The sequence below is a fragment of the Nostoc sp. T09 genome (assembly GCF_002154695.1).
GTDB lineage: Bacteria > Cyanobacteriota > Cyanobacteriia > Cyanobacteriales > Nostocaceae > Aulosira.
In genome coordinates, this window is the sequence record NZ_MTAV01000103.1 from 1889 (window position 1) to 59559 (window position 57671).

Below are 57671 nucleotides of genomic sequence, written 5' to 3' on the forward strand. Positions count from 1 at the left end.
TCCCCATGAGCAACTGCCGAAAGGGTTTCCCAACCTAGGGAACTGGCGTTAGCGTTAGCGAAGCGGGGCGCTCTTAGCGCACAGCGGTAGCAACGAAGGAGCGTCGGAACGAGCGTCACCCGTTCGGCAGAGCCGTTCCCGTTCGCGTAGCGTCTCCGCAGGAGAAGGGTAGGGCGTTAGCGGTGTCGGTTTGGGTAAGACAAGTTTGCTCAACGCTCTTAACCCGCGCACGCAACTTCTCTTCGCCAAACTTTGTAAGACAACAGACCATTAACAATGCTGCAAAAGCCCGGAATACAACACTTTTGACTTCCAAGGCAGCGGTACTAGCCTTGCGGGAGATGTCTGCAACAAGCCCTAGGGGTGACGCTCAATGACTCGCTAACGCCAGTTCTTTTATGCTGGGCAAGCCTTTCAACAGTTGCTAATCGGAACAACCACATCACTTGCTAGCGGGAAGCCCTCCTGCGGCGATAAACTTACCACTACGCGTGTACGCTATTTTTCGAGAAGACATCAGCACGGAATGCGATCGCGCCTGTCAATTACAGTAAGCTGTGTGAGGGCGTTTTTCACAATCTACTATGGCAACGATTAACGACAACTACCTCAAGCTGAAAGCAGGTTATCTGTTTCCGGAAATTGCGCGACGGGTAAATGCTTTTGCTGAAAGCAATCCTGATGCTAAAATCATCCGCCTGGGTATTGGCGATGTCACAGAACCTCTGCCAGAAGCTTGTCGCACAGCGATGATTAAAGCTGTAGAAGAAATGGGCGATCGCGCTACCTTCAAAGGCTATGGCCCAGAACAAGGTTATGCTTGGTTAAGAGAAAAAATTGCTGCCCAAGATTTTCAAGCACGGGGGGCTGAGATAGACGCCTCGGAAATTTTTATCTCTGACGGTTCTAAGTGTGATACTGGCAATATTCTGGAAATTTTTGGGCATGACAACGCGATCGCCGTTACAGATCCGGTTTATCCTGTCTACGTAGATACTAACGTCATGGCAGGGAACACAGGCAACGCTAACGATAAAGGCGAGTTTGCAGGTTTAGTCTATTTACCTGTTACCGCAGAGAACAACTTTACCGCAGAGATTCCTTCTCAGAAAGTTGATTTAATTTATCTTTGCTTTCCCAATAACCCCACCGGTGCAACTGCGAGCAAAGAACATCTCAAGGCATGGGTAGACTATGCTAGAGCTAATGGCTCGATCATCTTCTTTGATGCTGCCTACGAAGCCTACATCACCGATCCTGAAATTCCTCACTCTATATATGAGATAGAAGGTGCAAGAGAAGTTGCAATCGAGTTTCGTTCTTTCTCGAAGAATGCAGGTTTTACAGGAACCCGCTGCGCTTTAACCGTCGTCCCCAAAACGCTGACAGCCAAAGCTGCTGATGGTTCCGATGTAGAACTGTGGAAACTTTGGAATCGCCGTCAGTCAACCAAGTTTAATGGCGTTTCTTACATCGTGCAACGCGGTGCAGAGGCAGTTTACTCTGAACAAGGGCAAGCACAAATCAAAGCCCTAGTTAGTTTCTATTTAGAAAACGCCAAAATTATTCGTGAGAAATTAACAGCCGCAGGATTAGCAGTTTATGGCGGCGTGAATGCACCTTACGTTTGGGTGAAAACTCCCAATGGTTTATCGAGCTGGGAATTCTTCGATAAGCTGCTGCAAACTGTCAACGTGGTGGGAACTCCTGGTTCTGGTTTTGGTGCTGCTGGTGAAGGTTACTTCCGCATTTCGGCATTTAATAGTCGAGAGAATGTAGAAGAAGCGATGCACCGGATTACAACCCGCTTGTCTTTGTAGGCTATGTCAAGATCGCATATTAGTAGCTCATCGCCAGCATATGCGATCGCCTCCCGAGCTTTGCCACTTTTAAGCGCTTATTTAGGGATAGGTCTATTGATAGAGTTAAGTTAGCGATCGCAACTTAGGTCTTTCAAAGTTGTAATATTTACGTTCTCTGACATGAGAATACCCTTAAATGGAATATAAGTACTGGAAAAATCTCATGGCAGACCTGAATGGTGCTTGGTTAGGAACTTACTGGCAACAAGGAGTCCCTAGCCGCTTTGAAGCAGTCTTTGTTCAAAGTGGCAATGCTCTCAGTGGCTCTATTTTGGATGATAACTACTTAGGAGAAGCCCAAATCAGTGGGGAGGTAAAGGGGCGTAGTATTAGTTTTACCAAGCGTTATTTAATCACCTCACCCGCTGCAATTAAATACATTGGCACCCTCTCAGAAAATGATGACTATATACAGGGACAGTGGAAGATTGGTCGTCGCAACTTTGGGCGTTGGGAAGCTCGTCGCAGTGGGGAAGATCTGATGGCTGAACTAAAAGCTCGTATCCAACAGCAGATTCCCCAAAAGGCTGGATAAACAATTTATGAAAAACTTTGTTACCATGCCCAAAACCCTATTTTTTAATAGAGGGAAACTATCTTGAGCCTAACTCTTTATTTCCTCCGCCACGGACAAACAGGATGCAGCCTGAATAATGCCTTTTGCGGTTCGATAGACTCAGAACTTACTCCAGATGGTTTAGAAATGGCCAAAGCCTTTGCGGCTGCATACACTTCTACCCCTTGGAGAGCAGTTTTTTGCAGTCCTATGCAGCGAACTGTGGCGACAGCAGCACCCCTTTGTGCAGCGTTAGAGATAAAACCAGAACTGCGGGATGGTTTGAAGGAAATTAATTATGGCAAATGGGAAGGTAAATCACCAGAAATCATCAGCCAAGAATATCATGATGATTATCTGCGTTGGTCAGCCGATCCAGCCTGGTATGCTCCCACAGGTGGAGAAATGGCAGTGACAATAGCTTATCGTGCCATGCAGGTAATTGAAGAAATCAAGCAGCTTTACAGTAGTGGCAATATTTTAGTAGTTTCTCATAAAGCCACCATCAGAATTATTCTGTGCAGTCTGTTAGGTATTGATGTAGGACGCTTCCGCTATCGTATCGGCTGCCCAGTTGCTTCTGTCAGTGTTGTAGAATTTAGCTCTCACGGTCCACTGTTGCGGTCTATGGCAGACCGTACACATTTGGGTGAACGGTTACGAAATCTACCTGGAACATAAGGTGACTCACAGTATTTACTTTAAATTTATATCACTCCTCATCCTCATGTCTTTCTCAAGATGCGATCGCTATTCCTTGGGATTGGTGCAATTAGATCGTCGCCACTTCAATCAGGGAGATTGTTAAAATCCTGTTATCCTCATAACTACTCACGCAGAAGGCTCCAAAAAAAGCGATCGCTATGCTTCAGTATCCTAATCTCGAACAAGCGCTGAAATATCACTTCGGTTACGACCGATTCCGCCCTGGACAACGGCAAATTATTGAAGATGCGCTGCAAAATCGAGATTTGTTGGTGGTGATGCCTACAGGTGGCGGTAAATCTCTGTGCTTTCAGTTACCAGCGCTGTTAAAGAAAGGTTTAACGGTGGTAGTGTCACCACTGATTGCTTTGATGCAAGATCAGGTGGAAGGTCTGCGAAACAATAATATTAGTGCCACATTCCTCAATAGTAGTTTGAATGCGTATAAGGTGCGATCGCGGGAAGAAGCCATCCTCAACGGTAGAGTTAAACTACTTTACGTCGCCCCAGAACGTCTTCTTAGTGAAAGATTTCTCCCGTTTCTAGATTTAGTAAATCACCAAATCGGTATTTCAACCTTTGCCATTGATGAAGCGCACTGTGTCTCTGAGTGGGGACATGACTTTCGTCCAGAATACCGCCAGTTAAGATCTGTGCGTAAACGTTATCCTAATGTTCCTACTGTTGCTCTTACCGCCACAGCAACCGATCGCGTTCGTAGTGATATCATCCAACAACTAGGGTTAAAGCAACCTAGTATCCATGTTGCTAGCTTCAATCGCCAAAACCTTTATTATGAAGTTCGTTCTAAAACGAAATATGCTTACGCTGAGTTATTAGAATTAATTCGAGAAACAGAAGGTTCAGTAATTATTTATTGTTTAACTCGTAAAAAAGTTGAGGAACTTACCTTTAAACTGCAAAATGATAAAATTGCTGCCTTATCTTATCATGCTGGATTACCTGACGAAGAACGCAGCCAGAATCAAACGCGGTTTATTCGGGATGATGTGCGAGTCATGGTAGCAACCATTGCCTTTGGTATGGGGATTAATAAACCAGATGTGAGACTGGTAGTTCACTTTGATATTCCGCGGAATTTAGAGAGTTACTATCAGGAATCAGGTAGAGCAGGCAGAGATGGTGAACCATCGCGCTGTACAATATTTTTCAGCTTTGGTGATATTAAAACAATTGAATGGAGTATTGACCAAAAAACCGATCCGCAAGAACAGTTGATTGCCAAGCAACAATTACGGCAGATGATAGACTATGCCGAAGGTACAGATTGTCGGCGCACGATTCAACTAGGTTATTTTGGCGAACGGTTTACTGGGAATTGTGGTAATTGTGATAATTGCCGTTATCCCAAACCAATGCAAGATTGGACAATTGAAGCCATGAAGTTTTTATCTTGTGTGGCGCGTTGTAAAGAAAGATTTGGGATGCTACATATTATTGATGTGTTGCGAGGAGCAAAAAACCAGAAAATTACCCAAAACGAACACGACAAGCTTTCTACCTACGGTATTGGTAAAGATAGAAGTGTCGACGAGTGGCGAATGCTGGGGCGATCGCTTTTACATCAAGGCTTATTAGAACAAACCAGCGATGGTTATTCAGTGTTGAAACTTAACGCCTTGAGTTGGGAAGTGATGCGGCGACAGCGCACAGTTAGCCTAGCTGTTCCTGTAGTACAAAAGATTACTTGGGAAGAGGGTAGTGAAAAAGCTGCTGAGGTGGAAATGCTTATGCAAAGGTTGCGATCGCTGCGCAAACAACTCGCAGATGAACAGTCTGTACCACCTTACGTTGTTTTTCAAGATTCTACCTTGAAATTAATGGCTCAGGTACAACCAAAAAACCTCACTGAATTTGCGAAGCTTTCTGGCGTAGGTAGCCACAAACTTGCTCAGTATGGTGAGAAGTTCCTCGCAGAAATTCGCGCCTATCGTCAGGGACAAGGTGTGATAGATCCAGAAGATAATTCCACTCCTTTTGTTAGTCTTGGCTTACCTTCCGACACCGAATTATTAACATTTCAGTTGCATAAACAAGGTTTTAACGTTGACGAAATTGCCCGAAAAAGAAATATTCGCTCTACTACAATCATCCGCCATCTTACAGATTTAATAGAGAAAAATCAGCCCGTAGATTTAAATCAGTTGGTTCCTTTAGAACGCCAAAAAAAGATTTGGCAAGTTTTAGAAGTACTGGGTGATATTTCTCTGACTCCAATTCGTGAGCAGCTTGGTGACGGTTATAGTTATGATGAAATTCGCTTAGTTAGGGGAAAGTGGCGGCGCGAAAATCGCAAGTAATTTGATGTTAAAGGATTAAACCCAACCCAAGTCTTTCAAAGCTTGTGCCACTTCAGGGCGTAAAACCCATTTCCATTCATCTTCCTGATAACCATCTGCTAGAACTGATGACCAAAAAGGCTGATTATTATCGAATCTTCTTTCTGGTTCAAAATTTAAATCAGCCGCAATCATTTGTCCAATATTGGCAAATTGGCGATTGGCTCCTCTATAGTTTTGATAACCTGCTGCTTCTGCTAGTTCAGTAGCAGTCATAGTCATTTCATCTGCTTGATAGTGAGCTTTTAGCATATGTAAGTAAATTCTTTGCCAATTCAAGATTTTGCTAAACAAGAATTTTGAGTTCGCTGCGAGGGAGAAAGAATAATTCCATTGGTGTATCTGTATCCATCCTCCCCCAAAGCAATCGCTTTCCCAAAGCTGGCTGTGGCACTCTTATCAAGAAAGTTTTCTAGTATTTAGTGCCCTAAAGCTTTTATTCTCTACCTGATTGCACTAGCCAAAACTCACCTCTACACTACCAGTCTGTATTAAGAAAAACTGGGTACTTCCGAACCAGATTCTGGTGCTGTTATAGGAGTTGGGGATGGCGCAGTTTTTTTGGTTTTGAGTGTCAAAATCATAGATAGCAGCTTGGGAAATGCAAGGCAGGCAACAGTATTGATGAGCGTTAATAATATACAATCTATGAAACTCATAGATTATCGCCTCCTTATTTTGACAATTTATGGTTCTATTTCTTATTTTGAATCAAAATCTGTACTTTCAACTACATTTACAATTTTGGATTTCTTTTAATTGATATAAGCTAAGTAAATATATTGATTTTAACTGGCTACCATAGAAAATATACTAGGTAAGCAAGCTACAGATATAAAGTAGCGTTTAAGGAAAATAGACGATTTAAAAGCAACTTTTGCTGTAGCATTCAAAACGTTAGAGACCATTTATAAAGTAAATATTAAGTAGGGGAGGCAAAAAGCGGTGTGGATTTTCCTCCCCACTGAACTTCAGATCGGCGGAAGGCGTCGCTCAGAGTTCTCGCTTTATTGCCGTTGTGTTACGGCTATGCAAAGATTTTGAAGTTTGAGAGAGTAATTATTAGCCGTAACGCACCCTACAATTTAAGGTTTACTTTATAAATAACCTCTTACCGTACTTTCAAGTAGAAGTTGCAGATAGGGTAAACCTGAACCCAAACTTCAATTCTTGATTTGTCAACAAATATTGTTTGACTAACTATCCAATTTAGTTAGTTTATTATTAATAAATAAACTATTAATCTTCCAGATTAAGGTAAATTCATTTAATAGGAAATTGGAATTACATTTTAATATTTTAATATCGACTGTTTTAAATCAAATTTTCAAATGGGATGAATGCACCTGCGTATTCTTCTGCTAATCCAAAACTCGCCCTTGAAAATTTCAACTCAATCCTGCTACCCTCAAATAATTATTAATTTGGCGTACACCTAGCACAAAAGTGAGGACGGAATCGACAGAATGGGCTGCCTGTAAGTGGGTGAGCAGTACAATAAGGAAAGGTAGTGATTGGGACTCTAGCTTTTTGCGAACTTGAATCTTTAGGTAATGGTTCAGTAGGTTTAGCTTGAGGTGAGAGAATGATAGATAGAAGCTTGGGAAATGCCAGACAAGCAACAGTATTGATCAGCGTTAGTAATGCGGCATCCTTTAAAACCACAGGTAATCACCCCCATGTATAAATAGGTGGTCACTATTTTTAGGTGTCAGCAAAGTCTATGCAATTACATTGATTGCAAGCACATCCATTGCTTTTCAACTATATAAATTAAGATTATCATAAATTTTTGTAAATGGAAGCGTGAGTTTTCCGAAAATGCTATACCAGAAGGCATTGTGTATATTGAAGGCATTTATCAAAAATTAGCCATTTACTATTTAGGTCATGTGTTATGTCAAAAATCAAATCCGCATCTATTTATTTAGCTAATATCAGTGAACAAGAACGCTTAGCATTAAAGCGTTTAGCTGATTATACAAATGTGAACTCATTGCCAGAAATTTGGCCCTTAGCTGCAAAGTTATTTAATAATACCGTTGCCCTACATAATCCCCATGCCCAACCAGCGGTAGTAATTAATTACACCCAGTTAGCAGAGCAAATTCAAAAATTTGCTGCTGGGTTACAGGTATTAGGAGTCAAAGCAGGCGATCGCATTTCGCTAATTGCCGATAATAGCCCCAGGTGGTTTATTGCGGATCAAGGGATAATGACGGCTGGAGCCGTTGATGCGGTGCGTAGCTCTCAAGCAGAAAAGGAAGAGTTGCTATTTATTGTGGCTAATAGTGGTAGCACGGCAATAGTAGTCGAAGATTTAAAGACGCTGAAGAAACTGCAAGACAGGCTCAACGATTTACCTGTGCAACTGGTAATCTTGCTTTCGGATGAAGCAGCACCGACAGAGGAAAGCCTGAAGATACTGAATTTTTCACAATTGATCGAAATTGGCTCTAAACATTCTCTAGAACCAGTTGCGCAAAACTATGATACTTTAGCAACGCTTATTTATACTTCGGGTACTACAGGCAAACCCAAGGGTGTAATGCTGTCTCATGGCAATTTAATTCACCAAATAACAACTATGGGGACAGTAGTACAACCTAAAGTAGGTGATATTGCGCTGAGTATTCTTCCTAGTTGGCACAGCTATGAAAGGACAGTAGAGTACTTTTTACTATCTCAAGGTTGCACACAGGTTTACACTAATTTGCGGTCTGTTAAACGTGATTTGAAAGAAATTAAACCTCATTATATGGTGGCTGTACCCCGCTTATGGGAATCAATTTATGAAGGAGCACAAAAGCAGTTTCGCGAACAACCAGCTAATAAACAACGTTTAATTAACTTTTTACTCAGCAATAGCGATAAATATATTAAAGCAAAGCGAATTGCCGAGGGGCTGAGTTTAGAACATCTTGATTCTTCAGCGATGGAGCGATTATCCGCAAAGATACTCGCTTCTAGTTTGTTTCCGATCCACGCCTTAGGAGAAAAACTGGTGTATGCTAAAGTCCGAGAAGCCACGGGAGGACGAATCAAGCATGTAATTAGCGGTGGTGGCGCACTTCCTAAGCACATCGATAGCTTTTTTGAAATTATTGGTGTAGAAATTTTGCAAGGCTATGGCTTAACTGAAACTTCTCCTGTAACTAATGTGCGCCGTCCTTGGCACAATGTGCGCGGTTCATCTGGCCCGACACTACCTGCTACAGAAATTAAAATTGTAGATCCAGAGACTCGCAAACCTCTGCCAGTTGGGGAGCGAGGCTTGGTGTTGTTGAAGGGACCGCAAATTATGCAAGGCTATTACCAAAATCCAGAAGCGACAGCGAAAGCCATTGATGCTGAAGGTTGGTTTGATAGCGGCGATTTGGGTTGGCTGACACCTCAAAATGACTTGGTGCTGACTGGCAGAGCCAAGGATACAATTGTATTAACCAACGGCGAAAATATCGAGCCACAGCCGATAGAAGATGCCTGTTTGCGATCGCCCTACATCGATCAGATTATGCTTGTTGGTCAAGACCAGCGTAGCCTTGGTGCTTTGATTGTCCCCAATATCGAAGCTTTAGAAAAATGGGCAGAAACTCAAAACCTCAACTTGAGTACACCAGGTGACAATCTTACCGCCTCACCCAGTCAAAAAATTGACATGGAGAGTAAAATAATCCAGGAATTATATCGGAAAGAATTGAATCGGGAAGTGCAAAATCGTCCAGGCTATCGAGTCGATGACCGCATTGGTCCATTCAAACTCATTCCCGAGTCGTTTTCCATTGAAAATGGCTTGATGACCCAAACACTAAAAATCCGGCGTCATGTCGTCGCAGAACGCTATCGCGATCTGATTAACGCCATGTTTGCCTGATAATTCCACTGACCAAAATATAGAGTGAACGTGAAACTGTATGGATGTCTCCAAATCTCAACAATTGCTTTTGAAACGGATCGTTAATGTCAAAGTCATTGTTACTCCTCTGTGGAAAGAGGAAATACAACAGCAACTGCAAGCCCAGATCAATCAAACCGATCAGCAATTGCAACAACTAGACATCGAAGGACAAAGAGCGATCACTGCAATTCAAAAGCAGAGTCTGCAACCACCAGGGCCTCAAACCCTACAACAGATTGATAATATCCAGCTGCAAGTCAATCAAAAGAAAAGCGAACTGCTAGAGCAAAAAAATCAATTCCTGCAAAATCTCCAGCAAGTACAGTTTCTTGAGTTAGATCAGGAAGTCAACCAATTCCAAATGGAAGGTTTTTTCCGCATCGAAACAGGTGATAACCTAATTAGCAAAACTCAGGTTGAAATTGTTTTGCGCGATGGCATTGTCGAAGAAATTCGTGGCGATATCTAAAATTTTGTCAATTGTGTATTGTCATCTGTTGTTTGTCCATTGTTTTTGTTCACTGACTAATAATCAATGACTTATACAAAGGCATCTACTGAAGTTACTTAGCACTCTGTTTCTAATCCATGCCACTTGCGACAATTCGGAACAATCCCTGTGGCGTGGATTTCTCCACCTAGCAAACTTTTCAATACGAATTTCTAGCTTTGATTTCCTCGATCTGAGGTTGACAGCTTAGAGTTAAATTTGTTTTAGGACGATTTTCAGTACCACATTTCGCTTGGAAGCCAGCCCAGATAATTTGCCATACAGGCGGTGAGCTAACTAACAGCGATCGCCCAAAAGTTGTCATTTGAACTCGATATTTAACTGCACCACCTAAACGATCGTTCTGCTGAATTTGCGTAATCGTTACCAAAGCCTGATTGCGTTGCGGATAAACTACCTCTACTTTACGTGTTCCTATCTCTGAGGCGGTATCATCAAAAGCATTTAAAGCGAGAGTAGCAGGATCGCTACCTTGGAGAGTAGAGTTAATAGTCTCAAGCGGTATAGTTTTATAGTGGCTACGCTCTGGATAAGTTGCAATATCTTGAGATATCTGAGTTGCTGCTATCTGCTGTGCTTGCCCATTTCTATTTTCTAGGCTTTGTGCAGATGGCTGGTGTTGAGTCAGATAAACTCCCGCGCCAGCAGTGGCAAACATACTCATCATCACAATCAAGAACAATTTCCACTTTACTGTCATAAAATTAAACAAAAATTTCAAACAAGTAAATTATCAATTTTGAATTTTAAATTGCAGCTTAATCGCTGAGCCTCTACCTTCTGGTTCTCAGCAGCCTTTGTTTTCTGGTGTGTGATTATACGGAAAATAAAGATAGATAACAAACTCATTTGATTGGTAAGTAGCTCGCTGTGGTGTTGACTGTTAACTCATACTCAGCGATCGCAATTGCATCGTGAGGAAGCTTTGAGAATTGCTGTACATATAGACATTCATCTTGACTTTAGGTTCCTGAGGTGATTCGTAATGGGGTATGCGGCATTCGGAAAACTCTTCCCCAATCGCTAATTCCCAATTTCGAGTTCCCTATAGTTAAAAATCTCGAACCTAAAATTCTCGTGCCAAGATACAATTCGATCTGGTGAAAGCTGTTAAAGTCCATAAATTCATTGATTCTGAAACCACCCTATGAGCATTTACGAAGTATTTATGCCGGCGCTGAGTTCCACCATGACCGAAGGCAAGATTGTTTCTTGGGTGAAGTCGCCAGGCGATAAAGTGGAAAAAGGCGAAACAGTGGTGGTTGTCGAGTCAGATAAGGCCGATATGGATGTGGAATCCTTTTATGAAGGATATCTGGCTCACATCTTAGTGCAAGCAGGTGAAAGTGCGCCTGTAGGAAATGCGATCGCTTTCATCGCTGAAACAGAAGCTGAAATCGAAACCGCTAAGTCTGCTGCCAATTCAGGTAGCGCTGCTGCGCCTGCTACCGCCTCTCCCGAACCAATTGCCGCAACTGTCTCAGCCGGAACACCAGCTTTAGCATCTCAAAATGGCTCAAACCACCGAGAAGGCAGGCTCGTAGTTTCACCTCGTGCCCGCAAGTTGGCGAAAGAGCTAAAAGTAGATTTGAAGGCGCTTCAAGGCAGTGGCCCCTATGGCCGTATTGTTGCTGAAGATGTAGAAGCAGCAGCAAATAAAAATAAGCCAGCCGCTACTGCACCAGTTGCACCGCCACCATCTGTACCAACAACCACTCCAGTTGCACCAGCACCTCGGACTCCTGCACCCGCGCCAGTACCCGTTCCCGCCGCCACTGCTGTTCCCGGACAGATAGTACCTTTAACTACCTTCCAAAATGCAGTGGTACGGAACATGGTAGCTACCTTATCTGTACCAGTCTTTCGTGTGGGTTACACAATTACCACTGATGGACTAGACAAGCTTTATAAACAGATTAAATCCAAAGGGGTGACAATGACAGCGCTACTGGCAAAAGCCGTAGCAGTAACGCTGCAAAAACACCCATTACTCAATGCCAGCTACTCAGACCAAGGAATTGTTTATCATTCTGATATCAATATTTCCGTAGCTGTAGCGATGGATGACGGGGGATTGATTACACCTGTATTAAAAAATGCAGATATAGTAGATATTTATTCTGTATCCCGCAGTTGGAAGTCTTTAGTAGAACGTGCTAGAGCAAAACAACTGCAACCAGATGAATACAATAGTGGCACTTTTACCGTGTCTAACTTGGGGATGTTTGGCGTAGACAGATTTGACGCGATTTTACCCACAGGACAGGGTTCGATTTTAGCGATCGGAGCCTCACGCCCGCAAGTTGTAGCATCGTCTGATGGTTTGTTTGCTGTACGGCAACAAATGCAGGTAAATATTACTTGCGATCATCGCATTATTTACGGTGCTCATGCAGCAGCATTCTTGCAAGATTTAGCTAAGTTAATTGAAACAAATCCTCAATCTTTGACACTGTAACAAAGATTGCTTAAAAAAAGAAAGTTACATTTAAGGCTTGGAGTTAGATCAACTCCAAGCCTTTCTATTTGATTAGAAAATATTTATAGAGTTTTGCTTTTCTTGAATACAAATCAAATGCGTGACAGCCTAGAGTATTCTTGGCTTTGAGCGTTACTTCATCACTTTACTTTATCGAGAAATCTTGTAAGGGCTAGATTAATTTTGAAAGGACTTCAAGCAATCACCACTACGGATTTATCAGCTTGGGTACAACAAGCCCAACCCCATGCTGATCGCGGACGAGTTGCCGATCGCACCCCAAGATTAAATATGGCTAATCCTTATTGGTTTGGGGTTCACATCTGTTGTGCAACCGGACAAACTTACAGTGCAGGTAATACAGCTTGTGTGTTCCCACTGATGAGTGTGATCAAAGCATTTTCACTACTGTATCTGTTAGAAAATTTTAAAGCAGAGACAGTTTTGCAATGGGTAGGGGTTGAACCATCGGAAGCACCATTTAATTCCCTAGATCAACTAATTGCCGATCGCGGATACCCTCGCAATCCGATGCTTAATAGTGGAGCAATTACCCTAGCCGATAAATTACCAGGAAGAAATGCCTGCGATCGCACTCAGCAGTTTTGTAATTGGTTGAACCAATCAGCAGGTTGTCAGCTAAAGTTGGATGAATTCATGCTAGCTTCAGTACGATTAACTCGTTCTCCTGCTAATAAAGCGATCGCTAATTATCTTGCCAAAACTCAGCATTTAGAAAATCCTGAAATATCTCTTGACACTTACGAGCAAATATGCTGTCTATCGGGGAAGGTAGAAGATTTAGCTCTGATTGGAAAACTCTTAGCTTGCGAAAATCGCTTAGTATCAGCAAAACATCGTCGGATTGTTAATGCCGTAATGTTAACTTGTGGATTGTATGAGGCGTCTGCCGAGTTTGCGGTCAGGATTGGTCTACCGATGAAATCAGGGATTGGTGGTGGACTTTTAGCAATAGTACCAGATGAAGGAGCGATCGCTTGCTACAGCCCCGCCTTGGATACAGTGGGAAACCCAGTAGCGGGGCTGGCTTTTGTGGAAACTTTAGCACAAGAGCTAGAGTTGAGTATTTTTGGATGATAAGCGATCGCGCAGCTTTAGACGAACTGATAGATTTCATACCTCTGAGCTTTTCAACTTGCCCAAAAAAGCATAATTCCAAATTTATGGCGCTACTGGCGTAGGCAACAAATTCGGTGATCCTGTCTCTGAAGAATTTGGTTGTTCTTCGGTATTTTTAACCTGTGGTTGAGGTACTTCAATGGCTGGAGGTTTTGGCGTAGCCTCTGGTGACGGCGCAGTTGGTTGGGGTGCTGGAGAGCCAATAACTTCTGGCAGCGTGGGCGGTAAGCTGGGCGATGATTGGGGTGTAGGACGTGGACGACGCTGGAAATATCTGCTAAATCCGGTTTTTTCTGGCTGTTTTATCTGTAGCTGAGGTGATGCAGTGGCAGAAGGTACTGGCGTTACCTCTGGTTGTGGTTGAGGTAATACAGTAGCTTCAGGTGTTGGCGTTATTTCCAGTTGTGGCTTTGATGTTGACTCTGGAGATACAGTTGATTCGGGTTGAGGCGTCTTGATAATTTCTGGTAACCTTGGTGACACGCTTGGAGATGGTGTAGCAGTGGAAGAGCGACGGCGTTGGAAATATCCGCCAGACTTTGGTTTTTCTGGTTCAGGAGAGACTGTTTCAGGTAACTCAGTAGCAGAAGGTGTTGGCGTTACTTCTGGCTGTGGTTCTGGCAATGGTACAGGCTTTGGTAATGTTGATTTCGGTTCCTCTGGCTGCTTTAACTCAGCTGGCGGTGTTACGGGTACTTGTGGAATCTCAATTTCCGGTGTTGGTTGTGTTTGAGGTGTGGCTGTAGGGGTAGGTGTGGGAGTTGGTTCAGCAGGTGGTAACTTGGCAGTATAATTTGGGTCTACAATGCTACGCACCTCATCGGCTGTCAGTTCTCCTCTTACAATTCTCGAAAGTGTGTCTTTACCTTTAGGCTGGTAGTTAATCAGTCCAACCGTGGTATTGAAGACATTTTTCACAGGATTACCCTGGTTATCCAGAAATTCCAGTTTTACCCAATTTTTACCTGGTTTGAAGCCTTTGAGGTAAATTGCTTGCCAGCGATCGAGAACGAAACTTTCACCGTTAATCGTGCAACGAATGCGCCAATCACTAATGTTGTCGTTGACGTTGTCTTGAGCGACGAGGTGGAGGGGCGCATTTGTTAAATAGAAGTCCAGTAATATTGGTTCTGCACCGTAGTCACCCTTAGGACGGCTGTAGGTTAGCAGAGGTAGAGATGGATCTGGGTTATTATCTTCAGTTTTGGTGACAATGTGAAATGTTGTCTGAGCGTAAGCGCCTTCATTTTTGAAACTTTCATGCCAAGGACGAGAGGCAAAAACACGCAAGGTGTGAGTCCCTGGAGCTAAGTCTGAGAAAACCAAAGGCTGATTTAAGTCGTAAACAGCTATATATGGTTGGTTATCAAGAATTACGTGGAGATGAGGTCCTAATTCCAGTTGCGGGTTTTTAAATATTGGAAGATCTTTAACCTGAAAGCGAACTGTAACTTTATTGTCTTGAAGAAGTTCATCAGATTGAGGTGTAACTATCGCCACCTGTGGCTGGTAAACCTCCAATGCTGGGCGTATTTCTTGGATTGTTGCTGGTGGGGAAACTTCTGAAAATTCTTTGGAGATCTGTTGTGGCTTGCCTGTATAACCAATAGCTACATCTTGGCTAACAGCTTTCTCGCCACAGCTTGCCAAACTCACGACTATTAACAATGTCATCAGCCATCTAAAAACAGCAAACCCCCTGGGGAGGAGATTCTCTAACACCGTCTTCTGCCAAGAGTTCATACCTTCCACTGAGCGATCGTCTTCAACAACTGCCAGATTATTGTGGCTCAAACTGTCCATAGGGAACTATAGCCCAAAAGGTGAAATCTGCTTTACTCTACAGAATTTTTACATTGTCTTTTTGCAGGGTTAGCAGAATATGTCATTTTTTTGACAGTTTTTACGAACTGTAATTTAAACACGAAATAAACAAACACAACAGATGTAACGCCTGCGCCACAAGCACAAGCTATAAGTTTTACGAATTGTGTGCCTTTGTAAATAAAATGAAGAATCTATTGACTTTTTGCCCATTGCTTTGAAGTTAAAAGGCATATTGGACAATTATTTCAGTGATTTTGAATTATTGTTAAATTCTCTCCAACAATGTACAAGTTAAGACTTTATAATTCAACAGAAACAAACTTCCACATCGGGTCTGAATCGCCCCCCAGAAAAATTCTGGAGAAGCGAGAATAGTTAACTTTGTGGTTTCCTGATTCCTCATTCCTTATCTAGAGAGGAGGTCGAATGACGATTAGTCCTCCGGAGCGAGAGGAAAAAAAGGCAAGAGTGATAGTTGATAAAGATCCTGTACCTACCTCTTTCGAGAGATGGGCAACCCCAGGACACTTCGACAGAACTTTAGTCAGAGGTCCCAAAACCACCACATGGATTTGGAACCTGCATGCCCTCGCCCACGATTTTGATACACATACAAGCGATCTAGAAGACATCTCCCGCAAGATATTTGCAGCACACTTCGGCCACTTAGCTGTAGTGACGATTTGGCTGAGCGGGATGATATTCCACGGCGCTAAGTTTTCTAACTACGAAGCTTGGCTGAGCGACCCTTTAAACGTTAAGCCTAGTGCTCAAGTCGTTTGGCCCATTGTGGGACAAGACATTTTAAATGGTGATGTTGGCGGTGGCTTCCACGGTATTCAAATCACCTCTGGCTTATTCCACGTATGGCGTGGCTGGGGTATTACAAACACCTTCCAGCTCTACGTAACTGCCATCGGCGGCTTGGTATTAGCAGGCTTGTTCCTGTTTGCTGGTTGGTTCCATTACCACAAGCGCGCTCCCAAACTGGAATGGTTCCAGAATGTGGAGTCGATGCTGAATCACCACTTGTCAGTATTGCTAGGTTGTGGCTCTTTGGGATGGGCTGGACACGTAATTCACGTGTCGGCACCGACCAACAAGCTGTTGGATGCAGGGGTAGCTGTAAAAGATATCCCCTTGCCTCACGAGTTCATCCTGAACAAAGACTTGTTGATCGAGCTATTTCCTGGCTTTGCCAATGGTTTAGCACCTTTCTTCACTTTGAACTGGGGTCAGTATGCTGACTTCCTGACTTTCAAGGGCGGTCTGAACCCAGTTACAGGCAGCTTGTGGATGACAGATATTTCCCATCACCACTTGGCGATCGCTGTTATCTTCATCATTGCAGGTCACCAATACCGCACCAACTGGGGTATCGGTCACAGCATTAGAGAAATCCTGGAAAACCATAAAGGTCCTTTTACTGGCGAAGGTCACAAAGGTCTTTACGAAAACCTGACCACATCTTGGCATGCTCAACTGGGCACTAACCTTGCCATGCTAGGTTCGCTGACGATTATCGTCGCGCACCACATGTACGCAATGCCTCCCTATCCGTATCTGTCAACCGACTACGCTACTCAGTTGTGTATCTTCACCCACCACATGTGGATTGGAGCATTCCTGATTGTAGGCGGTGCGGCTCACGCTACCATCTTTATGGTGCGGGACTATGATCCGGTAGTGAACCAAAACAACGTGCTGGATCGGGTGCTTCGTCACAGAGATGCAATCATCTCTCACCTCAACTGGGTATGTATATTCCTCGGCTTCCATAGCTTTGGACTTTACATCCACAACGACACAATGCGTGCATTGGGTCGTCCCCAAGACATGTTCTCCGATACAGCAATTCAGTTGCAGCCGGTATTTGCTCAGTGGGTACAAAATCTCCACGCTTTAGCTCCTGGTGCAACTGCGCCTAATGCTTTAGAACCCGTTAGCTATGTCTTTGGCGGTGGAATTCTGGCTGTAGGCGGTAAGGTAGCAGCTGCGCCCATTGCTTTGGGAACAGCGGACTTCCTAATCCACCACATTCATGCATTCCAAATTCACGTCACCGTTTTGATTCTGTTAAAAGGATTCTTGTTTGCCCGTAGCTCTCGTCTGATTCCAGACAAAGCTAACCTAGGCTTCCGCTTCCCCTGCGATGGTCCTGGCCGTGGCGGCACGTGTCAAGTATCTGGTTGGGACCATGTATTCCTTGGTCTATTCTGGATGTACAACACCATCTCCATTGCAATTTTCCACTTCAGCTGGAAGATGCAATCGGATGTCTGGGGAACTGTAGACTCAGCAGGTAATGTAACTCACATTACTGGTGGTAACTTTGCCCAAAGTGCCATCACAATCAACGGTTGGTTGCGTGACTTCTTGTGGGCACAAGCTTCGCAAGTAATCAACTCCTACGGAAGTGCACTGTCTGCTTACGGACTCATGTTCTTGGGCGCTCACTTTGTATGGGCATTCAGCTTGATGTTCCTGTTCAGTGGTCGTGGCTACTGGCAAGAACTGATTGAGTCCATTGTTTGGGCGCATAATAAACTGAAGGTAGCACCATCAATTCAGCCTCGCGCTTTGAGCATTATTCAAGGTCGGGCAGTAGGTGTAGCTCACTACCTCTTAGGAGGAATTGCTACCACCTGGGCATTCTTCCACGCACACATTCTTTCAGTAGGGTAGCAATCAGCTATATGGAGTACTGGGTGCTGGGTACTGAGTGCTTAATCAAAACTCGGAACTCAGGACTCAGAACTCTAAAAGCTGAAACCTGATGGCTAAAGGTCAGAGGAATTATCAAAACCTATGGCAACGAAATTTCCAAAATTTAGCCAGGATCTCGCACAGGACCCGACTACGCGTCGGATATGGTATGCGATCGCTACAGGTAACGATTTTGAAAGCCATGATGGCATGACAGAGGAAAATCTTTACCAAAAGATTTTCGCTACTCACTTCGGTCACTTGGCAATCATCTTCCTGTGGGCATCCAGCCTCCTGTTCCACGTAGCCTGGCAAGGTAACTTTGAACAGTGGATTAAAGATCCCATTCACATCCGTCCAATCGCTCATGCAATTTGGGACCCCCACTTTGGTAAACCAGCGATTGAGGCTTTTACCCAAGCTGGCGCTAGCAATCCTGTAAACATTGCTTACTCTGGTGTTTACCACTGGTGGTACACCATCGGTATGCGGACAAACAGCGAACTATACACTGGTTCCGTTTTCCTCCTATTGTTAGCAGCATTGTTCCTGTTTGCTGGTTGGTTGCACTTGCAACCCAAGTTCCGTCCTAGCCTCTCTTGGTTTAAGAGTGCTGAACCCCGCCTGAACCACCACTTGGCAGGTTTGTTTGGCGTCAGCTCTCTGGCTTGGGCCGGTCACTTGATCCACGTTGCAATCCCTGAAGCGCGCGGACAGCACGTAGGTTGGGACAACTTCCTATCTACTGCACCCCACCCAGCAGGCTTGACACCATTCTTTACAGGTAACTGGGGTGTTTACGCCCAAAACCCTGATACAGCAGGTCATGTATTTAGCACATCTCAAGGTGCAGGTACTGCAATCCTGACTTTCTTGGGTGGCTTCCATCCCCAAACAGAATCCCTGTGGCTGACTGATATTGCTCACCACCACTTGGCGATCGCTGTTATCTTCATCATTGCCGGACATATGTACCGGACTAACTTTGGAATTGGTCACAGCATCAAAGAAATGCTGAACTCCAAGTCTGGTTTAGTACCCGGTAGCAAGAGCGAAGGTCAGTTCAACCTGCCTCACCAAGGGTTGTACGATACCTATAACAACTCTCTGCACTTCCAGTTAGGATTTCACCTAGCTGCATTGGGAACAATTACCTCCCTAGTGGCGCAGCACATGTACGCCATGCCTCCTTACGCATTTATTGCTAAGGACTACACAACCCAGGCAGCGCTATATACTCACCACCAGTACATTGCTGTATTCCTGTTGGTAGGCGCTTTCGCCCACGGTGCAATATTCTGGGTGCGTGACTACGACCCCGAACAAAACAAAGGTAACGTACTCGAACGTGTACTTAAGCACAAAGAAGCGATTATTTCCCACCTCAGCTGGGTATCTCTCTTCTTAGGCTTCCATACCCTAGGCTTGTACGTACACAACGACGTAGTAGTTGCTTTCGGAACTCCTGAAAAGCAAATCCTAATTGAGCCAGTATTTGCTCAGTTTGTCCAAGCTTCCCACGGTAAGGTACTGTACGGCTTAAATGCCTTACTGTCTAACCCTGATAGCGTTGCTTACACAGCCTACCCCAACTACGCCAACGTTTGGTTACCTGGTTGGTTGGATGCCATTAACTCTGGCACTAACTCCCTCTTCTTAACAATCGGTCCTGGCGACTTCTTGGTACACCATGCGATCGCTTTGGGTCTGCACACCACCACCTTAATTCTCGTTAAGGGTGCTTTGGATGCCCGTGGTTCTAAGCTGATGCCCGATAAAAAGGACTTCGGCTATGCCTTCCCTTGCGACGGTCCTGGTCGTGGCGGTACTTGCGACATCTCAGCTTGGGACTCCTTCTACCTCTCTCTGTTCTGGGCACTGAACACAATTGGTTGGGTTACGTTCTACTGGCACTGGAAACACCTGGGTATTTGGCAAGGTAACGTTGCTCAGTTCAACGAAAACTCCACATACCTGATGGGCTGGTTCCGTGACTACCTCTGGGCTAACTCTGCTCAGTTGATTAACGGATACAACCCCTACGGCGTGAATAACTTGTCTGTTTGGGCTTGGATGTTCCTATTCGGACACTTAGTTTGGGCAACAGGCTTCATGTTCCTGATCTCTTGGAGAGGTTACTGGCAAGAGTTGATTGAAACCCTTGTCTGGGCACATGAGCGCACTCCTCTAGCTAACCTAGTTCGCTGGAAAGATAAGCCCGTTGCTCTCTCCATCGTTCAAGGTCGTTTGGTTGGTCTAGCTCACTTTACTGTTGGCTACGTCTTCACCTACGCAGCCTTCCTAATTGCCTCCACCGCTGGTAAGTTCGGTTGATCCGGCTAATAGTGTTTTAGGTAATTAATCAAAATCCCCCGCCGCAAGGTGGGGGATTTTTTGTAAAACAATTGTCATAGCACTCGTTGTTTTAAGCATAGAGAAATAGCTATCGCTTAAAATTAACCTTAGTTATAAAGCAGAATCATTCAATTACAGGAGTTATCACGTGTCTATTCCCGAAATTACTCAAAAGTTACTAGCAGCGAAGAAAGATAAAGGGCTGAGATTTGCAGATTTAGAAGAAATTCTCGGGCGTGATGAGATATGGATTGCTGCTGTATTCTACCGTCAAGCTAGCGCTTCTGAAGAAGAAGCGAAGTTACTGGTGGAAGCTTTGGGGTTAGATGCTAGTTATATTCAAGAACTGACTGCATACCCTCTAAAAGGATTAGGCCAAGTTGTACCAACCGATCCACTTATTTATCGTTTCTACGAGATTATGCAAGTGTATGGTTTTCCCATTAAGGATGTAATTCAGGAAAAGTTTGGCGACGGGATTATGAGTGCGATTGACTTCACCCTGGATGTGGAAAAAGAAGAAGACCCCAAGGGTGATCGCGTGAAAATTATTATGTCTGGGAAATTTTTACCCTACAAAAAATGGTAGGATATCATTTTTGGATATGATGGCTTTATTTCTATCCTTATGCCAGCAAATATTATTTTCTTTAACTGAATAGTTTCTAAGTAGAAAATTAATTACTCTTGACAGCACAAACTAAAAACACACAGGAATCGAGTAATTTTATCCCTTATTACACCCAAAATAATGGAGCAATATATTTAGGTAATAGTCTAGAACTGCTCAAATTCATTGATGACAACACTATTAATTTAATTCTCACTTCACCTCCTTTTGCGCTTACACGCAAAAAAGAATACGGTAATGAAACATCTGAAAAATATATAGAATGGTTTCTACCTTTTGCCTATGAATTTAAAAGGGTTCTGGCTGAGAATGGCTCATTTATTTTAGATTTAGGTGGTGCTTATCTCCCCGGTAATCCTGTGCGGAGTATCTATCAATACGAACTTTTAGTGAGATTGTGCAAAGAAGTCGGCTTTTTTCTAGCGCAAGAATTTTACCACTATAATCCGGCACGATTACCTACTCCTGCTGAGTGGGTAACAATTAGGCGTATTCGCGTAAAAGATTCAGTAAATATCGTTTGGTGGTTATCAAAAACGCCAAATCCTAAAGCAGACAATAGAAATGTTTTAAAGCCATATAGCTCAAGTATGAAGCAATTACTCAAGAATGGCTATCAACCAAAAATACGTCCTAGCGGACATGATATTTCTGATAAATTCCAAAAGGATAACCAAGGTGCAATTCCACCAAATCTATTAGAAATTGCCAACACTGAATCAAATAGTTCTTATTTCCGCCGCTGTAAAGCAGCAGGAATTAAACCCCATCCAGCGCGTTTTCCTAAAAGTTTCGCCGAGTTCTTTATTAAATTTTTGACTGATGAAGGTGATGTAGTGTTAGATCCATTTGCAGGATCTAACACTACTGGGTTTGTTGCTGAGACTTTGCAACGTCAATGGCTTGCTTTTGAAATCAATGAAGATTATGTTACGGGAAGCCGTTACCGTTTTAATGAATAATCAGCAAACTGTGAGAACTTTTATATTTGAACTTAGAGTTTATCACCTCGATAAATGTTACTTTATCTGAGCTAGAAATCTCCAATTCAAATTTTGATAACTAACAACTCATAACTTTTTAAATAGTTAAAATGTTCGCTTTGGACTTTTAATTCTTAGTGCCAAAAAGCAGATTTATATTTCACCGTTAACCTGCATTTTATGAACTTCGTCTGCTAGCTCTTGACGACTTTGATCGTCGAGTTTATCAATTGCTAACATCCCCATAAGTATCACCTCTTTCAGAGTTAAACGTGTCGAATGTGCCTGTTTTTGCACAATCTCTTTAATAATGGGACTGACACCGATCGCAGTACTAGCTCTAGCCACAAAATAACAAGTAAATATTAATGACTTCGCCTAAATCTTAGCATTTCCAACGGAGTTCTTCTATATAACTATAGTAATCAATTTAAATTACTCTCATGCAGATTTTACATATAAGTATTAAGAGCAATGTTTATAAAAACTTAGTAGCAGAAAAAAAATAAATTTCCTATTCCTATGGTTAGAACATTCAAAAAAGTTAACTATTCCTCTAGAATTTCTACTAAGTCTTCAATCATCACATCAAATGTTCGAGCCAATTTGTGGATAGACGTAAAATCCACTGTTGTCATCCCGGTACGGCGAGCATAGCTTCTCACTGTACTGTAAATCACGCCAGAGCGATCAGAAACTTCTTTCAAAGTCCATCCTTTCTCTTGTGCGAGTTCTCGAATCTTTAATCTGATTAATCCCATATTTGACACATGATGCGTTAGCATCGTCGAATTTTATATGAGAAAATTAAAATAGATAGCCTCTTGCTCTAGCAAAATCAAGGCAATCAGTAAAATTCCCTAAATTACAGAGCTTAAAGTTAATTAGATATTTACCATGCTAACAACATTAAAGCTAACAGCCTCCTTGATGATAAAATCAAAAATCATTTATAAATTACTAACAGTAGAATTACATAAATATTTAGTGTAATAGCATACAAATACAGTTGTTGTTTTTGAGTTTATTGTAGAGCTAAGCGAGCGCTACAACACCTAACTGTCAGAAGGGAAAGCGGTAGGGTCAGTAGAATCTATGTATGTATTGAAAGTATTTCCACAGAGAGAATTGACTAGATATCCGTAAAAATTCGGTTTAAAGAGATTGTAAATTGTCAAACTGAACCCCGTGAACCTGCTTTACAGACATAGACAGAGTAAATCAAAATAAGAACTTATACCGAAGTAAAATTTTCCTGAATTTAGCCAGTTACTACTGTCATAAGAGAAAGCAATGAGTATAGGAGAGAAAAAACGATGAGGGACCCTTATCTGTTGGCAGCAAGCTTGTTAACAGGATTGGCAATACCAGCATCAGCTCTTCCACAGATGTCGATTATTCTGCCAGAAAATTCTAGATTCCATTGGGATTTAAAACAGGGTTCGCAGCTAACAATAGGTGAGAAAACTATCCCCAGTGTTGACATCTCCTTACCAGAATTTTATAGCCAGGCTGTGCAAACTTTAGAAGGTTCGCCGCCGAGAGTAAATGAGAAAATCATCCCCAACTTTGGTGTCGCTTTACCAGAGTTTACCAACCAGGGTTTGCTAACGCCAGTAGAGCCATCACTCAACCCTACGTCCCTGGGAGGTAACCGTACGCTGGCTTCAAATAGTCAACTTTACTACCAAAGATTAGCGGCTTTAAAAACAGGCCAAATTAATAAACGCTTGGATGAAGATAGCTTGCAATCAATATCGGAGTCAGCTAAGAAACGTCAACTAACTTATGACGATTGGAAACGTTTATTAGCTTTGGAAGCCAAAGCGATCGCTCAAAGCAAAGGCGCAAATCGTCTGGGCATTTTAGTAGGTGATTCTTTGAGCATGTGGTTTCCTAAAGAAAAACTGCCTACTGGCAAATTATGGTTAAATCAGGGAATTTCTGGAGATACATCCAGTGGTGTCTTAAAAAGATTGGCAGCATTTTCAGAAACGCGGCCAGAGGTAATCTATGTTATGGCTGGAATCAATGACATCCGCAAAGGTGCCAGTGACGAAGTAATTTTGCGCAATCATCGCCGAATTATGCGCAGCTTACGGCAGGCTCACCCAAATGCTCAGATAATCATTCAATCAATTTTACCTGCTCGCCTGCCAACAATTTCTAACCAGCGCATTCGTCATCTCAATACACAACTTGCACTGATTGCCAAACAAGAAAAAGTTACTTATATAAATATGTATAGGTGGTTTACAGACTTTGAAGGCAATTTACGCCAAGAGTTAACCACAGATGGCTTACATCTGTCGCCAGATGGTTATGACGTTTGGCGAGCAGCAATAGAGCAGATAGAATTAAGGGTAACTCAGCGCAATAATTGAGCGATCGCGATCGCAATTTTAGATTTATGAAAATCACTGATAGCGATTCCGTCGCTATACGTTATGTTATCGAACGTCAATTAGAAGCATTTCAAAAGGATGATACCGCAGGTGCTTTTGCCTTTGCCAGCCCGGAAATCCAAGTCCAATTCCGCAACCCAGAAAACTTTATACAAATGGTGCGGCTTAGTTATCCAGCTGTGTATCGGCCTCGTTCTGTATTCTTTGAAAAAATCACAACTATCCACGGAAAGATAACTCAACTAGTACTGCTGCTTGGGCCTGATGGAGTTCCAGTAAGGGCATTGTATTTAATGGAAAAGCAACCTGATTCCACCTGGAAGATTAACGGGTGCGTTCTCATTCCTGTGGAGGCTGAAATTAACTAGTACTGCTACGTGAAATTCGTAATTATTTTTTAGCAAAGATTTCAGACATTTCTAATGGGTGGTTCTCTTACAAAGTTTGGCGAAGAGAAGTTGCGTGCGCGGGTTAAGAGCGTTGAGCAAACTTCGGGGACTCAAACCGACACCGCCAACGGCAGTTGACGGCAGTTGCTACCCTTCGGGAACGCTTTTAGCGAACAAGTCTGGCGACCGAACGCACTGCCTCCTTTAAGCCGACGGCAGTTCCTATGCAGGGGAAACCACCAAGACCGGACTGCCTTGGGAACCCTTTCGGCAGTTGCTCATGGGGAAACCCCCAAGACCGCACTGCCGACGCTCCTACGTCGCTACCGCTACGCTAACACCAACACACTGGTTCAACTTTGCGCTTATTTACGCCGTGCTGTACTAGTTGATGAATTCGCCAACAAAATCCTATGCTTTAACGCCTAAGGTTTGTGGCTGTAACACCTGATTCAACTTACCGCTGCGATAACCTTCCAAATCTAGTGTTACGTAGATAAACCCAAACTCTTGAAAAGCGGACACTACTTTCTGTAAATCCGTTGTCAATACAAACTCTTTGATTTGTTCTGGCGGCAGTTCAATACGTGCTGTATCTCCTTCTGAACGGACGCGTAAATTATTCAAACCTAGTTTTCGCAAATAAATTTCTGCCCTACCAACTCGTTGTAGCTTGGCTATAGTAATCTCTTCACCGTAAGGAAAGCGGGAACTGAGACAGGGTTGAGCAGGTTTATCCCACCAAGGTAAATTCAGTTGTTGTGAAAGTTGGCGGATTTCTAATTTGGTGACACCGACTTCAGCTAAAGGCGATCGCGCACCTCTTTCTTTGGCTGCTTGAATTCCTGGGCGATAATCGTGTAAATCATCAGCATTCACCCCATCCACGACATAGGGATAACCCAAATTCCTAGCTAAAGGTTTGAGAGTATCATGCAATTCACTTTTACAAAAATAGCAGCGGTTGACAGGGTTAGAGGTGTAATTGGGATTGTCCATTTCGTTTGTCTGGACAATTTCATGCTTAATCCCAATAGTTGCCGCTTGAATTTTCGCATCTTCCAACTCTTCCGGCAAAAGCGACGGCGAAACAGCAGTCACAGCCAAAGCGCGATCGCCCAAAACATCATAAGCAATCTTGGCAACCAAAGTACTATCAACACCGCCAGAATAGGCTATTAGTGCCTGCTCCATTTCTGCAAATAAAGCTTTTAGTTGCTCAAGTTTTTCTGTCAGCATCATTTTTAGAGTCCTGCCGAAATCCTATAGCACCCAACAAATTCTATTTTAGTCAGGTGTCAATAGTTATTGCTCAAAAGCCAGGAGGCAACAACCAATAGATGCTGGAATGACTAACTTAACTATATTTCTCAATTTTGAATTTTATGGAAAATCTGAGCAGAGGTTTCCTCCACTTAGACTTTCTCAGACGAATTTTGAATTGCCTATAATGGTTTGCTGTATTTTGCCACCAGACTCGCTAACAGGGGTAAATCAATAGGTTTAGAAATATAGTCATTTACTCCAGCCGTTATACAAGTTTCGCGATCGCCTTTCATTGCCATTGCTGTTTGAGCAATTACTGGAGTCATGCGATATTGCTGATTTTCTCTCAGCTGCCGTACTAAGTTTAGACCATTATCATCCGGCAGGTTCACATCCATTAAAACTACTGCTGGGTTGATATTTTCCAAAGCTTCCCACATCTCGGCAGCATTCTTTGCCCAAGTTACCTGATAGCCCAATTTTTCTAGATAAATTTGCATCAACTTGGCGTTGTTTAAGTCATTTTCCACAAGCAAAATTTCTAGAAAAGAGCTAGGAGCGTTAGGCAAAGGCGGTGAGGAAGATGAATCAGCAACTTCACCCTCAATTCCTTCTAATTCTCCAACGGGATTTAGGGGCAGTACGATGGTAAAACGCGAGCCGCAATCAACTTTAGATTCAACTTCTACACAACCACCATGAACTTCTGCAAGTTTGCGAGTCACAGCTAAACCCAAACCAGTACCTTCGTTACGACTAACTGTGGAGTTGGCAATTTGGAAGTACGGTTGAAACAGCTGAGTCTGGTCTGCTTTAGATATACCTGTGCCAGTATCCCAAACTGTAAAATGCACAAAACTACCTTTAGCAACAACCTGTAAACCAACAGTTCCTGTAGTCGTAAACTTGAGAGCGTTGAAAAGTAAATTCAACAGCATTTGTTTAAGACGTAAGGAGTCAGCTACTAGAGTTGTCACATCTGTGTCTAGATTTAATAGTAATTTTAAACCCTTGTTAGCAGCTTTTTCTTTCACTAATGCCAAAACATTACGACATAGTGCTGGTACATCCACTATTTCCCACTGCACTTCCAGTTGGTTGGCTTCAATTTTAGAGAGATCCAAAATATCATTTATGAGCGCTAGCAGGTGCTTGCCACTGGACTGAATAATATTTAAATACTCTTGATGACGTTCTTTAGTTGGATCGTAGCCTTGAGCTAAAAGCAGGTGGGTGAAACCGATGATGGAACTCAGCGGTGTACGGATTTCGTGACTAGTATTTGCCAAAAACTGGTTTTTAAGTTGATTGGTACGCTCCAGTTCCCGATTAGAACTGCCCAAGTATTGGGTTTTTTGTTGCCAAGATTGTATTTGTCTCAGCTGTGCCAACACTACATTGCAATACTTAACGGCCCGTGCAACTAGTTGCGATCTCAATTGAGCTTCTAATGCTGGCAATGAATCGCAATCCGATCTAATCGGTATCGTAGCAATAATTAGCCAAGCTATTATGCCACCATAATCGTCGCTCAACTGCCAAGCGCTGGGCGTTTCTTGATTCTCAAGGTGCTGCAAATCTTCGAGATCTATTGGCTCGTCCAATCTCAAGCGCAGCTTTCTGCCTTTCTTGGAGATTGCTTCGAGGTGTAGAAGTTGTGAGCGCCGGGATGGCGATGGAGAAAGATAACAAACTTTACCAGTTATTTCTTGTGGTTGGAACAGAGCGATCGCTACCTGAGTGCTATTTAAAGCATGATTGAGATCGTTGACCAAAATTTGAAAAATTTCTGCTTCTGTAGATCTTTGCTGTGGCAAAGTAGTACAAGCAGAAAGCAGGCAATCATTAAGATGGCTTTGCAACTGGTTTAAGCTGCTCTCCAGCCACAACTCGGCCCGAAGTTGCTGGATTGTGGTCAAAAGTGTTTGAGTTGCATCTATCTGTGAGTTCTGTTCTGGTAAGCTTGAATACTGCTGCATGGTCAACTAGACCGCTGAACAAGTTTAGCTTCGCACAAGAGTGCGAACAGGATCTTATGTATATTAGCGCACATTTGTTTTCTATTTATAAAGCATAACCTATAGTGTCGAATGTGACGAAGATCCCACAATCTAATGTACGAAATCACTAAGCTCGAAATTTCTTAAGACCAACTTAAGACTATGGATATACAACTTGCTCAATTAATTATCAATGGGATTGCTGTAGGCAGTATTATTGCTCTAGCTGCCGTCGGACTTACCCTTACCTATGGGATTTTACGGTTGTCAAATTTTGCCCACGGTGACTTTCTAACTTTGGGGGCCTACCTGACACTGCTAGTGAATACTACTGGTATAAACATTTGGCTGTCGATGATACTGGCTGCGGCGGGAACAGTAGCTACGATGTTGTTATCAGAAAAGTTGCTGTGGTCAAGAATGCGGAATCTCCGTGCTACTTCCACTACACTGATTATTATTTCCATCGGACTCGCCTTATTCTTACGCAATGGCATTATCCTCATCTGGGGTGGTAAGAACCAAAATTACAATCTCCCTGTTACTCCAGCTTTAGACATCTGGGGCTTAAAGGTGCCGCAAAATCAATTGTTGGTATTGGGTTTAGCAGTGCTGGCTATTTTGGCGCTGCACTACCTTTTACAAAACACTAAAATTGGCAAGGCGATGCGAGCGGTGGCTGACGATCTAGACTTAGCTAGGGTTTCTGGTATTAATGTTGACCAAGTGATTTTCTGGACTTGGCTAATTGCTGGCACACTTACTTCCTTCGGGGGAAGTATGTACGGGTTAATTACTGCTGTACGTCCGAATATGGGGTGGTTTTTGATTTTGCCCCTATTCGCCTCAGTGATTTTGGGTGGAATTGGTAATCCTTATGGTGCGATCGCCGCAGCTTTTATTATTGGCATAGCTCAAGAAGTCAGCACCCCTTGGCTGGGTTCTCAATATAAACAAGGTGTAGCGCTGTTAATCATGATTTTGGTGCTGCTCATTCGTCCCAAAGGTTTATTCAAAGGCACGATTTGAGCAGCACCGCTTAACTTCTTAAGTTATTCGATGATATGGAAGTAATAGGCCGCAACTACGAAGTTGATTGCTAACAAAAACAATGCCCAACCAGTACGGAAGGGGTATGGAGGTTTAGCACCACTGTTAGCAACTGGGGAATTAGCAGTTTTATCAGCCATTAGTCTGTTCTCCTAAATTTCAGGACTTTTTAAGACATACCAAACAGGTGTACCGATTACCCAAATTCTTTAAAAATATTTGTGTAGTGGTGGCGATTGGGGTATTGAGCATGGGGAAGAGATGGGGGACTCGGGGCCCCCTCTGGGGATTGGGGGAAGAAGGAGAAGATGAGGAGATAAGGAAGAACTCCCCACATTCCCCACGCTCTCCACACTCCCTTATCCTCCTCGTCCCCCTGTTCACTCAAGCCTCTTCACCTGCATGGTAGGAACTACGAACCAGAGGTCCAGAACGGACGTGGCTGAATCCCATTTTCCATGCTACGCTGCCGAGTTGATCAAATTCCTCTGGGGTCCAGTATTTTTGGACTGGCAGATGTTCCAAAGAAGGTCGCATATATTGACCAACAGTTAGGCGATCGCATCCTACGGCTCTTAAATCTGCCATTGTTTCGATGACTTCATCGCTGGTTTCTCCATGTCCTAGCATCAAACCTGATTTCGTAGGTATAGAGGAATCTATCTCTTTGGCGAGTGAAAGCACATGTAGCGAGCGATCGTACTTCGCTCCCCGGCGCACTGGTCCAGTTAAGCGTCGCACCGTCTCAATATTGTGGTTAAAACAGGCTGGCTTCGCCCTGACAATCATCGCTATCCGTTGGCGTTGACCTTCTTCCCCAGCCCCCACTCCACCCCAAAAATCTGGTGTCAGCACTTCAATTTGAGTTTCCGGATTCAACCGACGGATAGTCTCCATCGTTTGGACAAAATGGCTGGCTCCTTGATCGTCCAAGTCGTCACGGGCTACAGAAGTCAACACCACATAACGTAATCCCAACAGTTGCACTGCTTCTGCCACCTTTTGTGGTTCTTCTAGGTCAACAGGCATTGGTGCATGGCCCTTATCTACTTGACAAAATGCACAAGAGCGTGTACATGTAGGACCCATTAACAAAAAAGTTGCAGTTTTTTGCGCATAGCATTCCCCGCGGTTAGGGCAGCGTCCTTCTTCGCAAATTGTATGAATTTGGCGCTGCTTGATAATGCGTTGTACGGTAGAGATTTCACTGGCTTTGCCAATTGAGCGACGTAACCAGCTAGGCATTGCCATAATTTCTGACTTGAGTTGGGCTTGTTGTGACGAAGTCATAGACATCCAAGCAAGATCCAAAGGTAATGTAGGGCAAGTTTCCTATGCTCTAGAGCAAGGTTAAAGCCTTAAATATCACCATGACATAAATTGAAAAGAACACAAGCAGAAGTTTCTTAAAACACATCTAGTAACATCACTTATACCGAAATATACTCTCCCCCAATCAAGAGAAATTTTGGATATAGTGGGATAATTCTCAAGGTCCAACGGCAAAACTGCCATCTACACCTATAGTTTCTCTTAGAGTAATCAGTCGTGGCAAGTAACAAGATTTTAGTTATTGATGACACCACAGTTGTCAGGGTAAAAGTACGAGAAATGTTGCCTCCAGGCAATTTCGAGGTTATAGAAGCAAAAGACGGCTTGGAAGGACTCAATTTCATCCTTCAAGAAAAATTCAGCTTGATCATGTTGGATTTTCTATTGCCTAAAATGAGTGGTTGGGAAGTTTTCCAGCAAATTCAAGCCCAGCCAGAGTTAAGGAAGATTCCCTTAGTGATGATGTCTGGTCGTAAGGAAGAGGTGACGGAAAAAATTCCAGAACCCTTTGAATATTTTGAGTTTCTTGGGAAGCCATTTGACCAGAAGCAACTAATTGGCGCAATTAAATCAGCAATGGCGAAAGCCAAACAGGTACGCCCAGAACCAGTTTTGGTTGGAGCAGGTGTTGCTGTTAACAATGGTCCAGTCTCAACTTCTAATTACGGTAATGGCACAGTAACAACTTCTGGTACTGTCAATAGTGCAGTTCAATCCTCTGTTGTTGAGTCCGCTTCTTCTACGGAAATTGAGATTCTCAATGAAAAAATTGTCAAAATGCAAGCAGAAATTGATGGTTTAAAGAAACAGCTAGCTCAAGTTGTGACATTTATTAAACAGAAAATTAAGTAGCGTTGGCGCTGAATATCAACTTGAACACCCTGATTACTTGACTCGATAACCTATATGCGATCGCATCTGGTTAAAAATTCTTAGTGCTAGTAGAGTGATAAATTTTGCTTAATCTCGCAAGTGGATGAAATTTATATCAATACCTAGGGTCGAGCGAACTGCAAAAGATTAGTAATCTCAACTGCTATGTCAAGCAAAGTAGCTATAGACATACTACACCTGCCCAAGTTTCTTCTAGCAAGGATAAAGGCAGGCTTTTTTATTTAAATAATCTAGAGAGAATATAATAGACTCCGGAGCGATCGCGCTTGCTATTTTTATAATTATCCTATTTTACACTAAGGTAATTATTTTAATTTATTGCGAACTACAACATTAAAGTATACATAACAAACAAAACTATAACTATTTAATGATAGTGGTAACTATGACATGGGCATACTGAACCATAGAAATAAAATTATGAGAAGCAGATGCAATGTTAGTAGTATCAGAAACATTATCTCCTATAATTGGCTATCACATTATTGAGCAATTATATTCAGGTAAAAAAACCTTAGTTTATCGAGCTATCAGAGAAAAAGACCAGCAATCAGTTATTTTAAAATTGATGCGCACTGAAGATCCTAACTTTGCTGAAATTAATCAGTTCCGCAATCAATACACAATTACTCAAAATCTTGAACTTCCGGGCATAGTCAAACCAATAAGCTTAGAAACCTACCACAATAGATATTTCCTAGTAATGGAAGACTTTGGTGGTATAGCCCTGAATACATGGCAACTAAAAGAGCAGAAAAAGGGGAATAATTCTATTTCTTTAAGTAAATTTTTCGAGATTGCGATCGAAATTAGTGCAACTTTAGAAGGGTTACATCGCCATCGCATCATTCACAAAGACATCAAACCTGCCAACATCCTGATTCATCCCATAGCAGGTAAGACTAGAATCATCGATTTTAGTCTCGCTACTCTATTACCAAAAGAAATTCAATTTCTCACAAATCCTAACGTCCTAGAAGGTACTCTAGCTTATATTTCTCCTGAACAAACAGGACGCATGAATCGAGGTATAGACTACCGTACCGACTTTTATTCCTTAGGTGTTACCTTCTTTGAACTCCTGACTGGGCAGTTACCCTTCAATACCACTGAACCGATGGAGTTAGTCTACTCTCACATTGCCAAAGAACCGCCAAAAGCCAGCCGGATTAACTCTAATATTTCTACAATTTTATCTGATATTATCAGCAAGCTGATGGCAAAAAATGCCGAAGACCGATATCAGAGTGCTCATGGACTCAGGTATGACTTGGAGAGATGTCAAAACCAATGGCAAGAGAAAGGAAATATTACAGCCTTTGAATTAGGGATTCGGGATATCTCAAACCATTTTGCCATTCCTGAAAAACTTTATGGTCGCCAACGAGAGATTGAAATTCTACTCACTACTTTTGATCGGGTGACAAGCGGAAGCACGGAAATGATCTTAGTCGCTGGTTATTCAGGGATTGGTAAAACCGCTATAGTCAACGAAGTCCACAAACCCATTGCCAGACAGCGTAGTTACTTCATCAAAGGGAAATTTGACCAGTTCCAACGTGACATTCCGTTATCAGGATTGGTACAAGCTTTGCGAGATTTAATTGGGCAAATACTCTCAGAAACAGATGCCCAAATTCAACAGTGGAAAGCCAAAATTATATCGGCATTGGGTACACAATCTCAGGTAATTATTGATGTAATTCCTGAACTCGAAAGAATTATTGGCGAACAACTTTTAGTTACTGAACTTGCTGGTAGCGCTGCTCAAAATCGCTTCAATTTATTGTTTCAGAGATTTATCCAGGTTTTCACTACTAAAGAGCATCCTCTGGTAATCTTTCTGGATGATTTGCAATGGGCAGATACGGCTTCCTTGAAATTTATTCAATTATTAGTTAGTGGAACTTCTTCTCGCCTTGCTAGCGATACAGAAGATATATCTGAGAATAAGGCTAGTCTGCTAATGATTGGGGCGTATAGAGATAATGAAGTATTAAATCTACATCCATTACATTTGACACTACAAGAAATTGCCAAAGCAGGAACAGTAATTAATACAATTCAACTTTCACCATTAAGTCAGGTTGATTTGAATCATCTAATTGCTGATACGCTGCGTTGCAGAGAAGTAATTGCTGTGCCTCTAACTCAAATGGTGTTTGCTAAAACTAAAGGTAACCCATTCTTTGCATCTCAATTTCTCAAATTATTATATGATGATGGGCTAATTGAATTAAATTTTGATGCTGGCTATTGGCAGTACGATATTACCAAAATTAAAACACTGTCTCTTACAGATGATGTAGTAGAATTTTTGGGTATTCAAATAGAAAAGTTGCCCAAGGATGTACAAAATGTATTAAAAATATCTGCTTGCATTGGTAATGAATTTGACTTAAAGACATTGGCAATTGTTAATGAGAAATCTGTAATAGATACTGCATCAGATTTATGGCAAGCATTACTTGAAGGACTGATTGTACCGCAGAAAGATGGTTATAATCTTATACCAGAAGATGAGAGACAGTTATTAAACATTTCAAATAGAGAATCAGAAAATTTATCAATTACTAATTCTCAATTACCTAAATATAAATTTGTACATGACCGAGTTCAGCAAGCAGCTTATTCTCTAATTCCCCAAGACCAAATAAAGCAAATTCACTTAAAAATTGGGCAGCTTCTCTTTAAGAATACCCCAGTTGTCGAACGTGAAGAAAGAATTTTTGAGCTTGTCAATCAGTTCAATATTGCAGTTGAATTCATCACAGATCAAGCTCAACGTGATGAGCTAGCCCAAATGAATCTGATTGCTGGACGTAAAGCTTTGGTATCAACAGCTTATTCATCTGCACTTAAGTATTTAACTACTGGCATTGAGCTACTAACAGATGATAGTTGGAATGCTAAATATGATATCACCTTAGCTTTGTATAATACGGCAGCAGAAGCAGCATATCTCAGTGGCGACTTTGAATATACAGAAAAATTTGTCCAGGTTGTATTGGTAGAGGCAAAAACTCCACTGGATCAAGTGAAAGCTTATGAAGTTAAAATACAGTCTTATGGTGCACAAGGGAAAGAACTGGAAGCTGTCAATATTGCAAAAATCTTTTTGAAAACTTTGGGAGTAGAGTTCCCTACAAATCCCAGCCAATCAGATATTCAGATAGAAATAGAGACAACCTCTGCAAAATTGGCTACTAGACCCATTCAAGACTTAATTGAACTGCCAGAAATTACAGAAGCCCAACCACTGATAATCATGCGTATTCTATCTAGTGCAATTGCTCTTGCTTATACAGTTGCGCCTGAATTATTAGTGTTGATTATTCTGAAACAGATCAATTTATCTATTAAATTTGGTAATTCTCCTTTATCTGCTTTTGCATATGTGATGTATGGAGTAATGCTGTGTGGGGTAATGGGAGATATTGATTCTGGATATAAATTTGGGAAACTGGCTGAGAGTTTATTGCCTAAATTCCAAACAAGAGGAGTAACTGGCAAGGTTATGGAAACATTTAATCATCTTGTCAGACATTGGAAAGAGCATATAAAGCAAACATTGAAACCTTTACTTGAGGCTTATACCACTAATCTCGAAGCAGGAGATATGGAATTTGCAGCTTATGCTCTTTATGGTTACTGCCAACATGTATATTTTACAGGACAAGAACTAGTAGAACTTGAGCAAGAGATAGAGACATATAGCAATATTATTAGGCAAATAAAGCAAGAAAGAGTATTTCATTGGAATGAAATATTTCGGCAAACAATCTTAAATCTTCTGGGAGATGTTAAAAATCCGCAGAGTTTAATCGGTGAAGTATATGATGAGGATAAAATGCTACCGCTTCATCTTAAAGCTAAAGATGGAGGAGCACTTTTTTTCCTATATTTCTGCAAACTTCACCTGTGTTATCTGCTGGCTGATTACTCTCAAGCCCTTAAAAATACAGTAATGGCAGAAAAGTACTTATATGCTGTTATAGGTATGTTTGTTACTGCTCAATTCTATTTCTACGATTCATTGACGCATCTGGCAGTATATTCTGATTTCGAGGAATTTGAACAAAAAGATATCCTCCATAGAGTGGCAGCAAATCAGGAAAAAATGCAAAATTGGGCAGTTCAGGCTCCTATGAATCACTTGCATAAATTTCATTTAGTGGAGGCAGAACGGCATCGAGTTCTTGGTCAATATCTTGAAGCGATAGATAATTACGAATACGCTATTTCCTTGACCAAGGAAAATGATTACATTAACGAAGAAGCTCTTGCTTACGAGTTAGCGGCTAAATTTTATCTCGCATGGGGTAAAGACAGAATCGCCCAACTCTACCTCACTGATGCTTACTATTGCTATCTTCGCTGGGGAGCATTAGCCAAAGTTGATGACTTACAAAAACGCTATCCTCAATTACTGGTTTCCATAATTCAGCAAGAAAAACTTAGCCATTCTTGCAGTGAAAAAAATCTACCTGAACTGAGCATACACTTATCTACACTCAGTAATAAATCTACTTTAGTGACGAATGAAACTGTTATTGGCTCCAACACCAGTATTTCAGATATGTTGGATTTGGCAACTGTCATTAAAGCTTCTCAAGCAGTCTCTGGAGAGATTGAACTGGAGGCACTTCTTTCTACTTTAATGGAAGTTGTCATGGAAAATGCGGGAGCTTCTAAATGTGTGTTGATATTAAGTGAAGCTAATAACTTAGACTTAACTGTTACCGCAGTTAGTTCCGGTTCAACTTTTGGAGCTACTCACACGGAGTTTTTATCTATTCCTTTAGAGTCCAGCGATCGTGTTCCTATTTCTTTGATTAATTATGTCAAACGTACTCAAGAAATATTAGTAATTGATGACATCAAAGCTCAAGCCTCTTTTGCAGTAGATAGTTATATTACCCGTGAGGAACCAAAGAGCGTGTTATGTATTCCGATGCTTAATCAAGGCAAATTGCTGGGGCTTATTTACCTAGAAAATAATTTAACTACGGGAGCATTTACACGCGATCGCCTAGAACTTCTAAAACTCTTAACTATCCAAGCGGCAATCTCTTTAGAAAATGCCATTCTCTACAATAATTTGGCTGAAGCTAATGAGCGCTTGGAAGAATACAGCCATGTACTAGAGGAAAGGGTGGTGGTCAGAACAGCAGAAATTAATGAAAAAAATAAACATTTGCAAGCAGCACTAGAAGAATTACAAAGTACTCAAAGTCAATTAATTCAAAGTGAAAAAATGTCTTCTTTAGGGCAAATGATAGCGGGAATTGCTCATGAAATTAATAACCCGATTAACTTTATTCATGGTAATATTTCTCATGCGAGTGACTATGTTCAAGATTTGCTAGATTTGATTAATATTTATCAGCAAGAATATCCCCATCCATCGGCAATAGTGGAGGAAAAAATTCAGGAGATGGATGTGCATTTCCTGACAGAAGACCTACCGAGAGTTCTCGATTCTATGAAGCTTGGAAGTTCCCGTATCCGGAATATAATTCTGAGCTTACGTAACTTCTCTCGTCTAGATGAGTCGGAAATGAAGCCTGTAAATATTCATGAAGGAATCGACAGTACCCTAATGATTTTGCAGCATCGACTCAAGGAAAAGAGCGATCGCCCGGAAATTGAGGTCGTCAAAGAATACGCACCACTGCCAAATGTTAGTTGCTATGCTGGTCAACTCAACCAGGTATTTATGAATATCTTAAGTAATGCGATCGATGCTTTAGAGGAGTACAAGCATGAAGGAGATTCTCTAATTAAAAATCCTCAAATTCGCATTCGCACTGAACTAGGAGAAGCGAACACGCTGAAGATTCGGATTGCTGATAACGGTCACGGCATGACTGCACAGGTGCAGCAGAAAATATTTGACCCATTTTTTACTACTAAAGCAGTAGGAAGTGGTACGGGGTTGGGGTTGTCAATTAGCTATCAAGTTGTGGTAGATAAACACAAGGGTCAATTAAGCTGTGATTCAAGTCCTGGAAAAGGGACTGAGTTTGTGATTGAAATTCCGATGCAACAGTAAGACAAGCTGTCGATACGGTTCGGTGAAGTTCTCAACCGAACCGTATTGCGGAGATATTAACTAACAGTGCTCACCTCTATATTTGCCGCGATCGCAGAATCATTGAGAGATGAATGTTGTTTTGCTTGTAATTCCTGTCGGAGATTTTTGTAAGCAGATGGATCTGCTGGCATCATCAACTCCCCAAGAAGGTTTGCAGGTTTGCGGCAGGTGCTGAGGCCCATATCCTGAATCAACTCATCGATGTAATGGAAGGTAAAAGGAATTAAACATGCTCCACTTACAAAAGCATATGGTCTATCTTTCTTCCTCCATTCCAACTCTGCCGTGACATCCTCTAGCATCTCTTGCTGGGATGGTAAGGCCATATTTCCTTTGACATACTCTGATAACCACCGGGCACCAATCTCCGCTGATAACTGGGCACAGAAGGTGTAGTTATAACCAACGAAACCCATTTGAGGAACTTGAGGGTGAATGAGATGGCGGTAAAGATGAATGGTGCCTTGCTCATCAAATACGTGCCTGTAGTACTTCTCTTCTAAAAAAGGGATATTCTGAAGAAATCCTGTGCCAAAGACGACGATATCTGCGTGTACTTGTTCGCCGTTATCTAATTCCACGCCACTAGCAAAAAACTTGTTGATCTTTGTCTTGACAGCGCGGATTTTTCCTGCGCGGACATGCTCAAAAAAGCCTTGAGGTGCCAAGCCGATACTACAGCCTATCAATTTATTAATGGGTTGTTTGGGCACCATCCCACAAGCATCAAGCGGAAACTGTAAGCGCAGGATAGTCTCGTTTAGCCGCCAGAATACCCACACCAGTGGCTTCCCAAAACTATGCAGCCACTTTTCCCATCCTTGAAGTTTATGATAGGGCATCCAAGTTTCTGCAAACCGAGTCAGGAAAATATACTTGATGTTGAACAGACCAAGAAAGAAGTTGGGAACTTTCCATAGCGCTTGACGGAACACAAGGGTACATTCCTTGGCCTTAGTAGCTGCGAGATTCGCAAGATCGGTAGCTGACTTACCAAAACCTACAACAACCACTCGCTTGCCTTCAATTACAGAGCCGTCATTAAAGTTGTTAGTATGTATTACCTGACCTCCAGCTGCTATGAACTCTTCCATTCCCGGCAAGTTAGGAATGTAGGGAATATCACAAAGGCCATTGCACACAATAACAAAGTCGAACTCGTAATTTTGTTTTCTTATCTCCTTACCATCTTCTTGAAAGCTAACACTAACCATCCATCCAGGAGTATTTCCTGATTTGCGCTCTACTTTAGTTACTTTCACACCGAACTGAATTTTTTCTGCTACACCAAAGTATTGGGCATAAGATTCTAGGTAAGCGCATATTTGCTCTCCTGAAGGCCATTCTGGATAAGAGGCGGGCATAGGATAGTCTGAGAAAGCATATGTGTCTCTGGGGTTTTGGCTCGACAGTCCTGGGTAAGCCCTCGACCTTTCCCACACACCACCAAGTCCCTGCCGTTTCTCGAATACTGTAACTTCGTAACCTTCCTCAAGAAATGTCTTTGCTGAAACTAATCCGCTGACTCCAGCCCCAATCACGCATACTTGTTTGACTGTCATCTTGGGTTCTCCTAAATTATTAAATTGGTACAGGAATTTGCTGTGTCCGATCGCTAACCACGCTAAGATACTCAGACTGTTCTTGAGACTTAATTACATGAGTTAAATATTCATATTGAGACGGCAAAGTCGAACTTAGGTAATCGGCTCTTTCCTTAATTTCCACAAATGCAGCCTGGGCATTGTGATTTCTGATATGCTCTAAAACAGGGAGGCTGCTTTCAGGCAGATAATTTAACCCCAGCAACATTACCGAATAAGAGTAAGACTCGAAGCCGTGGTATTTCGGGTTGATACTCTTGTTGCTTGGCAGTCTATTTTTCCATAATCTTAATTTTTCCCGTAGTTCTTCTGGGACTTTGATATCGTTCTTAGTTGCTTTCCAAAACTCTGTGTCGGCGCGATCGCTAGCATAGTAATGAAGTGTCAAGAATTCTCGTACCCCATCTATGCAGTCAGCAACAGCTTTGTTATAGCTGCAAATTAGCTCTTTATTGAAAGATTTGGTGGGGAAGTGGTTAACTAACTCTTCAATCCCATGTTGAATAAAGAAGATACCAGTAGATTCTAATGGTTCCACAAATCCACTGGAAAGTCCAATTGCTACACAGTTTTTCACCCATGAGTTTCTGTTACGTCCAATCCGCATCTTGATATGAGAGGCTTTGCAATTGTTAGCAGCGACTCCCAAATGCTGGCGAAATTCTTGTTCTGCTTCCTCCGCAGAGATGAATGCGCTGGAATAAACATACCCTGTACCATTTCTGCCATACAAAGGTATATTCCAGACCCAACCAGATGAGAGCGCAGTTGCAGTTGTGTAAGGGTTAATACCATCTTTCTTCAGATCGGTTGGTATCTGCATAGCGATCGCGTGATCGCACAATAGCGACTCTGAATAAGAAATAAATGGCTCACCAAGAGCTTTATTGATCAAAAGACCACGGAAACCAGTACAGTCAATAAAAAGGTCGCCACTGAGAATGCCATGCTCTTTGGTGTTGAGACTATCTATGCTCCCATCCCCCATTAACTTGACATCCACCACATCATCAACAATTTGCTTCACTCCCCTTTGTATCGCATAATCTTTCATGAATCTTGCCAGTAGATTCGCATCAAAATGATAAGCATAGGGGTACTGAATCTTTAAATTGTCCAGTATGTTTTTCTTAGTGATATTCTCCTGAGAAAATTCATTTTGAACTTTGTTATCAAAGACTTTACCATCAAAATATCTAGGAGACCTTTGATTGTCGCACAGCCAAGGAATTAAAAAGCAGGCATAATCGAATGCTTCTTGGTCTTTCTTCATTTTCAGCCACCATTCAGAGATATCAAAGCCGTCGATTACCTCATATCTCTGGAAAGGATGGTAGAAGTGTTGCCCCTTCGCATTCCAGTTTACAAACTTAATTGCCATCTTATATGTGGCATTACATTTTGGCATCCATTCATATTCTTGTAGTCCAAGAAAATCAAAGAATACTTTGATGGTGCTAAAAGTTGCTTCCCCCACTCCAACTTTTGTGATGTTCGATGATTCCACCAGAGTAATCTGCACATTCCTATCTAGTGCTTTACTCAAATAAGCTGCCGTCATCCAACCTGCTGAACCACCACCAACAATTACAACATTTTGTACATACTGTGACATAGCAAAATTTCTCCTTTAGGCTTGAATTAGGTATTAATTGTCAATTTCAAGAAGCTTGTTCGTTCATTTATGCAGCTTTCAATGGCTGCTCAATTTTATGGGTTTTGGCATATACTAAAAGGCCATTTGTAAATTGGGTAAAAACTGTAAATAAGTTCTCAACCAATTCAAAAGCTTCTTGTCGGGTTGCTTCTGATAGTTGAATATCTTGTAACAATTGTTCTATTCCAGATGAACCTGTCATGTGACCAGTTTCAACATCTAAATGGAAATCTGCAAAATATCGGCATGGTTTTTGCGTAATTGCTTTAATTTCTTTGCCAATTTCTGCTGCTATGGAAAACATTATATTGCCCGTTGCTTCGGTAACTTCAATGACTATTATTTTTTGGATAGGAGTAGCTTGTGAAGTATATCGATAGAGTTGATAGTTCAACCAGCGAGCATTCTTAGTTTCTTCACTCCAAAGAAATTTTAATGCATCACTAAATTTTAAGGATTTGTCAAGTTCTAAGTTCTTTATATCTTCCAAAAACCACAACCAATGATGGTCGTCTTCATAAGTATGTTTGTTAATTATTGCCTGAATAGGATCGCTCGTTGGTTCTACTCGTAAAAAATATTTATTCAGTTCACCAAAATTCATTATGAAATGAGCAGCGCATGGTGCCCAAGCCAGCCTTTGTTTGGGGTCTATACTTTGGTCTTGCATGAATTTAAATAATGGCAACTGAGAAAATTCCTGCTTTTTATTTTGAATTAATGCTAGAACTTCTTTCATGTTTATTGCTCCAAATTTCAATGGGTAATATGGGAAAAATTGTACTTTTACAGCATTGTGTAAGTATGCAAAAGTATTGAATGCAGATCGTTCATCACCAATCAGTAAATATCTGTTGAGACTTTTAGATATTTTTGATGAATATACCAGCATTTTTTTGATTATTGAATTAATATTAATTCAATAAAATATGGCTAGACATGCAGTTGGTAAGATTGCTTGGCAATAATTAGATGACAAACACTTATTTGCCATTAAAAAACAGTTATGATGAAAAAATCATCACCCTGGATGCAAAATATTTCTCAAGCTAAACCGCTACAATCTGGCAACTCTATACCCATTTTTAAGTGAGTATATTGCAATGCAACTATCGCCAGCCTAAAGGCTGTTATGCAAAAAAGCCAAGAGTATCAATTTCGTATTTCTAAGAAATTAATTTTCTCGTAAGTTGAAGTTATCATTCATTCTAGAAAATTCTCTTCTAGAACTTCAACATGCTTATTTATCACCCAAAAAAGCTTAAAGTGAGTTTGATGGATTTATTTTGCCTTATCCAACCATCTCACCAAAGTGGGAGATACTTAAAAGCTTCATTTTACCCTTACTTCTTTTTCTCCTACAAAGAGATCTACCTAACAGAGCTTTATTGCACTGAAATTGTTGAAGTTGCAGTCTATAACCTTAATTTCTCGGTAATCACTTAACAAGCTCAAGTGATTATAAGAATTAGAATTACAGGAACGTAGAACCCATTGTCCTGTCAATAGCCAGCCAAAACAAGATTTATACAGTGTGTAAATAATATTTACTGCCACCGTGAGTTGTGTTTAAGAGCTAAATTTAATTTTTCCAACACTTAATCTGTGCAACTATTCTTTAATTTTTTATTAAAAAATATATCCGTAATTACCTGGAATTACTAAAAATATTTATTTGATTTAAATACTTTGTAATAAAAAGTACGAATTATCGATCAAACTGGATACTATTGAGCCTTCAAGCTTGGAAGTATTACATACATTTGTTTTAATTAAACCAATATTACAGGTTTTGCTTAAATTAACTCAATATTATGTATGCTAAATAACAATCTTATAAAGTTTACTTAAATATTTTAAAGCTATTAATAAAATTCATTAATGTTAGTTAGTAATTTAAAATACAAAAAAAATAAGTAATTTCTCTTAATTGTTATGATTTAGTGACATAATAAATTTAGCACGCAGGCTAAAGTCTGTGCAGCGTCTTCTTAGAAATCACTCTTTCAACATTGAGAGATATCCAGTTTGTAGATAGCTGTTCATGGATAAAAGGGTGATAAAAGCGAAATGTATACAAAATTTTATATCAAATTTCAGATGCATAATTTATGCATCCATCAAAAGTAGTAAAACTAACCAGTAAGTAAATATGTTTTTAATATCAAGTAAATATCTCTCTAATCAACTATGACAAACGGAAAAACTTGATACGTGGGAAAACAGTAACAATAACGAATGATGAATCTTAAAGGTTGCGACTTAATAAGCTTGATGACAACTAAGTACTTATGCAAAATTAAATATACATTGTCATTGCGAGTGTAGCGTTCGCGTTGGCGTAGCCTCTCGTAGAGAAGCGTCCCGAAGGGAAGCGAAACGTAGCAATCGCAAGGGTTTGAGATTGGTTCAGTTCGTACCCTTCTCCTGCCGGAGACGCTACGCGTAGCTTGCTTCCCCGTAGGGGTACGGGAACGCCTGCCATAGGATGCCCAAAGGGCTGTAGGGCGAACGCAATGACATAAATATTTTTGCATACCCACTTATGCCAGAATAATGGGCAAACTAAGGTATGCAGGAGATTTACTCCACATTTACCAAGCTGTCCAAAAGTAAAAATCATCACACATATGGGTGTTCATGATTACCAAAAATTACTCCTGCGATTCATCCTGATTATTCCCTTTGCGATCCAAAACTTCGCCGCAGTGAGATTAGTGAAATATCTTTCTTTTAGAAATGCGCATAAGGAGTCATGAACTTCGTACTTCTCTCAACGTAATTCTCGGCTACGCCAAAATCCTACAACTTGATAAAACTGCCAGCCCCAAGCAACAGGATGGGATTAGCGTTATCCTCATTTTTTACTTTTCAAATAGAGTCCTTGGAGTTAGTTTTAAGAAATTCTCGTTGGATTACAAGGCTAATTCTACGCTTACAGCCTGCAAGTATAGCGATCGCTTCCGGAAAACTAGACTAAAAAGTTGAAATTAAGGGTAGAGATAAACTAAAGTCTGGCACAATCTTTTAACTAAATGGTCGCACAGTTGCAAGCATCATTCTTAGAACTAGAAACCAGAATTGAAAAACGTACTACCATTGTTAATCTGTGATAACCTTTAGGTTTTGCACTAATGGAAGCTCTCAACGGAAAAGAAGAATTAGAAAAAGCCCTTGCGTGGCAGCCTGAGTCAGTCATCACTGATATACAAAATCTTTGGACTACTGCCACCATTGACGATATTGCAGGGGTTGAAGAGGAACCTCAACGACTACAGCAGTTAGATATTAAATATCTAGCTTTTACTGGCAACCTTTTGAAACTCACTCAACATCTCGATAAAGAAGCTATTCTCAAGCCAGTTAAACAGTACATTTGACAGCCTTAAATATGGTTAATAATAAACAAAATCTCATCATGATTGTTGAAGATAAACCAACAAATGCCAAGGTACTGTTTGATTTTTTACAAGCATCCGGTTTTCGCGTTTTAGTTGCCACAAGTGGTGAGAGTGCTCTAGAGAAATTGCAAGTAGTTTCTCCTGATCTCATATTATTAGATATTATGATGCCGGGAATTGATGGCTTTGAAACCTACCGTCGTTTAAAACAAGAAAAAGCTACCCAAGACATCCCAGTTATTTTTATGACGGCTCTATCAGATGTGGTAGATAAAGTTAAAGGACTAACTCTCGGTGCAGTAGATTATATTACCAAGCCATTTCAGCCAGAAGATGTACTTGCTCGAATCAATCTTCATCTAAAACTGTGTCACCTCAACCAAAAACTGCAACAACGAGCGGCAGAGCTAACTGCTACGGTGGAACAGCTACAACAGTCGCAGCTGCGGTTAGTGCAAAGTGAAAAAATGTCTTCTTTAGGGCAGTTGGTTGCAGGAATTGCTCATGAAATTAATAATCCTGCTGGCTTTGTTAAGGGCAATCTCGCCTATGCTCATAAATATATGCAAGACCTGATCGATCATATTCATCTTTACAAAAATCAGGCTTCAGCAGCAGAAATCGCCCGACATGCAGCAAAAATTGATTTGGAATATCTCCTCAAAGATTGTCCACACATTCTCTCTTCAATGCATGAGGGAATAGAACGGATTTGCGATATTAGTGTTTCTCTACGCACCTTTGCACGTGCTGATAACATGGTGAAAATTCCTTTTAATATTCACGATGGCATCGACAGTACTATTTTAATTCTCAAGCATAGATTGAAGGCTTCTAATACTCGCCCAGCTATTGAAGTTATCCGAGATTACGATAATTTACCAGAAGTGGAATGCTTCCCTGGACAACTAAATCAGGTATTTATGAATCTTTTAGCTAATGCTATTGATGCTTTAGAAGAGTCAAATATAGGGAGTAGCTATCAAGAAATAGCAGAACACCCTAATTTTATTAAAATTCAAACTAAGTTAAGTGAAGATGAAAATTCTATCCTAATTATGATTAAAGATAATGGTTTAGGTATTCCAGATGAAATAAAATCCCAAATATTTGATAATTTATTTACAACTAAAGCTGTAGGAAAAGGTACAGGCTTAGGATTATCAATTACTCGTCAAATTATTGTAGAAGAACATGGGGGCAGTATAGAAGTAAATTCAGTACCAAGTGAAGGTACAGAATTTGTAATTACTCTTCCTGTAATAGACCTAAGTAATGGGTAATTGCTGTTTTGAATTACCCATTACCGATAACTAATTTATAATCCTTCTGGATGCTCGGTATTAACCGCACTTGCCTGAGTGCTAACAACAGTATTTGCTTGCAATATAGCAGTATTAGCAACTGAATTGTTAGCTAAGGTAAACAGAGGATTTGACAAAATCCCAGCAATGGAAGTGGCGATTAAAGTTACTATTAATCCCACCTGTAAAGGTCTAAATCCAGGTAGATTCCAATTTATTGCGGGATAATTCTTCACCACGTCAGACATTTCTTGAGGTTCTTTGACTACCATCATCTTGACTACACGAATGTAGTAGTAGATGGAGACCACTGTGGTAACTAACCCTAACAAGACTAACCAGTAAAGGCCTGCTTGCCAGCCAGCCCAGAACAAGTAAATTTTGCCAAAAAACCCAGCTAGTGGCGGAATACCACCTAAAGACAGCAGGGAAATACTCAAACCCAATGTCAGGAGCGGATCTTTTTGATACAAACCAGAGTATTCAGCAATCTGGTCGGTTCCAGTCCGCAGGGAGAACAGAATGATGCAGGTAAAGCCGCACAGGTTCATGAACAGATAGACCAGCAAGTAAAATATCATACTGGAATATCCAGCTTCAGTACCAGCAATTAAGCCAATCATCACAAACCCCGCTTGGGCAATGGATGAATAAGCTAGCATCCGTTTCATGCTGGTTTGTGCTAGGGCCACTACGTTACCCAACACCATACTGAGAACAGCAAGAGCAGTGAAGACGAATCTCCACTCGTCAGCAACAAAGGGAAAGACTGTGGTTAATAAGCGGATAGCTAGGGCAAAACCTGCGGCTTTGGAACCTACAGATAAAAAGGCAATCACTGGGGTGGGAGCGCCTTCGTAAACATCTGGGGTCCACTGGTGGAAGGGAGCAGCAGAAATTTTGAAGCCAATCCCTGCAATCACAAACACAAGGGCAATCACTACAGCCAATGACTGACCAATCTTAGCTGTAGCAATGCCATTGGCGATCGCACTCAGTTCTGTTTGTCCGCCGGATAATCCGTACAGCAGCGACACGCCATATAAAAATACTGCTGTACTGGAAGCTCCAATCAACAGATATTTCAGCGCCGCTTCATTAGAGCGCGGGTCACGCTTGGTATAACCTGTTAACAAATAAGAGGAAATACTCAGGGTTTCTAGAGAGATGAAAATCATCACTAACTCGCTAGCCCCGGATAAAAACATTCCTCCTAGGGTAGCAGTGAGCAAAATCGCAATGAATTCTGCTAAAGCAGTGCCACTCTGCTCCACATAGCGAATGGACATCAATATGGTAACGGCGGCAGACAAGGCAATGATACCGCGAAAGACGATACTCAGGTCGTCACCATTAAAGCCACCGCTAAAGGAGATGGGATTGGTAGCATCCCATTGAAAATACAGGGCGACAATCGCAGCAAGTAAACCTGCGATCGCTAGATACCCAATCCAGCGTGAAGATGTACGCCCCAAAATCAAATCAACAATCAAAACCCCCAAGAGGGTGAGAATGACAATCCCCTCTGGCAAAATCGTTCCAGCATTTAACTGGGATGCAAGATTAGCAAAATCCATGAGTTGTATAGGTTTTGGCGATTAGACATCAAGGCTAACTTTGTTCATTCTATCTATTGTTCTGAACTAAAGTTCCATAAACCTTTCTATCTAATTCCATAGACTATCCTCTTTTGAGCAGACATCGCTCAGAATCATATGGATTGAACTGGTATATTTGCAGCGTGGCTACCAATGCATCAATCCCTTGCACGCTTTACTTTTATAGCCCAGATAAGGAAATTAAATCTTGATCCCCTTAGGTATCAAACTTTCCAAGACGAATTTTGGATTGTAGAGCTTTAATTATGTTTAATTTATTTTAGGCAAGCTGATCCCCTACTAATTCATGGAAAAATAAGCAGTTCAAATATATAACTGAACTGCTTAGTATATAAACAAGCAGTCCAGTAGGTTACTGAATCTGCTAAGTATGGGATAATTGTTATTTAGCTAATGCTTTTTATAGCTTTGCCTTGATGAATAAGCTCAAGACTTAATAACGTCGTGAGTATCCACTGGCATTTTTTTCCCAATTGCCACCGCCAGAGCGAGTACTATTCTCCTCCCGTGGTCTAGCTTTGTTAACTTTCATTACACGCCCCATCCATTCGGCACCATCCAGAGCTTGAATAGCTGCATCTTCGGCGGCTGATGATTCCATTTCAACGAAACCAAAGCCCCTGGCGCGACCAGTTTCCCGATCTGTCGGTAATTGAACTCGCTTTACAGTACCGTACTCAGAAAATACCTTGGTGAGGTCGTCTTGTGTGACGCTGTAGGATAGGTTCCCTACGTAAATAGACATGAAACTCTCCAAAATCCATTGATGCAGAGATGCTTATCCGGAGAGCAGCTTGCAATTATTACTAACAACAAGATCCGTATCACCGAATTTAACTTCTCCGATTTTATGCTAGCACAACTTTTTGCTAGCAAAGCTAGAAATTTTATCCATTAGTCATAATGTGTGTTAAGATACAGTGTTTTTTATTATTTTGACTACTAAATTTCTCAGATGCCTATCAAATCCAGAATTCAGGTTTGAATAGCAAATTGCTCTGGAGGGATTCCCCAATTTACCCAGCAAATTGCCTCATGTGCTGATTTCATCTCAGGTGGAACTCGCAAAGCGTGGATGAATCCAGTACTGGGACAAGTCATTTTTAATAAGTAAATTGATTCTTCATCGATATCAGCATCAATTTTTAATAGGGTATATTCTGCCCAGGTATCTAATTCAATGGCTTGTAATTCTTGGCAAATTCGGGCATAACCAATACCTTGAATTAACACTCGTCGCAGTTCGGCATTATCTTCTGTTAATAACCATTGCGCTTGCCATTGCTGTGGGTGAACTTTACCGTATTTTTCAGGTAAGGTGACACCGTGATATGAGTAAAGGCTAAATCCATCGGCATACTCTATTGCCGGTTCCCCTTCTGAGTGGAGGCGATTTTGATTGTCGAAGCGCAGATGAAGCGGGCGATCGCACAATATACTTGTATATTTACCTGCAAAAATCCAGCCGCACTCTTTGACTACTGACTGAAAGTACTTCCAGACAATTTTATCATGTTTACAATTTAAAACCGAAATACAAAAATCATAATAACTTGCATCACAAGCTAATAATTCACATTGAATGCAGTCCGACCTTGCGTATTCCACTTCAAGTTGGAGTTGGCTCTCAAGTTGTCTATATAATTCGCTCCACAATTGTGAGTAAGTATCTGGAGAAACCACAATATTTTCTAGTTCTTTCTTTAATTCAAAATGCAGTTGAGATGAAACTTCTTTACCAATTTGGTTATGCAATTCATCTTTTAGGTCGTGACATATGTTGGCAGGCGGTAGTTCATATATACCTAATCCACCCCACAGTTCACTACCATCACAACTCCAGCTAATTTCCTGTAATAACTGCCTTAAAGTAGTTAACAAAGCAGCTTTTGGGCTATCATAAAAAACTACTTCAGGTTCTTCTAGACCAATCAAAACATAAGTAGCTTTGACCGCTTTTGCAGCTTTCTCTCTATCAATTCGTTCAGTTGATAGTGCAATCTTTCGCCACTTATCCCGATAAACTGGAATCAAAGCTTCTTGCTGGGGCGTTAACTTTTTAATCAGCGACATACCGCCAACCTTCAGGCTCGTATTCTCTTTGTATTTTCACCATCCAATGACCTTGAGGAATAGCGATCGCCCGATGCTCTTCGTGGGCAAGCAAAGCAGTTTCTGAAAACACACGTAGGTACAGCGTGCCATTGTTTGAGTATAGTTCCGCTTTACCCTCAGTAATGCGATGCTTGTGCCCAGTTACTTCTCCTTCTGCCAAAGTCAAGTGAGGTATTTTTTCCCCTTCGACTTGTTGCACAGGTTGTAGAATAACATCACCTTGACGAATTGCTTGCATAGTTTAGCCTTCTGGTGGTAGGTACAAACCCTACTTCGCTTTTGCTGTTGAGTTTGGTTTAATTTTGGCACAACCTTTATGGAAAAGTCAGAGAAAGGAGACAAGCAAAGAAGTCTGAGCGCCGACATCTGACGTTTAGAACTTCGTGGAGACCAGGAAGAATGATTCAATGAAAATTCTCTCTTGTCTTCTTTGGCTCTTAATCTGTAATTACAGGAGGTATTGCTGTATTACACTTCAGGAGTATTTTGAAAACTGTAGTCGCCAATTTTGCTGAGATAAGTTAATGATTGAAATAGCTGGAAATTCACACCCAGCGTTTTCTTAACTTATTATCTGGAAAGGACAGTGCCCAAAATCTAGCGGATTTTTATCCAAATGGGCATTTTGTGTGAGGATAAACTCACATCAAAAAGCGCGACGTTTTATTTTGACATCTCGCCGAAATCGTCTAAATTCGCCTGTTTAGCTGAGCAGCTATTCTTTTTTTTGAAATTTCCATGTCAACTCTCGTCATCGTCGAATCTCCGACCAAAGCTCGTACCATTCGCAACTACCTACCATCAGGCTATCGGGTGGAGGCGTCGATGGGTCATGTACGTGACCTACCCCAGTCGGCTAGTGAAATTCCCACCGCTGTCAAAGCAGAAAGATGGGCACAGTTGGGGGTAAATGTAGACGCCGACTTTGAACCGGTGTATGTTGTCCCGAAAGACAAAAAGAAAGTTGTCACCCAGCTCAAAGATGCCCTCAAAGATGTTGATGAGTTAATTCTGGCAACCGATGAAGACCGGGAAGGTGAGAGCATTAGTTGGCATTTATACCAGTTGCTCAAGCCAAAAGTACCGACTAAGCGAATGGTATTTCACGAAATTACCCAAGACGCCATCAAAAAGGCTTTGAAAAACTGCCGTAATATCGATGAGCAGTTAGTTCGTGCCCAAGAAACGCGACGAATTTTGGATCGATTGGTAGGTTATACCCTGTCTCCCCTGCTCTGGAAGAAGATTGCCTGGGGACTATCTGCTGGGCGCGTACAATCTGTAGCCGTGAGGCTTTTGGTCACTAAGGAACGCCAACGTCGCGCCTTCCATGAGGGCACGTATTGGGATTTAAAGGCTTACCTAGAACAGCAAAAAGCCCCGTTTGCTGCTCAGTTGGTGACACTGGGAGGAACTAAAATAGCCAATGGCAGCGATTTTGATCCAGCCACTGGACAAATCGCGGCTGGCCGCAACGTTGTTTTGCTAACGGAAGAGAATGCTGTTGCACTCAAGGAACGTCTTACAGGTAAAACCTGGAATGTCTCAGAAGTAGAAGAACGCCCAGTGACGCGTAAACCAGCGCCACCGTTTACAACCTCGACGCTGCAACAAGAATCTAACCGGAAATTGCGCCTCTCTGCACGAGACACAATGCGGATTGCCCAGAATTTGTATGAGCAAGGATATATTACCTATATGCGTACAGATTCGGTACATTTGTCAGATCAGGCGATCGCAGCGGCTCGTAGCTGTGTAGAACAACTTTACGGCAAACAATATCTCAGCCCGCAACCGAGGCAATACACCACCAAATCCAAAGGCGCACAAGAAGCACACGAGGCGATTCGCCCGGCGGGTAGCACTTTTCGCACCCCCCAAGAAACTGGTTTAAGCGGTCGGGAACTGGCTGTCTACGACTTAATTTGGAAGCGCACAGTCGCTTGCCAAATGGCTGACTCCCGCCAAACCCAAATTACCGTGCAGTTGCAAGTAGAAGATGCTGGGTTCCGTGCTTCTGGCAAGCGGATTGACTTTCCTGGCTATCTCCGGGCCTATGTTGAAGGTTCTGACGATCCTGAAGCTGCATTAGAAGACCAGGAAGTAATTTTGCCGAGTTTGAAAGTGGGAGATCATCCAGATTGTAAAGAATTGGAAGCGATCGCTCACGAAACTCAACCGCCAGCTAGGTACACCGAAGCTACTTTAGTAAAAACCTTAGAAAGTGAAGGCATTGGTCGTCCCAGTACCTACGCTAGTATTATTGGCACAATTATCGATAAAGGTTATGCGCAATTAGTCAATAACGCCCTTATCCCTACCTTCACTGCTTTTGCAGTCACTGCCCTTCTAGAAAAACATTTTCCTGATGTGGTCGATCCCAGCTTTACCTCCAAAATGGAGCAAACTCTGGATGACATCGCCACAGGTGAAGCTAATTGGTTACCCTACTTGCGGGAATTTTATCTGGGAGATAAAGGTCTAGAAACCTTAGTCAAGGAACGAGAAAATCAAATTGATGCCAACAAAGCCAGGACAGTAGAACTAGAAAATTTAGCAGTCAAAGTCCGCATTGGTAAATATGGTCCTTTTATCGAAATGGAAAACGGTGAAGGTGTTGTCACCGCTTCGATTCCTAAAGACCTGACGCCAGCAGACCTCGACCCCAAACAGGTAGAGGTAATATTGCGGCAAAAAACCTCCGGACCTGACCAACTCGGTCGCCATCCCGAAACTGGCGAACCAATCTATGTGAAAATTGGTGCCTACGGTCCCTACGTGCAATTGGGTGACAAGACAGACGAAAATCCCAAACCCAAACAAGCTTCCTTACCCAAAGGTGTAACGCCAGAAAACGTCACCCTTGATATTGCTCTTGGGCTTTTAGCATTACCCCGCACATTAGGAGTTCATCCAGTGACTGGGGGGAAAATTCAAGCGAGTTTAGGGCGCTTTGGTCCTTATATTGCTCATGACCAAGGTAAAGAGGGGAAAGACTATCGCTCCCTCAAAGCTACTGATAATGTCTTGACGGTTTCTTTAGAACGTGCATTAGAGTTGTTATCAGAACCGAAAAAGGGACGCAGTTCCACCAATAGCAAGTCTAAAGCGGCTTTGCGCGAATTAGGTACTCATCCAGAAGATGGTACACCAGTCAATATCTATGATGGTCCCTACGGGCCTTACATTAAGAACGGTAAAACTAATGTCAGTATTCCAGAAGGTGAATCTGTGGAAGCTATAACGTTGGATACGGCATTAAAGTTGTTAGCTAGTAAAGCATCGTCAGCAAAATCCACTCGCAAATCGAGTAAGTCTACAACTTCTAAATCTAAATCAATTTCCAAGTCAACCTCTAAATCAACTTCTAAGTCAACTTCCAAGGCTTCGACAACCGCTACTAAAAAAAATAATGCAGACGATTAATTAAAGACATTCTCCAGTGTTGTGCATAGTTGTCAGTTGTTTCTCTGCCACTGACGACTTACCACTCCCTATTCAAAGCGATCGCAAAATCTAGTTATGAAAGTTGGTATTGGGAAGTCAAAGGGGTTGAGTCCCCAGCAAAATTAAAAAATCCTCCCAAATACTGATATAAGTTGACACTGATAATAACTAACTTGGGGGAATGCACGTCTTGTAGTTTACGAATATGATAATCTAAGAAGTAAGGCAGATCACAACACAAAATTTGCTAAGGTGGATCATTCCCGCAATTAGGGAGTGCGATCGGGCCGATCACAAGCCAGAGGTGCGAGAGTACGCCAATTTCTGCGTAGCTGTTAATCAAAATTGAGGTAGTATCTCAGGAGCAGTCAGTTCAATGGACTATATAGAAAAGGTACTGGAAAAGCTTAAAGAAATGGCGCGGAAGCTAATTGAAGCCCTATTAGGGCCAGAGGCTGAGCCGGAACCGGAACTGATTCCGATTCCTGTAAATGAGCGTTCGCGTCGTCGTTAAGAGCTAGAAAGTGCCGGACTTGACGTTGCAACCTTTAAGTATTTTGGTGTTGCACGGGCCAAACCTGAATTTGCTAGGACAGCGAGAACCGGGGATTTACGGTTCGTTTACACTGGCAGAAATTAATCATCTGTTAGAAGCAGAAGGACTTAAACTACAGGTGAAAATTTTTCCCGTGCAGTCAAATCATGAAGGAGTTTTGGTTGATACTATTCATCAAGCCTTAGGGAAACACCAGGGAATTTTGATTAATGCTGGGGCATACACACATACAAGTGTAGCTTTGCGGGATGCGATCGCGGGTGTGAGCTTACCCACAGTAGAAGTACATTTAAGTAACATATACCGTCGAGAAGAATTTCGCCATCATTCTTATATAGCGCCCATAGCTATTGGGCAAATTAGTGGCTTTGGTGTCCAGAGTTACGTATTGGGCTTACAAGCATTAGTGCATCATTTAAGGGATTAAAGCGTTAAAAGTAAAGAAGTAAGAAAAATTTCTTTTAGCTTTTTACTTTTTGATCTCATGCGCTACTCTGTTGTTAGTCGTTTTCGCGGTACTTTACTAGGGGCATTAGTTGGGGAAAGTGTAGCCTCTAGTGGCAAGAAAGAATTTCAGAACCGCTGTGACATCGATCGGATAGCGGTGCTAGGTACTGAAAGCTTGATCGCACTTGGCAGATTAGATTTAGATGATTGGCGAGCGCGTCAGCAACAAGCATCTGCTAATTTAGCTGTAACTGATAGCATTTCGTTGAAAGTGATACTGGCTACATTACCAGTAGCACTTTTTTTTCATGAAAATACATTTAAATTGCGACAAAACTTGCTACGTGTGTTAAAAATCTGGGAGGATGACCCAGTGGTACGTGATGGAACATTAGCAGTAGGGTATGCGATCGCTCAAACCCTTACGGAAAAACTCCAACCCCGTACCCTGATTCCAGAGACAATCGCCTTTATCGGTGAAACACCAACATCTCTACCACAACAGTTATTAAAAGTTAATACTTTGTTAGATCGGGGAGCAGCATTAGAAAGGGCGCAAGTCGAGTTGAGTAGAGAAGACAAGCTAAGTAGCGCTATTGCTATGGCGTTTTACTGCTTTCTCAGTACCTTGGAAGACTACCGCTTGGCAGTTTTGCGGGCTACTCAATATGGCAATGTGTGGCGGCAAGACCATTGGCGTTTACACTTACATAGTATAAGTGCAATTACTGGTGCTTTATCAGGGGCCTATAATAGCAGTGCGGGTATTCCCGTAGGTTGGCAGATCTTATACTCGCAAGCAAATTCGGCAACATGGGAACTGAACAATTTTTCTCAAATGGTGGAATTAGCTGATGCACTTGTGGCTGTATGGTCAGGATTGTATAATCATGCCCAACATTCAGGCCAGGTAAGTGCAGTGGGAGATTTTATACCTGAGGAAGAAGCATCGCTATTCTTAGGCGAAGCCATTCCCCAAGGCAGTCGCTACAACTCTGGAAATCAGAGCAATGCGCAGCCTCCTCTATCCGTCTACGCAGCTCCTCGCGTTATCCGTTCGCGTTAATGCTATTTCTACTGAGCAGCATTGTAGACGCGATACAACATTCAATCCTAGCAAGCAGTCAACAAATATAAAATTCAGTAGTTCTTTATACTACAATTCCAAAGAAACTCTTAACCTGACTCTATAGGTAGGTATTGTGGCACAGCCGCAAGCAACCCCGCCTCCGAAGTTCTAAGCGGCTTCGGTTGCTCCTGCTTGGACTTCCCCTAGGTTTGTCTTGTTTTGAGGTATCAAAGTAAGCAACTGTAGGCAGAGGTAATGAAACATCAGCGATTTTTTAAGTCTTTAACCCAGCAATTAACTCACTGGCGGCGACAGTACAAAGTACTGTGTCGCAAAGGAAAATTGCTGAGAGTAGTGAACGAGCAAAATCACCACAGTCGCCTTGAAGAACTCCAAAAAACTGTGGTCAACAACATACTCATGTATGTATCAACCACTAGTGAAAGTAAGCAAAAACCAGGAATAGTACTCAGATCAATCGCAAAATCGGTTAACCGTGAGCCGCTGATGGATACAATTGGTTTACGCTGGGTGCATGAAAATCGTTCCTCTGTGATTTTGGCGATCGCAGTTGTATCCCTAACAGGAGTCATCGGGTATAAGTTTTACAATCAGCCTAAGCTGAAAGTGGGGACTGTGGCACCCCAAACCATTAAAGCCCCTCGTACAATCAAGATTGAAGATCGCCAAAAAACAGCAGCCCAACGCAAAGCCGCCAGTAACAATTCCCTGCCAATGTTAATGGTCGATATGCAAATCAATGAACAAATCGACCATAATTTGCAACAACTTTTAGATGAGAGTGATAAAATTCGCGCCATAGCAGGGTCTTTCCCTTTTGTTGACACTTTAGACTTGCGTATAGCTAGCCAGCGTTATCTCCGCGCTTGTACTGAAGCAGAATGGCAAAATATATTACTAGCTTTAGAAAAAACCAGAAAACAACCGATAGGATTGTTGCTGCCAAACCAGAAAAGCAGTTCCACTACTGCACAGCAAGCAAGCAAACAGTTCTCTTCGTCCTTAGAACCATCCATAGCCGCATCCCCCAAGTCTGCTTCCCTTCCTCGAATTCGGGAAGACATCCATACACCTACTCCCCAGCCTGGGAAAGTTTCGCTAAAGCTGCTTCTTGAGAATACAAAACCAGTTAATGATTCGCCAAAAGTTGACTTTATTCAAGTAGTGGCGGAACTAGAAACTTACAGAATCAGAAATTCTGAACAACAATTTTCTTTACTCATCACTCAAATCTTGCAAGCAAGGCAAAAATATGAACTAGCCAGGAAAAAACTGTTACAGCCAGAGGCTAAAACATCGGCGGCAATCAATCAAGACAATATCCTTTTGGATCTGGAAGATAAAGACTGGGCAAAAACACAAACATCAATCCGCCAGATTTCAGAGCGAATTCTCACCCAAGGTATCCCTTACGGACTACCAGGAAATGCTTTAAAGGATACAGTGAGCTTGCAAGTGCAGACATTAGAACCACAAGCAGCTCAACCTTTGGCAATCAAACTTTTGTTGGCTGTGCTGCAACCAAATCTGAAGAAAGATGAAGAAAAAACCCAACAACAGGCAAAAAAGGCTGCTGCTGGGGTTGCACCAGTAATGATTGACATACAGCAGAATCAGGTAATTGTCACTAAGGGACAGAAGATTACCCCGTGGAATTTTGAGGTACTGGAGCATTATCAACTAAATTACCGAGAGACTAACTGGCCGGAGTTGATTAAGGTGACAGGTATTGTCACTACAGCAATTGGTATTTTTGTGATTGTCGAACGCCGTCTCAAAAGCCAATTGCGACAGCGCGATCGCTTATTAATCTTGCTGCTAACTCTCAGTACCCCAGGGATGGTAACAATGGGTGTGCTACATACCACCTGGAGTGCCATTGGTTTATTGTTAGGTAGTTTTTACGGCCCTGCTTTAGGAGCAACAGTTGTCGGGCTACTGTTGCTAGTGTTACCAATTAGTATGGAAATCAGTAAGATTGCCCTAATAGCTGGTGTAGCAGGGGGAATAGTAGGCAGTTATATGGCCAAACGACTGCGATCGCGTGAGGAATTAGCATTATTAGGACTGGCGATCGCCTCAACTCAGGGAGGCATTTACTTAATACTTTCACTGCTATGGAGTTCAGCTTCTTGGTATCTTATTCTCCAAGAAGCTGCGTTATTTGCTTTATCTGGTTTAGCCTGGAGTATTGTGGCCTTGGGCTTAAGTCCTTATTTAGAAAAACTTTTTGATTTAGTTACCCCTATCCGGTTAGCAGAATTGGCTAATCCTAACCGCCCTTTGTTAAAGCGACTGGCTACAGAAGCGCCCGGAACCTTTCAGCATACTCTGTTTGTAGCCACCTTGGCGGAAGCGGCTGCCAAACAACTAGGATGCGATGTGGAACTAGTAAGAGCTGGCACACTTTACCACGATATTGGCAAAATGCACGATCCTCTTGGCTTTATTGAAAACCAAATGGGGGGACCGAATAAGCATGACACAGAAATTAACGATCCTTGGAAAAGTGCAGAGATTATTAAAAAGCACGTCAATGAAGGCTTGGTGATGGCACGACAACACCTTTTACCAACAGCGATTCAAGCTTTTATTCCCGAACATCAAGGAACGATGTTGATTGCTTATTTCCATCACCAAGCGCAGCAAATGGCTAAGGAAGATCCTAGTTTAAAAGTAGACGACGCTGATTTTCGCTACGATGGTCCAATTCCCCAGTCGCGGGAAACAGCAATTGTCATGTTGGCAGATTCCTGTGAAGCGGCGCTGCGTACGCTACAAGCATCGGCGAAGTCATCGCTCAAAGACGCTTCGGCTGAACAAGCTTTGACAATGGTTAATAATATTCTCCGTGCTCGATGGCAAGACAATCAACTTTTAGATTCAGGGCTTACACGGGAAGAAGTTGCCAAAATTGCCCAAATATTTGTGGAAGTTTGGCAGCAATTCCATCACAAACGTATTGCCTACCCCAAGTTAAAGCCT

43 protein-coding genes (1 of these 43 cut by a window edge) are annotated in these 57671 nt (G+C 41.9%); 25 read left to right on the forward strand and 18 right to left on the reverse strand.

Annotation, left to right across the window (positions count from 1 at the left end; translation table 11 throughout):
* Positions 1-584 precede the first annotated feature (584 nt).
* The 4 genes from BV372_RS20360 to recQ all read left to right on the forward strand — a co-directional run bounded on the left by BV372_RS20360 (position 585) and on the right by recQ (position 5444).
* A complete protein-coding gene (locus tag BV372_RS20360) occupies positions 585-1820 on the forward strand; it encodes an LL-diaminopimelate aminotransferase (protein WP_086688311.1) in 1236 nt (411 codons plus the stop codon).
* A 205-nt stretch (positions 1821-2025) separates the two neighbouring features.
* Positions 2026-2397: a hypothetical protein gene (locus BV372_RS20365; RefSeq protein WP_086688354.1), complete on the forward strand. Its 372-nt coding sequence runs from the start codon at positions 2026-2028 to the stop codon at positions 2395-2397.
* 63 nt (positions 2398-2460) lie between these two features.
* Positions 2461-3099 carry a histidine phosphatase family protein gene (locus BV372_RS20370; RefSeq protein WP_086688312.1) on the forward strand — a complete coding sequence of 213 codons (639 nt, stop codon included), beginning with the start codon at positions 2461-2463 and terminating at the stop codon, positions 3097-3099.
* Between the two features lie 182 nt (positions 3100-3281).
* Positions 3282-5444 carry a DNA helicase RecQ gene (gene recQ, locus BV372_RS20375; protein WP_086688313.1) on the forward strand — a complete coding sequence of 721 codons (2163 nt, stop codon included), beginning with the start codon at positions 3282-3284 and terminating at the stop codon, positions 5442-5444.
* Positions 5445-5459: 15 nt separating this feature from the next.
* Here recQ and BV372_RS20380 read toward each other — a convergent pair whose 3' ends face one another.
* The 3 genes from BV372_RS20380 to BV372_RS37165 all read right to left on the reverse strand — a co-directional run bounded on the left by BV372_RS20380 (position 5460) and on the right by BV372_RS37165 (position 7148).
* Positions 5460-5735, reverse strand: a complete 276-nt coding sequence (locus BV372_RS20380) for a hypothetical protein (RefSeq protein WP_086688314.1) — start codon at positions 5733-5735, stop codon at positions 5460-5462.
* Between the two features lie 239 nt (positions 5736-5974).
* Positions 5975-6142, reverse strand: coding sequence for a hypothetical protein (locus tag BV372_RS36520; RefSeq protein ID WP_179198170.1), 168 nt, complete (start codon positions 6140-6142; stop codon positions 5975-5977).
* Between the two features lie 760 nt (positions 6143-6902).
* Entirely contained in the window at positions 6903-7148 is a 246-nt protein-coding gene (locus BV372_RS37165) for a hypothetical protein (RefSeq protein WP_086688315.1), read from the reverse strand.
* A 232-nt stretch (positions 7149-7380) separates the two neighbouring features.
* Here BV372_RS37165 and BV372_RS20390 point away from each other — a divergent pair, with 232 nt between their 5' ends.
* Positions 7381-9357 (forward strand): long-chain fatty acid--CoA ligase, encoded by a 1977-nt coding sequence (locus tag BV372_RS20390; RefSeq protein WP_086688316.1) that lies wholly within the window; start codon positions 7381-7383, stop codon positions 9355-9357.
* A gap of 40 nt (positions 9358-9397) precedes the next feature.
* Entirely contained in the window at positions 9398-9850 is a 453-nt protein-coding gene (locus tag BV372_RS20395) for a YlqD family protein (RefSeq protein WP_086688317.1), read from the forward strand.
* A gap of 181 nt (positions 9851-10031) precedes the next feature.
* On the opposite strand, the gene BV372_RS20400 is transcribed toward BV372_RS20395, so the two are convergent.
* A complete protein-coding gene (locus BV372_RS20400) occupies positions 10032-10592 on the reverse strand; it encodes a hypothetical protein (RefSeq protein WP_086688318.1) in 561 nt (186 codons plus the stop codon).
* 447 nt (positions 10593-11039) lie between these two features.
* Here BV372_RS20400 and BV372_RS20405 point away from each other — a divergent pair, with 447 nt between their 5' ends.
* Complete coding sequence (locus BV372_RS20405) at positions 11040-12350, forward strand: dihydrolipoamide acetyltransferase family protein (RefSeq protein ID WP_086688319.1); 1311 nt, start codon at positions 11040-11042, stop codon at positions 12348-12350.
* A gap of 204 nt (positions 12351-12554) precedes the next feature.
* Positions 12555-13469 (forward strand): glutaminase A, encoded by a 915-nt coding sequence (glsA, locus tag BV372_RS20410; protein ID WP_086688320.1) that lies wholly within the window; start codon positions 12555-12557, stop codon positions 13467-13469.
* 84 nt (positions 13470-13553) lie between these two features.
* Here the strand turns inward: glsA and BV372_RS20415 are convergent, their stop codons facing one another.
* Positions 13554-15254, reverse strand: coding sequence for a hypothetical protein (locus tag BV372_RS20415; RefSeq protein WP_256973346.1), 1701 nt, complete (start codon positions 15252-15254; stop codon positions 13554-13556).
* A gap of 510 nt (positions 15255-15764) precedes the next feature.
* Between BV372_RS20415 and psaA the strand changes: the two genes are divergently transcribed.
* The 4 genes from psaA to BV372_RS20435 all read left to right on the forward strand — a co-directional run bounded on the left by psaA (position 15765) and on the right by BV372_RS20435 (position 21992).
* Positions 15765-18023, forward strand: a complete 2259-nt coding sequence (psaA, locus tag BV372_RS20420) for a photosystem I core protein PsaA (protein ID WP_086688321.1) — start codon at positions 15765-15767, stop codon at positions 18021-18023.
* 123 nt (positions 18024-18146) lie between these two features.
* Positions 18147-20378: a photosystem I core protein PsaB gene (gene psaB, locus BV372_RS20425; RefSeq protein WP_086688322.1), complete on the forward strand. Its 2232-nt coding sequence runs from the start codon at positions 18147-18149 to the stop codon at positions 20376-20378.
* A gap of 169 nt (positions 20379-20547) precedes the next feature.
* Positions 20548-20988 (forward strand): cyanase, encoded by a 441-nt coding sequence (gene cynS, locus BV372_RS20430; RefSeq protein ID WP_086688323.1) that lies wholly within the window; start codon positions 20548-20550, stop codon positions 20986-20988.
* 98 nt (positions 20989-21086) lie between these two features.
* On the forward strand, positions 21087-21992 hold the full coding sequence (locus tag BV372_RS20435; protein WP_086688324.1) for a site-specific DNA-methyltransferase: 906 nt from the start codon (positions 21087-21089) through the stop codon (positions 21990-21992).
* Between the two features lie 174 nt (positions 21993-22166).
* Here the strand turns inward: BV372_RS20435 and BV372_RS20440 are convergent, their stop codons facing one another.
* Positions 22167-22361, reverse strand: coding sequence for a hypothetical protein (locus BV372_RS20440; RefSeq protein ID WP_015130880.1), 195 nt, complete (start codon positions 22359-22361; stop codon positions 22167-22169).
* Between the two features lie 200 nt (positions 22362-22561).
* Positions 22562-22774, reverse strand: coding sequence for a helix-turn-helix domain-containing protein (locus BV372_RS20445; RefSeq protein WP_086688326.1), 213 nt, complete (start codon positions 22772-22774; stop codon positions 22562-22564).
* A gap of 555 nt (positions 22775-23329) precedes the next feature.
* On the opposite strand from BV372_RS20445, the gene BV372_RS20450 reads away from it, so the two are divergent.
* The 3 genes from BV372_RS20450 to BV372_RS35330 all read left to right on the forward strand — a co-directional run bounded on the left by BV372_RS20450 (position 23330) and on the right by BV372_RS35330 (position 25236).
* Entirely contained in the window at positions 23330-24397 is a 1068-nt protein-coding gene (locus BV372_RS20450; RefSeq protein WP_086688327.1) for an SGNH/GDSL hydrolase family protein, read from the forward strand.
* A 26-nt stretch (positions 24398-24423) separates the two neighbouring features.
* On the forward strand, positions 24424-24786 hold the full coding sequence (locus BV372_RS20455; protein WP_086688355.1) for a DUF4864 domain-containing protein: 363 nt from the start codon (positions 24424-24426) through the stop codon (positions 24784-24786).
* A 165-nt stretch (positions 24787-24951) separates the two neighbouring features.
* Positions 24952-25236, forward strand: a complete 285-nt coding sequence (locus BV372_RS35330; protein ID WP_143845217.1) for a hypothetical protein — start codon at positions 24952-24954, stop codon at positions 25234-25236.
* On the opposite strand, the gene larE is transcribed toward BV372_RS35330, so the two are convergent.
* Together larE and hrmK are read right to left on the reverse strand one after the other, a co-directional pair.
* On the reverse strand, positions 25219-26046 hold the full coding sequence (gene larE / locus BV372_RS20460) for an ATP-dependent sacrificial sulfur transferase LarE (RefSeq protein ID WP_179198173.1): 828 nt from the start codon (positions 26044-26046) through the stop codon (positions 25219-25221). The genes BV372_RS35330 and larE overlap by 18 nt on opposite strands.
* Before the next feature lie 206 nt (positions 26047-26252).
* Positions 26253-28052, reverse strand: coding sequence for a hybrid histidine kinase/response regulator HrmK (hrmK, locus tag BV372_RS20465; RefSeq protein WP_086688329.1), 1800 nt, complete (start codon positions 28050-28052; stop codon positions 26253-26255).
* 183 nt (positions 28053-28235) lie between these two features.
* Between hrmK and BV372_RS20470 the strand changes: the two genes are divergently transcribed.
* Positions 28236-29102, forward strand: coding sequence for a branched-chain amino acid ABC transporter permease (locus tag BV372_RS20470; protein ID WP_086688330.1), 867 nt, complete (start codon positions 28236-28238; stop codon positions 29100-29102).
* Between the two features lie 23 nt (positions 29103-29125).
* On the opposite strand, the gene BV372_RS20475 is transcribed toward BV372_RS20470, so the two are convergent.
* Entirely contained in the window at positions 29126-29263 is a 138-nt protein-coding gene (locus BV372_RS20475; RefSeq protein ID WP_086688331.1) for a photosystem I protein PsaX, read from the reverse strand.
* Positions 29264-29507: 244 nt separating this feature from the next.
* Positions 29508-30413, reverse strand: a complete 906-nt coding sequence (gene lipA / locus BV372_RS20480; RefSeq protein WP_086688332.1) for a lipoyl synthase — start codon at positions 30411-30413, stop codon at positions 29508-29510.
* Between the two features lie 258 nt (positions 30414-30671).
* Between lipA and BV372_RS20485 the strand changes: the two genes are divergently transcribed.
* Both BV372_RS20485 and BV372_RS20490 read left to right on the forward strand, forming a co-directional pair.
* Positions 30672-31307: a PleD family two-component system response regulator gene (locus BV372_RS20485; protein WP_086688333.1), complete on the forward strand. Its 636-nt coding sequence runs from the start codon at positions 30672-30674 to the stop codon at positions 31305-31307.
* A 478-nt stretch (positions 31308-31785) separates the two neighbouring features.
* Positions 31786-37404, forward strand: a complete 5619-nt coding sequence (locus tag BV372_RS20490; protein ID WP_086688334.1) for an ATP-binding sensor histidine kinase — start codon at positions 31786-31788, stop codon at positions 37402-37404.
* 56 nt (positions 37405-37460) lie between these two features.
* Here BV372_RS20490 and BV372_RS20495 read toward each other — a convergent pair whose 3' ends face one another.
* The 3 genes from BV372_RS20495 to BV372_RS20505 form a co-directional block, all read right to left on the reverse strand.
* Positions 37461-39008 (reverse strand): NAD(P)/FAD-dependent oxidoreductase, encoded by a 1548-nt coding sequence (locus BV372_RS20495; protein ID WP_086688335.1) that lies wholly within the window; start codon positions 39006-39008, stop codon positions 37461-37463.
* Between the two features lie 19 nt (positions 39009-39027).
* Positions 39028-40665: a tryptophan halogenase family protein gene (locus tag BV372_RS20500; protein ID WP_086688336.1), complete on the reverse strand. Its 1638-nt coding sequence runs from the start codon at positions 40663-40665 to the stop codon at positions 39028-39030.
* Positions 40666-40732: 67 nt separating this feature from the next.
* Positions 40733-41446, reverse strand: a complete 714-nt coding sequence (locus BV372_RS20505; protein WP_086688356.1) for a hypothetical protein — start codon at positions 41444-41446, stop codon at positions 40733-40735.
* 2395 nt (positions 41447-43841) lie between these two features.
* Here BV372_RS20505 and BV372_RS20520 point away from each other — a divergent pair.
* Both BV372_RS20520 and BV372_RS20525 read left to right on the forward strand, forming a co-directional pair.
* Positions 43842-44087, forward strand: coding sequence for a hypothetical protein (locus tag BV372_RS20520; RefSeq protein ID WP_086688339.1), 246 nt, complete (start codon positions 43842-43844; stop codon positions 44085-44087).
* 11 nt (positions 44088-44098) lie between these two features.
* Positions 44099-45391, forward strand: a complete 1293-nt coding sequence (locus BV372_RS20525; RefSeq protein ID WP_086688340.1) for a sensor histidine kinase — start codon at positions 44099-44101, stop codon at positions 45389-45391.
* 35 nt (positions 45392-45426) lie between these two features.
* Here BV372_RS20525 and BV372_RS20530 read toward each other — a convergent pair whose 3' ends face one another.
* The 4 genes from BV372_RS20530 to BV372_RS20545 all read right to left on the reverse strand — a co-directional run bounded on the left by BV372_RS20530 (position 45427) and on the right by BV372_RS20545 (position 49384).
* Positions 45427-46989, reverse strand: a complete 1563-nt coding sequence (locus BV372_RS20530) for an NAD(P)H-quinone oxidoreductase subunit N (protein ID WP_086688341.1) — start codon at positions 46987-46989, stop codon at positions 45427-45429.
* Between the two features lie 475 nt (positions 46990-47464).
* Complete coding sequence (locus BV372_RS20535; protein WP_086688342.1) at positions 47465-47776, reverse strand: RNA-binding protein; 312 nt, start codon at positions 47774-47776, stop codon at positions 47465-47467.
* A gap of 230 nt (positions 47777-48006) precedes the next feature.
* Positions 48007-49104 carry a DUF6745 domain-containing protein gene (locus tag BV372_RS20540; RefSeq protein WP_086688343.1) on the reverse strand — a complete coding sequence of 366 codons (1098 nt, stop codon included), beginning with the start codon at positions 49102-49104 and terminating at the stop codon, positions 48007-48009.
* Entirely contained in the window at positions 49091-49384 is a 294-nt protein-coding gene (locus tag BV372_RS20545) for a hypothetical protein (RefSeq protein ID WP_086688344.1), read from the reverse strand. The genes BV372_RS20540 and BV372_RS20545 overlap by 14 nt, the downstream gene beginning before the upstream one ends.
* 500 nt (positions 49385-49884) lie before the next feature.
* On the opposite strand from BV372_RS20545, the gene topA reads away from it, so the two are divergent.
* From topA to BV372_RS20565, 5 genes are all read left to right on the forward strand, one after another.
* The gene (gene topA / locus BV372_RS20550) at positions 49885-52572 is read left to right on the forward strand and encodes a type I DNA topoisomerase (RefSeq protein WP_086688345.1); all 2688 of its coding nucleotides are present in this window, start codon (positions 49885-49887) and stop codon (positions 52570-52572) included.
* Positions 52573-52969: 397 nt separating this feature from the next.
* Complete coding sequence (locus BV372_RS36525; protein ID WP_015113375.1) at positions 52970-53107, forward strand: hypothetical protein; 138 nt, start codon at positions 52970-52972, stop codon at positions 53105-53107.
* Positions 53108-53132: 25 nt separating this feature from the next.
* Positions 53133-53576, forward strand: coding sequence for a type II 3-dehydroquinate dehydratase (gene aroQ / locus BV372_RS20555; protein ID WP_086688357.1), 444 nt, complete (start codon positions 53133-53135; stop codon positions 53574-53576).
* 57 nt (positions 53577-53633) lie between these two features.
* On the forward strand, positions 53634-54662 hold the full coding sequence (locus BV372_RS20560; protein ID WP_086688346.1) for an ADP-ribosylglycohydrolase family protein: 1029 nt from the start codon (positions 53634-53636) through the stop codon (positions 54660-54662).
* Positions 54663-54920: 258 nt separating this feature from the next.
* Positions 54921-57671, forward strand: partial view of an HD family phosphohydrolase gene (locus tag BV372_RS20565; protein WP_086688347.1) — the 5' portion only. Its footprint extends 27 nt past the window's final position; 2751 of the gene's 2778 nt are visible here — the first part of the coding sequence; it begins with the start codon at positions 54921-54923; the stop codon falls past the right edge of the window.

Excerpts from the sequence above, each read along its gene's own strand:
- BV372_RS20360 (WP_086688311.1), top strand. The coding sequence starts at position 585 with ATGGCAACGATTAACGACAACTACCTCAAGCTGAAAGCAGGTTATCTG.
- BV372_RS20365 (WP_086688354.1), top strand. The coding sequence starts at position 2,026 with ATGGCAGACCTGAATGGTGCTTGGTTAGGAACTTACTGGCAACAAGGA.
- recQ (WP_086688313.1), top strand. The coding sequence starts at position 3,282 with ATGCTTCAGTATCCTAATCTCGAACAAGCGCTGAAATATCACTTCGGT.
- BV372_RS20380 (WP_086688314.1), bottom strand. The coding sequence starts at position 5,735 with ATGCTAAAAGCTCACTATCAAGCAGATGAAATGACTATGACTGCTACT.
- BV372_RS36520 (WP_179198170.1), bottom strand. The coding sequence starts at position 6,142 with ATGAGTTTCATAGATTGTATATTATTAACGCTCATCAATACTGTTGCC.
- BV372_RS20390 (WP_086688316.1), top strand. The coding sequence starts at position 7,381 with ATGTCAAAAATCAAATCCGCATCTATTTATTTAGCTAATATCAGTGAA.
- BV372_RS20395 (WP_086688317.1), top strand. The coding sequence starts at position 9,398 with ATGGATGTCTCCAAATCTCAACAATTGCTTTTGAAACGGATCGTTAAT.
- BV372_RS20400 (WP_086688318.1), bottom strand. The coding sequence starts at position 10,592 with ATGACAGTAAAGTGGAAATTGTTCTTGATTGTGATGATGAGTATGTTT.
- BV372_RS20405 (WP_086688319.1), top strand. The coding sequence starts at position 11,040 with ATGAGCATTTACGAAGTATTTATGCCGGCGCTGAGTTCCACCATGACC.
- BV372_RS20415 (WP_256973346.1), bottom strand. The coding sequence starts at position 15,254 with ATGAACTCTTGGCAGAAGACGGTGTTAGAGAATCTCCTCCCCAGGGGG.
- psaA (WP_086688321.1), top strand. The coding sequence starts at position 15,765 with ATGACGATTAGTCCTCCGGAGCGAGAGGAAAAAAAGGCAAGAGTGATA.
- psaB (WP_086688322.1), top strand. The coding sequence starts at position 18,147 with ATGGCAACGAAATTTCCAAAATTTAGCCAGGATCTCGCACAGGACCCG.
- BV372_RS20445 (WP_086688326.1), bottom strand. The coding sequence starts at position 22,774 with ATGGGATTAATCAGATTAAAGATTCGAGAACTCGCACAAGAGAAAGGA.
- BV372_RS20450 (WP_086688327.1), top strand. The coding sequence starts at position 23,330 with ATGAGGGACCCTTATCTGTTGGCAGCAAGCTTGTTAACAGGATTGGCA.
- BV372_RS20455 (WP_086688355.1), top strand. The coding sequence starts at position 24,424 with ATGAAAATCACTGATAGCGATTCCGTCGCTATACGTTATGTTATCGAA.
- larE (WP_179198173.1), bottom strand. The coding sequence starts at position 26,046 with ATGCTGACAGAAAAACTTGAGCAACTAAAAGCTTTATTTGCAGAAATG.
- hrmK (WP_086688329.1), bottom strand. The coding sequence starts at position 28,052 with ATGCAGCAGTATTCAAGCTTACCAGAACAGAACTCACAGATAGATGCA.
- BV372_RS20470 (WP_086688330.1), top strand. The coding sequence starts at position 28,236 with ATGGATATACAACTTGCTCAATTAATTATCAATGGGATTGCTGTAGGC.
- BV372_RS20475 (WP_086688331.1), bottom strand. The coding sequence starts at position 29,263 with ATGGCTGATAAAACTGCTAATTCCCCAGTTGCTAACAGTGGTGCTAAA.
- lipA (WP_086688332.1), bottom strand. The coding sequence starts at position 30,413 with ATGACTTCGTCACAACAAGCCCAACTCAAGTCAGAAATTATGGCAATG.
- BV372_RS20490 (WP_086688334.1), top strand. The coding sequence starts at position 31,786 with ATGTTAGTAGTATCAGAAACATTATCTCCTATAATTGGCTATCACATT.
- BV372_RS20495 (WP_086688335.1), bottom strand. The coding sequence starts at position 39,008 with ATGACAGTCAAACAAGTATGCGTGATTGGGGCTGGAGTCAGCGGATTA.
- BV372_RS20500 (WP_086688336.1), bottom strand. The coding sequence starts at position 40,665 with ATGTCACAGTATGTACAAAATGTTGTAATTGTTGGTGGTGGTTCAGCA.
- BV372_RS20505 (WP_086688356.1), bottom strand. The coding sequence starts at position 41,446 with ATGAAAGAAGTTCTAGCATTAATTCAAAATAAAAAGCAGGAATTTTCT.
- BV372_RS20520 (WP_086688339.1), top strand. The coding sequence starts at position 43,842 with ATGGAAGCTCTCAACGGAAAAGAAGAATTAGAAAAAGCCCTTGCGTGG.
- BV372_RS20525 (WP_086688340.1), top strand. The coding sequence starts at position 44,099 with ATGGTTAATAATAAACAAAATCTCATCATGATTGTTGAAGATAAACCA.
- BV372_RS20530 (WP_086688341.1), bottom strand. The coding sequence starts at position 46,989 with ATGGATTTTGCTAATCTTGCATCCCAGTTAAATGCTGGAACGATTTTG.
- BV372_RS20535 (WP_086688342.1), bottom strand. The coding sequence starts at position 47,776 with ATGTCTATTTACGTAGGGAACCTATCCTACAGCGTCACACAAGACGAC.
- BV372_RS20540 (WP_086688343.1), bottom strand. The coding sequence starts at position 49,104 with ATGTCGCTGATTAAAAAGTTAACGCCCCAGCAAGAAGCTTTGATTCCA.
- BV372_RS20545 (WP_086688344.1), bottom strand. The coding sequence starts at position 49,384 with ATGCAAGCAATTCGTCAAGGTGATGTTATTCTACAACCTGTGCAACAA.
- topA (WP_086688345.1), top strand. The coding sequence starts at position 49,885 with ATGTCAACTCTCGTCATCGTCGAATCTCCGACCAAAGCTCGTACCATT.
- BV372_RS36525 (WP_015113375.1), top strand. The coding sequence starts at position 52,970 with ATGGACTATATAGAAAAGGTACTGGAAAAGCTTAAAGAAATGGCGCGG.
- BV372_RS20560 (WP_086688346.1), top strand. The coding sequence starts at position 53,634 with ATGCGCTACTCTGTTGTTAGTCGTTTTCGCGGTACTTTACTAGGGGCA.